General features: G+C 63.7%; 54 protein-coding genes, 1 other RNA gene and 1 riboswitch (2 of these 56 cut by a window edge). Of the genes, 33 read left to right on the top strand and 22 right to left on the bottom strand.

Annotated elements, in window-relative coordinates:
• A protein-coding gene (locus GCT13_RS11295) for a TonB-dependent receptor domain-containing protein (protein ID WP_152757902.1) crosses the window boundary here: on the bottom strand, positions 1-1,480 show its 5' portion. The gene continues 524 nt to the left of window position 1, outside the view; the window shows 1,480 of its 2,004 coding nt (coding positions 1-1,480); it begins with the start codon at positions 1,478-1,480; the stop codon falls past the left edge of the window.
• A gap of 64 nt (positions 1,481-1,544) precedes the next feature.
• Positions 1,545-1,806, bottom strand: a riboswitch (cobalamin riboswitch).
• 220 nt (positions 1,807-2,026) lie between these two features.
• Between GCT13_RS11295 and GCT13_RS11290 the strand changes: the two genes are divergently transcribed.
• The 5 genes from GCT13_RS11290 to GCT13_RS11270 all read left to right on the top strand — a co-directional run bounded on the left by GCT13_RS11290 (position 2,027) and on the right by GCT13_RS11270 (position 4,477).
• Positions 2,027-2,392, top strand: coding sequence for an ATPase (locus GCT13_RS11290; RefSeq protein ID WP_152757901.1), 366 nt, complete (start codon positions 2,027-2,029; stop codon positions 2,390-2,392).
• Positions 2,389-2,703, top strand: coding sequence for a cell division protein ZapA (locus GCT13_RS11285; RefSeq protein WP_152757899.1), 315 nt, complete (start codon positions 2,389-2,391; stop codon positions 2,701-2,703). The genes GCT13_RS11290 and GCT13_RS11285 overlap by 4 nt, the downstream gene beginning before the upstream one ends.
• A gap of 63 nt (positions 2,704-2,766) precedes the next feature.
• Positions 2,767-2,948, top strand: a non-coding RNA gene (gene ssrS, locus GCT13_RS11280) — 6S RNA.
• Positions 2,949-3,051: 103 nt separating this feature from the next.
• Entirely contained in the window at positions 3,052-3,522 is a 471-nt protein-coding gene (locus GCT13_RS11275) for an EVE domain-containing protein (protein ID WP_152757897.1), read from the top strand.
• A 220-nt stretch (positions 3,523-3,742) separates the two neighbouring features.
• A complete protein-coding gene (locus GCT13_RS11270) occupies positions 3,743-4,477 on the top strand; it encodes an SIMPL domain-containing protein (RefSeq protein ID WP_152757895.1) in 735 nt (244 codons plus the stop codon).
• Positions 4,478-4,582: 105 nt separating this feature from the next.
• On the opposite strand, the gene lgt is transcribed toward GCT13_RS11270, so the two are convergent.
• A complete protein-coding gene (lgt, locus tag GCT13_RS11265) occupies positions 4,583-5,488 on the bottom strand; it encodes a prolipoprotein diacylglyceryl transferase (RefSeq protein ID WP_152757893.1) in 906 nt (301 codons plus the stop codon).
• 135 nt (positions 5,489-5,623) lie between these two features.
• Entirely contained in the window at positions 5,624-6,574 is a 951-nt protein-coding gene (locus tag GCT13_RS11260; RefSeq protein ID WP_152757891.1) for a LysR family transcriptional regulator, read from the bottom strand.
• A 177-nt stretch (positions 6,575-6,751) separates the two neighbouring features.
• On the opposite strand from GCT13_RS11260, the gene ilvD reads away from it, so the two are divergent.
• Positions 6,752-8,425, top strand: coding sequence for a dihydroxy-acid dehydratase (gene ilvD, locus GCT13_RS11255; RefSeq protein WP_152757889.1), 1,674 nt, complete (start codon positions 6,752-6,754; stop codon positions 8,423-8,425).
• Positions 8,426-8,619: 194 nt separating this feature from the next.
• Positions 8,620-8,946, top strand: a complete 327-nt coding sequence (locus GCT13_RS11250) for a c-type cytochrome (protein ID WP_090864605.1) — start codon at positions 8,620-8,622, stop codon at positions 8,944-8,946.
• Between the two features lie 68 nt (positions 8,947-9,014).
• On the opposite strand, the gene GCT13_RS11245 is transcribed toward GCT13_RS11250, so the two are convergent.
• From GCT13_RS11245 to GCT13_RS11235, 3 genes are all read right to left on the bottom strand, one after another.
• Complete coding sequence (locus tag GCT13_RS11245; protein WP_321574285.1) at positions 9,015-9,788, bottom strand: DUF2486 family protein; 774 nt, start codon at positions 9,786-9,788, stop codon at positions 9,015-9,017.
• A 78-nt stretch (positions 9,789-9,866) separates the two neighbouring features.
• Positions 9,867-10,283: a DNA polymerase III subunit chi gene (locus GCT13_RS11240; protein WP_152757886.1), complete on the bottom strand. Its 417-nt coding sequence runs from the start codon at positions 10,281-10,283 to the stop codon at positions 9,867-9,869.
• 46 nt (positions 10,284-10,329) lie between these two features.
• The gene (locus GCT13_RS11235; protein ID WP_152757884.1) at positions 10,330-11,841 is read right to left on the bottom strand and encodes a leucyl aminopeptidase; all 1,512 of its coding nucleotides are present in this window, start codon (positions 11,839-11,841) and stop codon (positions 10,330-10,332) included.
• 137 nt (positions 11,842-11,978) lie between these two features.
• On the opposite strand from GCT13_RS11235, the gene lptF reads away from it, so the two are divergent.
• The 3 genes from lptF to GCT13_RS11220 are packed head-to-tail and all read left to right on the top strand — an operon-like array spanning position 11,979 to position 14,651.
• Complete coding sequence (gene lptF, locus GCT13_RS11230) at positions 11,979-13,091, top strand: LPS export ABC transporter permease LptF (RefSeq protein ID WP_152757882.1); 1,113 nt, start codon at positions 11,979-11,981, stop codon at positions 13,089-13,091.
• A gap of 3 nt (positions 13,092-13,094) precedes the next feature.
• Positions 13,095-14,243, top strand: coding sequence for an LPS export ABC transporter permease LptG (gene lptG / locus GCT13_RS11225; protein WP_152757880.1), 1,149 nt, complete (start codon positions 13,095-13,097; stop codon positions 14,241-14,243).
• Between the two features lie 27 nt (positions 14,244-14,270).
• Complete coding sequence (locus tag GCT13_RS11220) at positions 14,271-14,651, top strand: sirohydrochlorin chelatase (RefSeq protein WP_152757878.1); 381 nt, start codon at positions 14,271-14,273, stop codon at positions 14,649-14,651.
• A gap of 31 nt (positions 14,652-14,682) precedes the next feature.
• Here GCT13_RS11220 and bla read toward each other — a convergent pair whose 3' ends face one another.
• The 7 genes from bla to GCT13_RS11185 all read right to left on the bottom strand — a co-directional run bounded on the left by bla (position 14,683) and on the right by GCT13_RS11185 (position 21,993).
• On the bottom strand, positions 14,683-15,576 hold the full coding sequence (bla, locus tag GCT13_RS11215) for a class A beta-lactamase (protein WP_152757875.1): 894 nt from the start codon (positions 15,574-15,576) through the stop codon (positions 14,683-14,685).
• Positions 15,577-15,765: 189 nt separating this feature from the next.
• Positions 15,766-16,545: a uroporphyrinogen-III C-methyltransferase gene (cobA, locus tag GCT13_RS11210; protein ID WP_152757873.1), complete on the bottom strand. Its 780-nt coding sequence runs from the start codon at positions 16,543-16,545 to the stop codon at positions 15,766-15,768.
• Between the two features lie 38 nt (positions 16,546-16,583).
• A complete protein-coding gene (locus GCT13_RS11205) occupies positions 16,584-17,897 on the bottom strand; it encodes a sulfate adenylyltransferase subunit 1 (RefSeq protein WP_152757871.1) in 1,314 nt (437 codons plus the stop codon).
• 22 nt (positions 17,898-17,919) lie between these two features.
• On the bottom strand, positions 17,920-18,882 hold the full coding sequence (gene cysD / locus GCT13_RS11200) for a sulfate adenylyltransferase subunit CysD (RefSeq protein WP_152757869.1): 963 nt from the start codon (positions 18,880-18,882) through the stop codon (positions 17,920-17,922).
• Positions 18,883-19,020: 138 nt separating this feature from the next.
• A complete protein-coding gene (locus GCT13_RS11195; protein ID WP_152757867.1) occupies positions 19,021-19,761 on the bottom strand; it encodes a phosphoadenylyl-sulfate reductase in 741 nt (246 codons plus the stop codon).
• Positions 19,758-20,300 carry a DUF934 domain-containing protein gene (locus GCT13_RS11190; protein ID WP_152757865.1) on the bottom strand — a complete coding sequence of 181 codons (543 nt, stop codon included), beginning with the start codon at positions 20,298-20,300 and terminating at the stop codon, positions 19,758-19,760. The genes GCT13_RS11195 and GCT13_RS11190 overlap by 4 nt, the downstream gene beginning before the upstream one ends.
• Positions 20,301-20,313: 13 nt before the next feature.
• Positions 20,314-21,993: a nitrite/sulfite reductase gene (locus tag GCT13_RS11185; protein WP_152757863.1), complete on the bottom strand. Its 1,680-nt coding sequence runs from the start codon at positions 21,991-21,993 to the stop codon at positions 20,314-20,316.
• Between the two features lie 238 nt (positions 21,994-22,231).
• Here GCT13_RS11185 and GCT13_RS11180 point away from each other — a divergent pair, with 238 nt between their 5' ends.
• Both GCT13_RS11180 and GCT13_RS11175 read left to right on the top strand, forming a co-directional pair.
• Positions 22,232-23,173 (top strand): CysB family HTH-type transcriptional regulator, encoded by a 942-nt coding sequence (locus tag GCT13_RS11180; RefSeq protein ID WP_152757861.1) that lies wholly within the window; start codon positions 22,232-22,234, stop codon positions 23,171-23,173.
• A gap of 51 nt (positions 23,174-23,224) precedes the next feature.
• A complete protein-coding gene (locus GCT13_RS11175) occupies positions 23,225-24,406 on the top strand; it encodes an ABC transporter substrate-binding protein (RefSeq protein WP_152757859.1) in 1,182 nt (393 codons plus the stop codon).
• A gap of 78 nt (positions 24,407-24,484) precedes the next feature.
• Here GCT13_RS11175 and GCT13_RS11170 read toward each other — a convergent pair whose 3' ends face one another.
• The gene (locus GCT13_RS11170; protein WP_152757856.1) at positions 24,485-25,876 is read right to left on the bottom strand and encodes a tetratricopeptide repeat protein; all 1,392 of its coding nucleotides are present in this window, start codon (positions 25,874-25,876) and stop codon (positions 24,485-24,487) included.
• A gap of 120 nt (positions 25,877-25,996) precedes the next feature.
• Here GCT13_RS11170 and GCT13_RS11165 point away from each other — a divergent pair, with 120 nt between their 5' ends.
• Entirely contained in the window at positions 25,997-26,254 is a 258-nt protein-coding gene (locus tag GCT13_RS11165) for a hypothetical protein (protein WP_152757854.1), read from the top strand.
• A gap of 3 nt (positions 26,255-26,257) precedes the next feature.
• On the opposite strand, the gene GCT13_RS11160 is transcribed toward GCT13_RS11165, so the two are convergent.
• The 6 genes from GCT13_RS11160 to GCT13_RS11135 form a co-directional block, all read right to left on the bottom strand.
• On the bottom strand, positions 26,258-27,406 hold the full coding sequence (locus GCT13_RS11160) for a Gfo/Idh/MocA family protein (RefSeq protein WP_152757852.1): 1,149 nt from the start codon (positions 27,404-27,406) through the stop codon (positions 26,258-26,260).
• A 61-nt stretch (positions 27,407-27,467) separates the two neighbouring features.
• Positions 27,468-28,517, bottom strand: coding sequence for a sugar phosphate isomerase/epimerase family protein (locus GCT13_RS11155; protein WP_152757850.1), 1,050 nt, complete (start codon positions 28,515-28,517; stop codon positions 27,468-27,470).
• Positions 28,518-28,603: 86 nt separating this feature from the next.
• On the bottom strand, positions 28,604-29,566 hold the full coding sequence (locus GCT13_RS11150; RefSeq protein ID WP_152757848.1) for a substrate-binding domain-containing protein: 963 nt from the start codon (positions 29,564-29,566) through the stop codon (positions 28,604-28,606).
• A 130-nt stretch (positions 29,567-29,696) separates the two neighbouring features.
• Positions 29,697-30,710: an ABC transporter permease gene (locus tag GCT13_RS11145; RefSeq protein ID WP_087734378.1), complete on the bottom strand. Its 1,014-nt coding sequence runs from the start codon at positions 30,708-30,710 to the stop codon at positions 29,697-29,699.
• Complete coding sequence (locus GCT13_RS11140; RefSeq protein WP_152757846.1) at positions 30,691-32,178, bottom strand: sugar ABC transporter ATP-binding protein; 1,488 nt, start codon at positions 32,176-32,178, stop codon at positions 30,691-30,693. Before GCT13_RS11140 ends, GCT13_RS11145 begins: the two co-directional genes overlap by 20 nt.
• A 13-nt stretch (positions 32,179-32,191) precedes the next feature.
• Positions 32,192-33,271 (bottom strand): LacI family DNA-binding transcriptional regulator, encoded by a 1,080-nt coding sequence (locus tag GCT13_RS11135; protein ID WP_321574284.1) that lies wholly within the window; start codon positions 33,269-33,271, stop codon positions 32,192-32,194.
• 270 nt (positions 33,272-33,541) lie between these two features.
• Between GCT13_RS11135 and GCT13_RS11130 the strand changes: the two genes are divergently transcribed.
• From GCT13_RS11130 to GCT13_RS11115, 4 genes are all read left to right on the top strand, one after another.
• Positions 33,542-34,195, top strand: coding sequence for a protein-L-isoaspartate O-methyltransferase family protein (locus GCT13_RS11130; protein ID WP_152757842.1), 654 nt, complete (start codon positions 33,542-33,544; stop codon positions 34,193-34,195).
• Between the two features lie 38 nt (positions 34,196-34,233).
• The gene (locus GCT13_RS11125; protein WP_152758091.1) at positions 34,234-34,557 is read left to right on the top strand and encodes a rhodanese-like domain-containing protein; all 324 of its coding nucleotides are present in this window, start codon (positions 34,234-34,236) and stop codon (positions 34,555-34,557) included.
• A 240-nt stretch (positions 34,558-34,797) separates the two neighbouring features.
• A complete protein-coding gene (locus GCT13_RS11120) occupies positions 34,798-35,238 on the top strand; it encodes a DUF2844 domain-containing protein (RefSeq protein WP_152757840.1) in 441 nt (146 codons plus the stop codon).
• Positions 35,235-36,707 carry a DUF3443 domain-containing protein gene (locus GCT13_RS11115; RefSeq protein ID WP_227746787.1) on the top strand — a complete coding sequence of 491 codons (1,473 nt, stop codon included), beginning with the start codon at positions 35,235-35,237 and terminating at the stop codon, positions 36,705-36,707. Before GCT13_RS11120 ends, GCT13_RS11115 begins: the two co-directional genes overlap by 4 nt.
• A 113-nt stretch (positions 36,708-36,820) precedes the next feature.
• Here the strand turns inward: GCT13_RS11115 and GCT13_RS11110 are convergent, their stop codons facing one another.
• The gene (locus GCT13_RS11110; protein ID WP_152757838.1) at positions 36,821-38,185 is read right to left on the bottom strand and encodes an aspartate aminotransferase family protein; all 1,365 of its coding nucleotides are present in this window, start codon (positions 38,183-38,185) and stop codon (positions 36,821-36,823) included.
• Positions 38,186-38,590: 405 nt separating this feature from the next.
• Here GCT13_RS11110 and urtA point away from each other — a divergent pair, with 405 nt between their 5' ends.
• The 16 genes from urtA to GCT13_RS11030 all read left to right on the top strand — a co-directional run bounded on the left by urtA (position 38,591) and on the right by GCT13_RS11030 (position 55,782).
• Positions 38,591-39,895: an urea ABC transporter substrate-binding protein gene (gene urtA, locus GCT13_RS11105; RefSeq protein WP_152757836.1), complete on the top strand. Its 1,305-nt coding sequence runs from the start codon at positions 38,591-38,593 to the stop codon at positions 39,893-39,895.
• A 172-nt stretch (positions 39,896-40,067) separates the two neighbouring features.
• A complete protein-coding gene (gene urtB, locus GCT13_RS11100; RefSeq protein ID WP_152758086.1) occupies positions 40,068-41,741 on the top strand; it encodes an urea ABC transporter permease subunit UrtB in 1,674 nt (557 codons plus the stop codon).
• A 1-nt stretch (position 41,742) separates the two neighbouring features.
• A complete protein-coding gene (urtC, locus tag GCT13_RS11095; protein WP_152757834.1) occupies positions 41,743-42,930 on the top strand; it encodes an urea ABC transporter permease subunit UrtC in 1,188 nt (395 codons plus the stop codon).
• Positions 42,927-43,790: an urea ABC transporter ATP-binding protein UrtD gene (gene urtD / locus GCT13_RS11090; RefSeq protein ID WP_152757832.1), complete on the top strand. Its 864-nt coding sequence runs from the start codon at positions 42,927-42,929 to the stop codon at positions 43,788-43,790. The genes urtC and urtD overlap by 4 nt, the downstream gene beginning before the upstream one ends.
• Complete coding sequence (locus tag GCT13_RS11085) at positions 43,787-44,137, top strand: hypothetical protein (protein ID WP_152757831.1); 351 nt, start codon at positions 43,787-43,789, stop codon at positions 44,135-44,137. The genes urtD and GCT13_RS11085 overlap by 4 nt, the downstream gene beginning before the upstream one ends.
• A gap of 475 nt (positions 44,138-44,612) precedes the next feature.
• Positions 44,613-45,305, top strand: a complete 693-nt coding sequence (gene urtE / locus GCT13_RS11080; protein WP_152758084.1) for an urea ABC transporter ATP-binding subunit UrtE — start codon at positions 44,613-44,615, stop codon at positions 45,303-45,305.
• Between the two features lie 33 nt (positions 45,306-45,338).
• Entirely contained in the window at positions 45,339-46,220 is an 882-nt protein-coding gene (locus GCT13_RS11075) for an urease accessory protein UreD (protein ID WP_152757829.1), read from the top strand.
• Positions 46,221-46,444: 224 nt separating this feature from the next.
• Entirely contained in the window at positions 46,445-47,248 is an 804-nt protein-coding gene (locus tag GCT13_RS11070; protein WP_152757827.1) for a transporter substrate-binding domain-containing protein, read from the top strand.
• A gap of 73 nt (positions 47,249-47,321) precedes the next feature.
• Positions 47,322-47,624, top strand: coding sequence for an urease subunit gamma (ureA, locus tag GCT13_RS11065; protein WP_090864636.1), 303 nt, complete (start codon positions 47,322-47,324; stop codon positions 47,622-47,624).
• A gap of 12 nt (positions 47,625-47,636) precedes the next feature.
• Entirely contained in the window at positions 47,637-47,942 is a 306-nt protein-coding gene (locus GCT13_RS11060; RefSeq protein WP_152757825.1) for an urease subunit beta, read from the top strand.
• 55 nt (positions 47,943-47,997) lie between these two features.
• Positions 47,998-49,704, top strand: coding sequence for an urease subunit alpha (gene ureC / locus GCT13_RS11055; protein ID WP_152757823.1), 1,707 nt, complete (start codon positions 47,998-48,000; stop codon positions 49,702-49,704).
• 1 nt (position 49,705) lies between these two features.
• Entirely contained in the window at positions 49,706-50,347 is a 642-nt protein-coding gene (ureE, locus tag GCT13_RS11050) for an urease accessory protein UreE (protein ID WP_152757821.1), read from the top strand.
• Positions 50,334-51,014 (top strand): urease accessory protein UreF, encoded by a 681-nt coding sequence (locus tag GCT13_RS11045; RefSeq protein WP_152758082.1) that lies wholly within the window; start codon positions 50,334-50,336, stop codon positions 51,012-51,014. The genes ureE and GCT13_RS11045 overlap by 14 nt, the downstream gene beginning before the upstream one ends.
• A 26-nt stretch (positions 51,015-51,040) precedes the next feature.
• Positions 51,041-51,682, top strand: a complete 642-nt coding sequence (gene ureG / locus GCT13_RS11040) for an urease accessory protein UreG (protein WP_152757820.1) — start codon at positions 51,041-51,043, stop codon at positions 51,680-51,682.
• A 605-nt stretch (positions 51,683-52,287) separates the two neighbouring features.
• Entirely contained in the window at positions 52,288-53,733 is a 1,446-nt protein-coding gene (locus tag GCT13_RS11035; protein WP_152757818.1) for a PQQ-dependent sugar dehydrogenase, read from the top strand.
• A gap of 1,011 nt (positions 53,734-54,744) precedes the next feature.
• A complete protein-coding gene (locus GCT13_RS11030) occupies positions 54,745-55,782 on the top strand; it encodes a GSU2403 family nucleotidyltransferase fold protein (RefSeq protein WP_152757816.1) in 1,038 nt (345 codons plus the stop codon).
• 670 nt (positions 55,783-56,452) lie between these two features.
• Here GCT13_RS11030 and waaA read toward each other — a convergent pair.
• Positions 56,453-56,819: the 3' portion of a lipid IV(A) 3-deoxy-D-manno-octulosonic acid transferase gene (waaA, locus tag GCT13_RS11025; protein ID WP_152757813.1), read on the bottom strand. 935 nt of this gene lie beyond the right edge of the window; only the last 367 of its 1,302 coding nucleotides appear in the window; its start codon lies off the right edge, out of view; the stop codon is at positions 56,453-56,455.

Raw genomic sequence — 56,819 nt, 5'->3', positions numbered from 1 at the left:
CGGAATGGCTGCGCTCCGGCTGGATCAGCGGATTGCCGCTGAACGGGTAGTACAGGTCGTTGAAGCTCGGCGCGCGGAACGCATCGGACCAGCTTGCAGTCGCCTTCCAGTGCTCGTCGAAGTCGTATCCATAGCCGAGATAGTAACTGTTGGCCCCGCCGAAATCCGAGTACTGGTCGCGCCGCACATTCGCCTGAATCTGGTTGTTGCCCAGGCGCCCCGAGTAGCCCGCGAACATCGAGTTCACGTGGCGGTCGGGTGCCGTGTACTGATTCGAATCGAGCGTCTGGTCCAGATGCTCATAGCCGATCTGCAGCTTGTGATCGCGCGCAAACGTCAAATCGTTCTGCCAAGTGTACTGACGGTTGTCCGAATCGAAGCGGTACAGATAGTCGCCGTTGAGGGCCGTGTTGCTGCGATCGTTGCCCGTCGCGGCGATGAAGTGCGTCGTCCACCAGTCGGTGAGCTTGCCGTTCGCGAAGGCCGACGCCATCTGCACCTTGCTGTGCAGATTGTTGAGATCGGTGGGCAGGCCGAACGGATTGTCGAAGCTGTCGTTGCCGTTCGACTGGAAATAGCGCAGGCCCACGGCCCATCGGTCGTTGAACCTGTGACGCAGCGACGCGCTCACGCTCTCGTTGAAGTAGCCGTTCGCGTTCGGATTGACGGGCGCGAGCGCGGGATCGATCGACGAGAAGCCATCCGTCTTCGCGCGCGCGAGCGTGACGCTGAAGGTGGTCTTGCCGTCCTTGTCGAGCGAGCCGTCCACGCCTGCCGACTGCCGCTGCGTGTGATAGCTGCCGTATTCGAGCTCGAAGTGAAAGCGCGGCGGATGATTGCCGCCGTCCTTAATGAACACCTGCACGACCCCGCCGATCGCGCCCGAGCCGTACAGCGCCGACACATTGCCGTTGACCACTTCGACATGATCGATCTGGTCGAGCGGAATCTGCTCGAGCTGCGCGCTGCCCTGGCTCACCGAATCGACGCGCACGCCGTCGATCAGCACGAGCGATTGCGTCGCCGACGCGCCCCGCAGAAAGAGACTCGACGTCGAGCCGGGACCACCGTTGCGCACGATCTGCGCGCCGGGTGCGAGCTGCAGCAGCCCGGGCAGATCGCGTGCCGTCGTATCGGCGATGTCTTGCGCGTCGAACTGCGTGGTCTGCGGAATGGCATCGGCGAGACGTTGGGCGCCGCGCTCCGCGGTGACGACGATGGGCGAGAGTGTCGACGCATCGGTGCCGGCGTCCGTCGAGATGGTCGAGGCAGAGGGTTTTGCGGAAGGCTTGCCGGTGCCGCTGTCCGGTCGATCCGTCGTCGTGGCGGATGAGTCCGCGTGATGATCCGGAGACTGCGCTTGAGACTGCGCGTCGGTTTGCGCGCAAGCGGCGGACGGTGCACACGAGAGTGCGTATGCAAGGACGGCAAGCGCAGCGTACGGCGCACGCGCAACGCGCGGAAACAGCGGGGTGAGCATCGAAAGAGTCCTGTGGGCCTATGCGCGACCCGCTCCTCGTGGGCCGTTGCCTGTCCAGGGGGCGACCCGCCCCTTGCCTCTGGCCGGTATCCGGGCTGACGACGTGCCGACCCGCCTTCCCGCGCGCAACGCGCAGTGGCTTCTCGCACGGCGTTCGAACACATAGGTTCAACGCGTGCATTGGGTCGACCTGCAGGAACTGCGATCGTTGTACCGTTGCGAGGACAGCGCAGGTTGGCTCGTCCTGGAGGACTTCGCTCCCTGCTTCCCGTTTAACTGCGCGCGGCGCGATACCGTGCGCGGGCACCAAAGTGCCGCAAGTGTAGAAGTGGTGAGCAAACGCGTCAAGAAACGCGGGACATCGTACGAATGTCCAAAGAGGGACTGTTAAAAAAGCCCCTTTTTAAGGGGTAAAAATGCGTTAAACGCGGCGAGACACCTGGATAATGCGGCTTTAACGCGCTACTGTTACGTCTCGAAACGAGACAAATGTCCGAGCGTGCGACATTCCGCGCTAGAATGCCATGTCTTTAGAGGACGCAGCACATGCTCACCGAACTCGAAACACTGTCACAGAACATCGGCCGGCTGATCGAGATCAGCCAGCGCTATAACGAGGCGCGCATCGCGCTCGAAGAACAGCTTGCGCAAGCGCATGCCGAATGCGAATCCACCCGCGCAGAACTCGAACAGATCCGTGAAGAACGCAACGCACTGCAGGCGGAGCGCGATGCGCTGTCCGCGAAGATCGACGACGCCCAGGTGCGTCTGAACGCGATCCTCGAGAAGCTGCCACGCGCGCGTGGTCATAACGAGCCCGACAATCAACTCGATCTCCTCGCGCCCGAACAGCAGGCGCAGGCCACTCACGACGCGAACAACGACGCGACCCGCCACGGAGAAAATGCATGACCACGAAGCAGATCGACGTGTCGATTCTCGGCCAGTCCTATCGCCTCGCCTGCTCGCCGGAAACGGAGACGGCGCTGCTCGAAGCGGTCGCGCGTGTCGACGCCGAGATGACGAAGATCCGTGCCAACAGCAACGTGCGCGGCCAGGACCGTATCGCGGTGATGGCGGCGCTGTCGCTGGCATCGGAACTGCTTAGGCTGCAAGCCAGCGTACGTCACGGAGAATCGTTTCCCGCCGAGGAAATCCGGCGTACAATGCACCAGATGAACGAGCAGCTGGGCACTGTTATTCAACAGTACAGCGTGCAGTAAATGAATCTTGATAGGCTTGATTGACCGGCAATCAGGCCCATGTTGTAGAGCAAACGTTTTTCAGCTTCCCTGCCTGGTTCGCCAAGGTCATATATTCCTTGAACCAATGCTATGTGCACGGTTGCGGAAATTTGTAGCACGGGCGTGCGCGTCACTCAGTCTGATGTACCCGAAGTGCTGCTAACTGCGACCAATTCTGAACCTCAGGTTCAGGATGCCGGCCTAGCGGCTATGGCGGGGACCCAACAAACGGCATCGGACTTTGTCCGGTGCCGTTTTTCTTTGCGCGCTTACCTGTGCGAGAACTGATCGGCAAACCCTTTCCTTCTCTTCACGTTCAATCGACTCATGCGCTACTGGCTGATGAAGTCCGAACCGGACGAAGCAAGCATCGACGATCTCGCTAAGGCGCCGCAACGCACGCTGCCATGGACGGGCGTCCGCAACTATCAGGCGCGCAATTTCATGCGCGACATCATGAAGATCGGCGACGGCGTGCTCTTCTATCATTCGAGCTGCCCGGAGCCCGGCATTGCGGGCATCGCCGAAGTCTCGTCGACGCCTTATCCCGATCCGACCCAGTTCGATCCGAAGAGCGAGTACTACGACGCGAAATCGACGCAGGAAACGCCGCGCTGGACGCTCGTCGACGTCGTGTTCAAGAAGAAGATCCAGTTGATTCCGCTCGCCGAGTTGCGCGCGCATCCCGAACTCGCCGACATGCGCGTGCTCGCGAAGGGCAATCGTCTGTCGATCACGCCCGTCACCGAAGCCGAGTGGACGTTCATCACGAAGCAGCTTGCGAAGCAAGCCGCATAAGGCTCGATGGGCGCCGGCCCCGGATCTGTGTTTGAACCGCGCGGCATCGGGTCGCGTGCTCACATTCGAAGCGATACTCGAATGGACTCGGGGAACCAGATGGCCTTTTCAAACGCCTAATCGCCCGCAAGCGCCATGCCACGAGCGAGCGTCGAACGATCGACGCAAGCCGCGCCGTCGATGCATGCGCGCACAACCTGCTCAACGAAGGAGTCGAACAATGACGAAAAAATCAGCGCTCGTGTGGGCGCTCGCCGGCGCATGCGCGGCGCCTCTCGCGCTTGCGCTCACGCCCGCCGACGCAAATGCGCAAACGGTTGTGCAGCAGTATCAGCCTGCGGGCGTCCTGTCGCTGAACGCGCAGGCGAGCGCCGAAGTGCCGCAGGACGTCGTCGATATCACGCTGTTCTTCGAACAGGAAGCGAGCGATCCGTCGTCGTTGACGGGCACGCTGAACCAGCACGCCGACCAGGCGCTGCAAAAGGCGAAAGGCGTCGCGGGCGTGACGGCGCGCACGGGGGCGTTCTCGATCTATCCGTCGACGGACCGCGATGGGCGCATCTCCGCATGGCGCGGCCGCACGGAAATCGTGCTGGAATCGCACGACTTCGCGGCGGCGTCGAAGCTCGCGGGGCAACTGTCGTCGATCATGCAGGTCGGCAACGTGCAGTTCTCGCTGTCGCCGGAAGCGCAGCGCGCAGCCGAGCAAAAGCTGACAGGTCAGGCAATCGCATCGTTCAGGCAGCAGGCCACGGCCGCCGCGCAGGCGTTCGGCTACAGCGGCTATTCGATCCGCGAAGTAAACGTCGGCCACGGCGGCGTGCCGCCGCGCCCGGTGATGATGATGAGCATGCGCGCCGATGGCAACAGCGCGAAGGCCGCCGCGCCCGTGCCTGTCGAAGGCGGCACGTCGACGGTGACGGTCAGCGTGTCGGGATCGGTGCAGATGAAGTGACGCGCACCAAGCGCACTGGCCAACCAATACCCGCAAACGAAAACGCCACGGCATGCCGTGGCGTTTTTCATATCCGCCTGAACGGACGCGAACGTGACGCGACGCTCAGCTCGCGTTGACGGTTTGCGCAGCGTCGCGACGGCCGCGCCGATACGCCCACAGTAACATCAGGATGCCCGCGATGATCATCGGCAGCGACAGCCATTGACCCATCGAAAGACCGAACGTCAGCAAGCCGAGGAAGTCGTCGGGCTCGCGCGCGAACTCGACCGTGAAGCGCGCGAGACCATAGCCGATCAGAAACACCGCCGACGCCGCGCCGACAGGACGCGGCTTGCGCGTGAAGAACCACAGCACGAGGAACAGCACGACGCCTTCGAGCGCGATCTCGTACAGTTGCGACGGATGGCGCGGCAGCATGTGATATTGCGCGAACACATCGGCGAGATGCCATTGCGCGGCCTGCGCCGGATGCGCGGCGATCCAGCCCGCGTCTTCGTTCGCGGCGCCCGGGAACAGCATTGCCCACGGTGCATCCGGCGACGTCACGCGGCCCCACAGCTCGCCGTTGATGAAGTTACCGAGACGCCCTGCCGCGAGACCCGTCGGCACCATCGGCGCGACAAAGTCCGTCACCTGAAGCCACGTGCGCTTGCGCTGCCACGCGAACAGCATCATCGCGAGCGTCACGCCGAGAAAGCCGCCGTGAAACGACATGCCGCCTTCCCAGACCTTGAAGATGTCGAGCGGATGCGCGAAGTACCAGCTTGCTTTATAGAACAGCACATAGCCCAGACGTCCGCCGAGGATCGTGCCGAGCACACCGTAAAACAGCATGTCGTCGATATCCTTCGGAGTCCAGCCTTGCGCTGCGACATGCGGCAGACGCAGGCGCAAGCGGCCCACGACGATCGCCATGACGAAGGCGACCAGATACATCAGGCCGTACCAGCGGACGGCCAGCGGTCCCAGATGGATGGCGATGGGGTCGAAATTCGGGTGGATGTGCATCGTATCGTTATAGGGGTTCGTCGTTATAGGGGTTTGGATGATCTGAAATTCAAGCGCATTGGACGCGCGCGGACATAAACGGTTCGCAGCAGGTTCGCCGTGCTCGCCGGCGAGCGCATCGGCACATGCCAGCCGTTAGCCGGCGAGCACATCGGCATGCGCGCGCACGATGTCGATGAAACCGGCCAGCACGGGGCTCACTTCCGCCGTGCGCCACACGAGCCCCGTGACGACGGCGGGCACCGCTTCGCGCAGCGGACGATACACCACGCCCGTGCGCCGCAGGTTACGCAACGATTGCGGCACCAGTGCGACGCCCATCCCCGCTGACACGAGGCTTACGATCGTCTGCATCTGGATCGCTTCCTGGCCGACGCGCGGCGTGAGACCGGCCGCGCCGTAGCAATCCATAATGATGTCATAAAAGCCTGGCGCAAGACGCCTTGGGAAAACGACGAGCGGCGCGTCGCCCGCTTGCGCGAGGCTCAAGGGTCTGTCGCGCCATTCCGCTGCACTGTCGTCACCTTCGACGCGCGCCGCCATCTCCGTCGACATCGCGATCACAAGCGGCTCGCGCGCCAAGGGCAGCCACGACAGCTGCGCCGCGTAGCGAGGCGGCAGCGGCCCGATCACGAGACCCGCGTCGATCCGCCCCGCCACCAGTTCGTCGATCTGCACATCGCTCGTCGCCTCGAGCAGTTCGAGCCGCACGCGCGGATGCCGCGATCCGAACTCGCGCAACAGCGGCGGCAGGAGCCCGTAGTCGGCCGTCGACACGAACGCCAGCGACAGCACGCCCGCCTCGCCGCGCGCCAGGCTCTGCGCGAGCGGCCGCAGCCCTTCGGCGGCCGCGAGCAGGCGCCTCACCTCGGGCAGCAGATCCGCCCCGACTTGCGTCAGATCGACGGAGCGCTTCGTGCGCGCGAACAGCTCGACGCCCAGCGTGTCTTCGAGCGCGCGGATGGCCTGCGACAGCGGCGGCTGCGTCATCGACAGCCGCGCCGCCGCGCGACCGAAGTGCTTTTCTTCGGCGACAGTCACGAAATAGCGCAACTGGCGGAGATCGGGAATCGCGGGCAGGCTCATTGATATATTTTACGACCTAATCGACGCTGAATAATATATTGGACATTCGTTTGCAGAAACTGCATTCTTGCGCGACGCGCCCGAACTAGACTTAAGAACCCGCCCCAGCCCGCCCGGCCATTGGGTCGCGAGCAAGCCAACGGGCGCACGGATCAAAACAACTGGATGGAGCTCCCCATGCCGTACAACCGTCGTTCGAAGAACATCACGCAAGGCGTCGCGCGTTCGCCGAACCGTTCGATGTATTACGCACTCGGCTATCAGAAAGATGACTTCGACAAGCCGATGATCGGCGTCGCCAACGGCCACTCGACGATCACGCCGTGCAACGCGGGCCTGCAACGCCTCACGGATGCCGCCGTCGAAGCCGTCAGGCGCTCCGATGCGAACCCGCAGACCTTCGGCACGCCGACCATTTCGGACGGCATGTCGATGGGCACGGAAGGCATGAAGTACTCGCTCGTGTCGCGCGAAGTGATCGCCGACTGTATCGAGACCTGCGTGCAGGGTCAGTGGATGGACGGCGTGGTCGTGATCGGCGGCTGCGACAAGAACATGCCGGGCGGCATGATCGGCCTCGCGCGCATGAACGTCCCCGGCATCTACGTGTATGGCGGGACGATCAAGCCGGGCAACTGGAAGGGCACCGACCTGACCATCGTGTCGTCGTTCGAGGCTGTCGGCGAATTCACGGCGGGCCGCATGTCGCAGGAAGATTTCGACGGGGTCGAAAAGAACGCATGCCCGACCACGGGCTCGTGCGGCGGCATGTACACCGCGAACACGATGAGCTCGTCGTTCGAGGCGCTCGGCATGTCGCTGCTGTACTCGTCGACGATGGCGAACCCGGATCAGGAGAAAGTGGATTCGGCGGCCGAATCGGCGCGCGTGCTCGTCGAAGCCGTCAAGAAGGACCTCAAGCCGCGCGACATCATCACGAAGAAGTCGATCGAAAACGCGGTCGCGCTGATCATGGCGACGGGCGGCTCGACCAACGCCGTGCTGCACTACCTCGCGATTGCGCACGCCGCGGAAGTCGAGTGGACGATCGAGGACTTCGAGCGCATGCGCAAGAAAGTGCCCGTGATCTGCGACCTGAAGCCGTCGGGCAAGTACGTCGCGACCGATCTGCACAAGGCAGGCGGCATCCCGCAAGTGTTGAAGCTCCTGCTCGACGCGGGCCTCTTGCACGGCGACTGCATGACGATCACGGGCAAGACGATCGCCGAAGAACTGAAGGACGTGCCGGGCAAGCCGCGCGCGGACCAGAACGTGATCTACCCGATCGACAAGGCGCTCTACAGCGAAGGCCACCTCGCGATCCTCAAGGGCAACCTCGCGGAAGACGGCGCCGTCGCGAAGATCACCGGCCTGAAGAACCCGGTCATCACGGGTCCGGCGCGCGTGTTCGACGACGAGCAGAGCGCGATGGAAGCGATCCTCGCCGACAAGATCAAGGCCGGCGATGTCGTCGTGCTGCGCTATCTCGGCCCGCAAGGCGGTCCGGGCATGCCGGAAATGCTCGCGCCGACTTCGGCGATCATCGGCAAGGGACTGGGCGAATCGGTCGGCCTCGTCACCGATGGCCGCTTCTCGGGTGGCACGTGGGGCATGGTCGTGGGTCACGTCGCGCCGGAAGCGTTCGTCGGCGGCACGATCGCGCTCGTGCAGGAAGGCGACTCGATCACGATCGACGCGCACAAGCTGCTGCTGCAACTGAACATCGACGACGCGGAACTCGCTCGCCGCCGCGCAGCATGGAAGCAGCCGGCGCCGCGCTACACGCGTGGCGTGCTCGCCAAGTTCGCCGCGCTCGCGAAGCCGGCGAACAAGGGCGCCGTCACGGGCTGAGGCGCCAGCGCCGCTGGCGTCTCTGGACGCCACAAGCGCTGTCTTCGCTGACGCAACGCAGCAACGCGGGATCGCAACGAACGCACGCAGCGCGATGCTTCGATGAACGAAGGGGCACACGGACCGCCGTGTGCCCCTTTGCTTTTATAATGCGTCCACCACAGGCCGGGCCCAGGTCACCGGCGGAGACCATAATGAAATCGAAGTCGTATGCGGCAGTCTTGCTGGCAGGCGCTTTGACGCTCGCCGGAGCGGCGCGCGCGGAATCGGCCCCAGGCCTCGCGCTCGCGCAGAAGGAGAACTGCATGAGTTGCCATTCGGTGACGCGGCAGTTCATGGGACCGGCGCTGCACGATGTCGCCGCCCGGTATGCGTCGCGCAGCGATGCCTCGCATTACCTCGCACGCAAGATCATCGAAGGCAGCGCGGGCGTCTGGGGCACCGTGCCGATGCCCGCGAACACCCAGGTCACGCCCGACGAAGCAGCGTCGCTCGCAAGCTGGATCATGACGCTCAAATAACGCACGGGCGCCGGGTACGGCCTTGCGGATCGCGCGATCGACGCGCGGAATAAAACGTCAAATGCCGCTTACTTGACGTCCGCGCTGTTGCCGAGTTCTTCGCGGATCGCTTCGCGCACCCACCTCAGCATTTCCGTTTCGAGCGCGAGCGCGACTTCGCGCGTGATCTGGTTGACGAGCCACGTCGTGTGATCCTGAAACGCGTCGCGGCAGCGCGCTTCGATCAGATTGCGCCCCTCGCCTTTCAGATAGGTCGCGAAGCGTGCGCGCAAGCGTTCGGCGAGCACGTCCGCATCGTATTCGGGCGCGTCGGCGGGTGTGCGGATGCGCTCCGTCGGCGTGTGCGGTGCGCTGAGGTCAGGCGGCGCGACGTAGCGTTCAGCCGCCGATCCCGATGTGAACTCCGCTTCTCCCGGCACAAACTGCGCCGGCTCGCGCGCGGGCGCAAGCGCTTCTTCGTGCGCGGCTTGCGGCGTATGCGCGTTCGTTCCTTCGAGTTCGGGATGCATGGCTGGCTCGCCCGGCAGAACATCGTCCGCGGGTTCGTACACGGAATCGAGCACGGGCACGTCGTCTTCTTGCGCGGACGGCTCCTGAGCGCTCTCGCGAGGCGCTTCATGTGTTGCTTCATGCACCCCTTCATGCGCCCCTTCATGTCCCTCTTCATGCGCTTCGTGATGATCCTCGGCATGCGCCGCTTCCTGTCGCCGCGCATGCGAAGAATCGTGCCCATGTCCATGCCGCTTCGAGCGCTTCGTCTTCGCATGGGGATCGTGGCCCGTGACCATCACATCGGTCAGAACGGGAATGTCTTGATCGGAAGAGTCAGAAGATTGGGACACGAAAGCCTCCCTTTAAAGATCGGACGATGCGGTTCCGCGCGAATCGGACAAGACCGCGCATCGAGCGGACATGAACCGTCAGGCGCCCTGCTTGTAGTTGTTTAGAGCATAGCCGCGATCGCGATAGAAGCGGTAGCGCTCACGGCCCGCGGCCAGTTCGTCGGGCTCGTTGCCGACGATTTCCAGCAGGCGTTCGAAGCGCGCGAACTGCGGCGGCACCGTCGCGCTCAGGTTCAACAGTATCTGATGATGGGGTACGTCGTCGAGCGACGACGTGAGCACGACGGGCGTCTGCGCCGCGAGCGGACTCGCCGCCATGCAGTGCGGCACGAAGTCGAGCGGCGAGAAGGTCCAGAGCTGCTCGTCGAACGCGCGCAGCCGTGGCGGCTCGGCCAGCACGATCAGCGGCTGGCCGGCCTGATAAGCCTTGCGCACGAGACGGCACGCATAGAGCAGCGAATCGCCGACGTTCGAATGAAAGTCGATGCGGGTCATCGGCGAGCTTGCTTCATTGCTTCGTGCGCGCGGGGACTGCGATGCGTCATTGTGCGGCGCGGTCGATCAGGAACTGCGACAGCAACGGCACGGGACGGCCCGTTGCGCCCTTCGCCGCGCCGCTCTTCCATGCGGTGCCCGCGATGTCGAGGTGAGCCCACGGATACGCATCCGTGAAGCGCGACAGGAAGCACGCCGCCGTCACGCTGCCCGCAGGGCGTCCGCCGATGTTGGCGATATCCGCGAAATTCGACTTCAGCTGTTCCTGATACTCGTCGTCGAGGGGCAGACGCCATGCCGGATCGCCCGCTTCCTTCGACGCGTCGAGCAGTTCGCCCGCCAGCACATCGTCTTTCGAGAAGAGGCCGCTGTTGTGATGGCCGAGCGCGATGATGCACGCGCCCGTCAGCGTCGCGATGTCGATCACGGCGGCGGGCTTGAAACGCTCCGCATAGGTGAGCGCGTCGCACAGGATCAGACGCCCTTCCGCGTCCGTGTTCAGCACCTCGATCGTCAGCCCCTTCATGCTGGTGACAATGTCGCCCGGCTTCGTCGCGTTGCCCGCGGGCATGTTCTCGCAGGTCGGAATGATGCCGACGACGTTCAGCTTCAGGCCCATTTCGGCGACGGCGCGCATCGTGCCGAGCACCGAGCCCGCGCCGCACATGTCGTACTTCATCTCGTCCATGCTGTCGCCGGGCTTGAGCGAGATGCCGCCCGTGTCGAACGTGATGCCCTTGCCGACCAGCACGACGGGCGCAGCCTTCGCGGAGCCACCCTGATGCTGGAGCACGATGAATTGCGGCGGTTCGATGGAGCCCTTCGTGACCGAGAGGAGCGAGCCCATCTTCAACGCTTCGAGCTGCTTCTGGCCGAGCACTTCGACCTTCAGCTTCCAGTCTTTCCCGAGCTTCTTCGCGGCGTTCGCCAGATAGGTCGGCGTGCAGACGTTGCCCGGCAGGTTGCCGAGGTCCTTCGTCAGGTCCATGCCGTTCGCGAGCGCGACACCCTGCTTCGAGGCGACCTTCGCGAGCTTTTCATCGGCGGCGTCGACGCTGAACACGATGCGCTTGAGCGCACGCGCGCCGTTGTCCGGCTTGCTCTTCATGTGCGTGAACTTGTACGTCAGTTCGCGCAGCGCGAGGATCGCAGCGCGCACCGCCCAATCCGCCGAACGCTCCTTGACGGGCGCCTGGGCCAGCGTGAACGTGACCTGCGCGACCTTCGTGCCGAGGATTGCGCGCCATGCCGCGCGCACGGCGTCGCCGTACGCTTTCTGCGTGAAGGCATCCTGCTTGCCGAGGCCGACCAGCAGCACGCGCGACGCGCCGATGCCCTGCACTTCATGCAGGAACACCGTGCTGCCGATCTTGCCGTCCATATCGCCGGCCTTGACGATGCGCGTGAGCAGCCCCTTGGTGGCCGCGTCGATTTCCAGCGCTGCGCCCGACAGCGTCTGCGACTCGAACACGCCGATCACGATGCAATCCGATTTCCCGGTAAGGAACCCGTTGGTCGAGCCTTTGCTCCAATCACAGGCTTTTATGCTAAAGTCCATCGCGCTTGTCCTCGGATAAAATCTGGGCTTAGGATGAAAGCCGCAATTATCCGCTATTTTTCCCGCGGCGGCTGCACGGAAGGCGTGATGGGGCCCAACCCCGCCGTCCACCGGGGCGCGCCCTCTCCTCATCAACCATGATTTTTGAACGCTCCCTCCAGCGCGAACTGGCGTACACGGCTGGTGCCGTGTTCATGGTCCTGCTCACGCTGGTTCTGACGACGATGATGATCCGCATCGTCGGCTTCGCGGCATCCGGTGAAATCGATCCGCGCGATGTGCTCGTGCTGATCGGCCTCACGGTCATCGGCTATCTCGCGATCATGCTGGTCGCGACGCTGTTCGTGTCGATCCTGTTCGTGCTGACGCGCTGGTACAAGGATTCCGAAATGGTGGTGTGGCTCGCGTCGGGCGTGAGCCTCACGCGCTTCATCAAGCCGGTCGGGCTGTTCGCGACGCCCATCATCATTCTGATTGCGTTCTTCGTGTTCGTCGGCTGGCCGTGGTCGAACCAGCAGAGCAAGCTGATCCGCGCGCGCTTCCAGCAGCGCGACGAAGTCTCGCTGCTCGCGCCGGGCCAGTTCCGCGAATCGGCTACGAGCCATCGCGTGTTCTTCATCGAGAAGATGTCGCCCGATCAGGGCCACGTCGAGAACGTATTCGTCACGAGCACGGAGAACGGCAAGGTGAACGTGGTCGTATCGAAGAACGGCCACACGGAAACGCAGAAGAACGGCGACCGCTTCGTCGTGCTCGAAAACGGCCGCCGCTATGACGGCGAGCCGGGCCATCCCGACTTCCGCATCATGGAGTTCGCGCGATATGGCGTGAAGATCCAGAGCCAGCCTGTCGTCAACACGCCGACCACGACGGGCACGCCCACACTTGACCTGTTCCGCGACCCGACGCGCCAGAATCTCGCCGAATTCGCGTGGCGCGCGGGCTTGCCGCTGATCGCGATCAACCTGATGCTGCTCGCCATTCCGCTTGCGCACCAGAATCCGCGCCGCAGCCGCACGATCAATCTCGTGATGGCCGTGCTGATCTATCTGACGTATTCGAATCTGCTGAACGTCGTGCAGTCATGGATCGAGCAGGGCAAGATGTCGTTCGTCGTGGGTCTCGTGGGCCTGCATATCGTCGTCGCGCTGGTCGTCGTGTTCATCTTCTGGCTGCGGGTGCGCAACCGGCCGCTGTTCACGCGCGCGATGTTCAGCCGGGTTGCAGACACGCCGGCGCAGGGAGCATGACCGATGCGCATCTATGAAAAGTACTTCGCGCGGCAGGTCTATCTCACGTTCGTCTTCATCCTGTTCGCGTTCTCGGGTCTGTTCTTCTTCTTCGATCTGATCAACGAACTGAACTCGGTCGGACACGGCAACTACAAATTCCAGTACGCGGTGCTGCGGGTCGCATTGCAGACGCCGTCGCGCTTCTACGAAATCATTCCCGTCGCCGCGCTGATCAGCGCGATCTATGTGTTCGCGCAGATGGCGGCCAATTCCGAGTACACGATTTTCCGCGTGTCCGGTCTCGCGACGAATCAGGCGCTGCGCTCGCTGCTGAAGATCGGCATTCCGCTCGTGATCCTCACGTACCTCATCGGCGAAGTGGTCGGCCCGTACACCGATCAACTGTCTGAACGCGTGCGTCTGGAGGCATTGGGCTCGTCGGTGTCGAGCAACTTCGAGTCGGGCGTCTGGGTGAAGGACACGCTGACGGCGCGCGCCGATGGCGAGCAGGTGACGCGCTTCGTGAACGTCGGCCAGTTACAGCCCGATGCGACGATCACGAACGTGCGCATCTACGAGTTCGATTCGAAGTTCCGTCTGTCGAACGTGCGCATGGCGAAGTCGGGCAAGTATCAGCCGCCGGGGCACTGGGCGCTGACGGACGTCACGGACACGCAACTGATCGACGTCGCGCCCGACGCTGGCAAGCCCGCCGACGCACTGAACCCCGTGTATCGCGCGAAGCAGGTGACGCTGCCCGAGTACTCGTTGCGCTCGGAACTGACGCCGCAGATTCTGTCGGTGCTGCTGGTCGCGCCGGAGCGGATGTCGATGTTCAATCTGTTCCGCTACATCCAGCACCTGACGGAGAACCATCAGGACACGCAACGGTATGAGATCGCGTTGTGGCGCAAGCTGCTGTATCCGTTCGCGGTGTTCGTGATGCTGGTGCTGTCGTTGCCGTTCGCCTACTTGCATACGCGTGCAGGCGTAGTGGGCATGAAGGTGTTCGGCGGGATCATGCTGGGGATGAGCTTTCAGCTCTTCAACACGCTCTTCTCGCACATCGGTAATCTGAACACCTGGCCGGCGCCTTTGACGGCCGCGACGCCGGCGCTGTTGTATCTCGTGCTTGGGCTCGTCGGGCTCAAGTGGGTCGACCGGCACTAGCTGCTTTTTTTACGGGACGCTCCGGCTATGGGATCGAATGGCATTGTGCTGTTTGCGCATGGCGCGAGAGACGCCCGCTGGGCCGAGCCGTTCGAGCGTCTTGCCACCCGCTTGCGTGAGTTGCGCGGCGCCGATGCAGGGCCCGTTTCGCTCGCGTTTCTCGAACTGATGACGCCCGATCTGCCTTCCGCTGTCGCCGACCAGGCGTCTGCGGGGGCGTCTGTCGTGACCGTCGTGCCTGTTTTCTTCGGCCAGGGCGGGCATATCCGGCGCGACTTGCCCGTCATTCTCGATCAATGCCGCGCGGCCAATCCGGATGTCGAGATCCGCTGCTCCGTCGCCGTCGGCGAGGATGCCGATGTGATCGAGGCTATCGCCGGTTATTGCCTGCGGCAGGCTTCTTCCTGACCGGCTTTGCGCCGCGGGCAAGAAGCACACTTCACTTCATCACGTCGAACACGATCCGCGCAGCCTCGTCCACGATCTCGTTCTGGGGCGGCGTTTCCTTCGGTGTTACGCCTGTGAAATAAACGGCGACAACGAAAGCCGCCGCAGGCGAATACACAACGGCGACATCATTGGCCGTGCCGTAATCGCCGCTTCCTGTCTTGTCGGCCACGGGCCAGCCGGAAGAACGGACGGCCGCCCTGATACGTCTTTCACCCGTCGTATTGCCCAGCAGCCACGCCTTCAACTTTTCGCGCTGCGGCGGCTCGAGCACATCGTTCGACAGCAAGATCTTCTGCATGTCGTGCATCATCGCGCGCGGCGTCGTGGTATCGCGCATGTCGCCCGGCACGGCGTCATTCAGCTCCGGCTCCCGCCGCACGAGATCGAACCACGTATCGCCGATCGAGCGCGCAAACTCGTTCAACACTTCCGGCCCGCCCAGCGCGGTCAACAGCAGGTTGGCCGCCGTGTTGTCGCTGTACTGGAGCGCCGCCGCGCAGGCGTCGCCCATCGACATGCCCTCGCTCAGGTGCCGCTTCGTCACGGGCGAATTCGCGACGAGATCCGTCTCGCCATAGCGAATGTGCGTGTCGAGCAGAGCACGCTCGGCGATGCTGCGCTTCAGGATCGCTGCGACGGCAAGCAGCTTGAACGTGCTGCACATCGGAAAGCGCTCCGACTCGCGATAACCGACATACGACCCATCGGCCGTATTGAGCGCGGCGACACCGAGGCGTCCGCCGCTCCTCGCTTCCAGTTGCTCGAAGCGCTCATGCGCGGCCAGATTGATCGCCACGGACGAAGCCGGCTGCGCGCGCACGCCGACTAAGGGGCCAGCAGCAAGCGCAATCAGCAGTGCGCGACGCAACGAAGAATGGAACATGAGGCAGTGGTGAATGCAGAGCGAAAGCGAATGTTATCGCAACGCACATGCCTGCCCTCGCGTGTCTGCTCGACTGTCCGAAAACGACGAACCTGGAGCAGCGAACCCGAAGCGATGAACCAAAGACAATCGGCCGCATTCACTCGCGCGAATGCGGCCGAAAAATAGATACCAGCAAAAGCTGTCGCGTTATGCGACCCGCAGCGCAGGCTCGCCTGACGCAGCAGAAGACGAATCGTCCGCGCTCGGCTCGCTCTTTATCACGCGCTCGGCGAACGCATCGCCGATCATCAGCAGCGAAGGCTGCGCGGGATCGAGCCACAGTTGCGCATCGCCCGCCGCGAGTCCTTCGAGCGTCAGCGTCAACGTCCGCTCGCGCGGCGTCGAGCATGCCTCGACGATCGCCACGGGCGTCGAGGCAGCGCGGCCCGCGTCGATCAGCTGTTGCGCGATCTCGGGCGCGCTGTCGCGGCCCATGTAGAACACCAGCGAATCGGCGTTCACCTGCTCGCGAATCTCGGCAGAATCCGCCGCGCGGCTGTGCGTCGCCAGCGCGACGCTGCGCGACACGCCACGCAGCGTCAGCGAACGGCGCAGCGATGCTGCGCTCGCCAGCGCCGCCGTAATGCCCGGCACGACTTCATATTCGATACCCGCTGCTTCGAGCGCGCGCATTTCTTCATCGGCCCGGCCGAAGAGCATCGGATCGCCGCCCTTCAACCGCACGACGACGCCATGCTCGCGCACCGCATCGACGATCTGCTTGTTGATGAAGTGCTGCGCGGTCGAGCGCTTGCCGCAGCGCTTGCCCACCGCGATCTTGCGTGCTTTCGGCGCGTAGTCGAGCATCGCCGGCTCGACGAGCGCATCGTGCAGCACGACATCGGCAACGGCCAGCAGCCGTGCGCCGCGAACCGTGATCAGGTCCGCCGCGCCGGGCCCCGCGCCGATCAGATAAACCTTGCCCATTTGCTGCTCCGTTCCGCTTCGTTGCCTGCTTCGTCCCATCACGCAGAGACAGAACGAATCATGCCGGCCGCCACCGTGTGATGCGTCGCTTCGTCGATCAGCACGAACGCGCCCGTGCCCGGATGCGCATCGTACTCGTCGGCGACGATCGGCTTTTGCAGCGTCAGCGACACGCGGCCGATGTCGTTCATCCTCAGCTCGTGACGGTCCGTCGCGTGCGACAGCGTATGCACATCCAGCACCTGCTTGATGCCGCCGACGCGCGCGAACACCGTGTTCGTCGTCTGCTTCAGCAGATACTTGCGCGCCGTCGACAGCGGCGCGTCGTCGAACCAGCACAGGTCCGCTTCGAGCTTTTTCGCCGGCTGAACCGTCGCGGACACGTGCACGAACGTATCGCCGCGCGACACGTCGACGTCTTCCGTGAGACGGATCGTCACCGTCTGGCCCGCGAACGCGCGGTCCACTTGCGCCGTGCCGCCCGGCACGGGCGCGATGATTTCAGCCACCGTCGCCTGGCGGTTCGCCGGCAATACGACGATCGAATCGCCGAGCTTCACCTCGCCCGATTCGACACGGCCCATATAGCCGCGGAAATCGTCGGCCTGGCTGCCGTCCTGGCGCGCGACCCATTGCACCGGGAAGCGCAGTGCGTCGTGCGTCGCCGTATCGACGGGCAGCGCTTCGAGCACGTCGAGCAGCGGCTCGCCCGCATACCACGGCATGCGCTCGCTCGCCGTCACGATGTTGTCGCCCTTCAGCGCCGACACGGGCACGAAGCGCACGTCGCTCAAACCGAGCTGGCGCGCGAGCGCGACATACGCGTCGCGGATCTCGTTGAAACGCGTTTCGCTGTAGTCGACGAGGTCCATCTTGTTGATCGCGACGATCACGTGCTGCAGGCCCAGCAGCTTGACGATCGCGCTGTGGCGCTTGGTCTGCGGCAGCAGTTGCGCGACGCCGTTCTCGAACGCGACGCGCGTCGCGTCGACGAGAACGATCGCGGCGTGCGCCGTCGAAGCGCCCGTCACCATGTTGCGCGTGTACTGTTCGTGACCCGGCGTGTCGGCGATGATGAACTTGCGCTTCGCGGTCGCGAAGTAGCGGTACGCGACGTCGATTGTGATGCCCTGCTCGCGCTCGGCTTCGAGGCCGTCCGTCAGCAGCGACAGATCGATTTCGTCGCCGACCGTGCGCTTGTTCTTCGCGCGCGACAGCGCGGACAGCTGATCCGACAGCACAGCCTTGCTGTCGTACAGCAGGCGGCCGATCAGCGTGCTCTTGCCGTCGTCGACGCTGCCTGCCGTGATGAAACGAAGCACGCCGAGGTCTTCCGGTTGATGAATGCTCATAGTGGTATCGCCCTCGTGTGCCTTAGAAATAACCTTGCTTCTTGCGCTGTTCCATCGCGGCTTCCGACGTCTGGTCGTCCATCCGCGTCGCGCCGCGTTCCGTGATTTCCGTCACGGCCGTTTCGGCGATGATCTTTTCCACATCGTCCGCATCGCTTTCGACGGGGCACGTGCAGCTGATGTCGCCCACCGTGCGGAAGCGCACCAGCGCTTCTTCGCTCGTCTCGCCTTCGCGGATCGGCGTGAGCGGCGTCACGGGCACGAGCAGGCCGTTGCGGCGCACGATCTCGCGCTTGTGCGCGTAGTAGATCGACGGCAGTTCGAGGTCTTCGCGGGCGATGTATTGCCACACGTCGAGCTCCGTCCAGTTCGAGATCGGGAACACGCGCAGGTGCTCGCCCTGATGCAGGCGCGCGTTGTAGAGGCTCCACAGTTCGGGGCGCTGCGCCTTCGGGTCCCACTGGCCGAACTCGTCGCGGAACGAGAAGATGCGCTCTTTCGCGCGCGCCTTCTCTTCGTCGCGGCGCGCACCGCCGATCATCGCCGTATAGCCGTATTGCTCGATGGTTTCGAGCAGCGTGACGGCCTGCGCGGCGTTGCGCGAATCCGTTTCGCGGCGCAGGCGCACGGTGCCGCGCTTGATCGAGTCTTCGACGTGACCGACCACCAGCTCGGCGCCGATTTCTTGCGCGCGTCGATCGCGGAAGTCGATCACTTCGTCGTAGTTGTGACCCGTGTCGATGTGCACGAGCGGGAACGGCAGCTGCGTCTTGCGGTTCGCGCCGAGGCCGAACGCCTTCAACGCGAGCGCCAGCACGACGACGGAATCCTTGCCGCCCGAGAACAGCAGCGCAGGCTTGCTGCATTCGGCGACCAGTTCGCGCAGGATGTGAATCGACTCTGCCTCGAGCCAGTCGAGGTGATCCATCCGGTTCGCCGTGACGGGCAGCGGTGCGTTGACAGTGGAATCGAGCGTCGTGCTCATTTTCTGGTCCTTCATTGGTTCGTGTCGCATGTTCGGGTGCTCACCAGATGCGTGCGGCACGTAGGGATTCAATCGAAATCGGCAATTGGCGGCGCACGGCGTTTGCGTCATCTTACGCCGGCGCCTGCGCGGCTCACATCAGGCCGAGGCGTTCTCCGAGACGACCGTGACAGGGATCGTCGTGATGTGCAGTCCGCATTCCTTCGTATCGCGCGACTCCCACCACCAGCGCCCTGCCCGGCTGTCTTCGCCGGGACGCACGGCCCGCGTACACGGCTCGCAGCCGATGCTCGGATAGCCGCGCGCATGCAGCGGGTTCACGGGCACGTCGAAGGCCTTCAGGTAAGCCCACACATCGGCTTCCGTCCAGTCTGCGAGCGGGTTGTACTTGGCGATGTTGCGCGCGCCGTCGTGCTCTTCCTCGTGCAGCTCCGCGCGCGTGACCGACTGCTCGCGACGCTGACCCGTCACCCATGCGCCGACGTCGCCGAGCGCGCGATTGAGCGGCTCGACCTTGCGGATTTCGCAGCAGCGCTTGCGCAGATCGATGCTTTCGTAGAACGCGTTCAGGCCGTGCTGCGCGACATACTCGTCGACGGCGGCCGCTTGCGGATGAAACTGCTCGATGTCGTAGCCATAGCGCTCGCGCACGCGGTCGATCATGCCAAGCGTTTCCGCATGCAGGCGGCCCGTATTCAGCGAGAAGATGCCGATCTTCACGCCGCGCGACAGGATCGCGTGCGTGAGCAGCATGTCTTCCGCCGCGAGGCTGCTCGCGAGCTTCACCTTCTCATGACGCTGCGCGATCGAATCGAGCAGCGCATCGAGACGTTCGATCTTCGCCTCGAGCTCCGGCGTGAGGTTCGATGCGCTCGTCATACTGAGGCCTTTTGAGTAGCAGCCGCTTCGCGACGGCGAAAGAGCGGCGAAGGCTCGTCGAACGCGCCTTGATACTGGACCGTGAATTCGGTGAACGCCTTCAGTGCGTCCTGGATGTCTTTGTCCGCGCGCAGCGCATACGCGTTGAAGCCGCAGCGCTCGTAAAAGCGCAACTGGTCGCGCAGCACGTCGCCGATCGCGCGGATCTCGCCCTTGTAGCCATAGCGCTCGCGCAACAGGCGCGCAATGCTGTAGCCGCGCCCGTCGCGGAACACCGGAAAGTCGACGGCGATCAGGCCGAGCTTGTCGAAGTCGCCAACGATGTCGGCGGGCTCACTATCGGGCGCGAGCCACACGCCGATCTGATCAGCGCTGCGCGAAGCCGTCAGCTCATCACGCGAGCTCTGCCACAACACGAAGGGAACGATCACCTTGCCGGCGGGCAATGCGCCCACTGCGGGCAGCGTGCCGTCCTCGGCTGCGCGGACGACCGTGAAGTCGTCGTTGACGATCGTGCGGTCCTTGATAATCGATGCCATCTGCTAGTCCCTTTTACGCGTGAGCCGGTTGACGCGATGCATACACGCGTTCCTTGAACGGTGCGATCCCGATGCGGTTGTACGTGTCGATGAAGCGTTCGCCGTCGATGCGGTTCTCGACGAACGTGTCGATCACCTTGGACACCACGTCCGGCATTTCTTCCGCCGAGAACGACGGGCCGATCACGCGGCCGAGCTTCGCGCCGTCTTGCCCCATGCCCTGCTCGCCGCCGAGCGACACCTGGTACCACTCGGCGCCGTCCTTGTCGACGCCCAGCACGCCGATGTTGCCGACGTGATGGTGGCCGCACGAGTTCATGCAGCCCGAGATGTTCAGCGACACGTCGCCGAGGTCATACACGAAGTCGAGGTCGTCGAAGCGCTCCTGGATCGCTTGCGCAATCGGAATCGACTTCGCGTTCGCGAGTGAGCAGAAGTCGCCGCCCGGGCACGCGATGATGTCGGTCAAGAGGCCGATGTTCGGCGTCGCGAAGCCTTGCGCCTTCGCCTTTTCCCACAGCGCGTACAGGTCGCGCTTCTTGACGTCGGCGAGAATCAGGTTCTGCTCATGCGACACGCGAATCTTGCCGAACGAGTATTCGTCGGCCCAGTCGGCGACGGCTTCCATCTGCTTGTCGGTGGCGTCGCCGGGCGCGACGCCCGTCTTCTTCAGCGACACCGTGACGGACGCATAGCCCGACACGCGATGCGGACGCACATTGCGCTCGACCCAGCGCGCAAACGCGCGGCTTTCGAGCAGATGCTTTTCGAACGACGTGTCGGTGTCCGGCAGCTTCTCGTAGACGGGCGGCTGGAAGTATTGCGACACGCGGTCCAGTTCGGCTTGCGTGAGCGTCGACGGGCCGTCCTTCAGGTGCTGCCACTCTTCCTCGACCTGCTGCGAGAATTTCTCCGCCGACAGCGACTTCACCAGAATCTTGATGCGCGCCTTGAACAGGTTGTCGCGGCGGCCGTAGCGGTTATACACGCGCAGCACGGCTTCGCAATACGTGAGCAGATGCTGCCAGGGCAGGTCTTTCCTGATGATCGCGCCGACGATCGGCGTGCGGCCCAGACCGCCGCCCGCGAGGATGCTCGCGACGACTTCGCCCGCTGCGTTCTTCGTCAGATAGACGCCCAGGTCGTGAATCTGCACGGCCGCGCGATCTTCCTTCGAGCCCGACACGGCGATCTTGAACTTGCGCGGCAGCCATGCGAATTCAGGGTGAAACGTCGACCACTGGCGCAGGATTTCGGCCCACGGACGCGGATCGATGATTTCATCGGACGCGACGCCCGCGAACTGATCGGCCGTGATATTGCGGATGCAGTTGCCCGACGTCTGGATCGCGTGCATCTGCACGGACGCGAGCTTGCGCAGGATTTCCGGCGTCTCTTCGAGCTTGATCCAGTTGTACTGGATGTTCGTGCGCGTCGAGAAGTGGCCGTAGCCGCGATCGTGCTCGCGCGCGATGGTCGCAAGCATGCGCAGCTGGTCGCTGCGCAGATTGCCGTACGGAATCGCGATGCGGTGCATGTACGCGTGGCGCTGCATGTAGAGGCCATTTTGCAGCCGCAGCGGACGGAACTCTTCTTCGCTCAATTCGCCCGACAGACGGCGACGAACCTGATCGGCGTACTGCGCGACGCGTTCATCGACAATGGTCTGGTCGTACTGATCGTATTGGTACATTCGGGGACCCCAGGGTTTGTGTTCGTCTCGCACAACACGGCGTTCCGGTTACGCCGCGCCTCGTATTCATCATTGCCAGTCAGCTTTGAGCGTCGTGGCCATCGGCCGTTTAGATGCATCGCTCATTTGCTAATGACAAATACAGATATCCATATTGGAAAAACTGGAGAAATCGTAATAAACTCGCCTTATATTTCAAACGACTAAAAAATTCTTTTGATATGCGGCGAGGTTATATATGAACCTGCATCAGTTCCGCTTCGTACGGGAGGCCGTCCGGCAGAACTTCAACCTGACGGAAGCCGCCAAGGCGCTGTATACGAGCCAGCCTGGCGTATCGAAGGCGATCATCGAGCTGGAAGATGAACTGGGCGTCGAAATCTTCACGCGGCACGGCAAGCGCGTGCGCTCGCTGACCGAGCCGGGGCGGATCATTCTGGCGTCCGTCGAGCGGATTCTGCAGGAAGTCGAGAGCCTGAAACGCGTCGGTAAGGATTACGCGGCGCAGGACCAGGGCAATCTCGTGATCGCCGCGACGCACACCCAGGCGCGCTATTCGCTGCCCGCTGCGATCGCCGAATTCAAGAAGCGCTTCCCGAAGGTGCACCTCTCGATCCTGCAAGGCAGCCCGACGCAGGTCGCGGAAATGGTGATCCACGACCAGGCGGACGTCGCGATCGCGACGGAAGCCGTGTCCAGCTACAAGGAGCTGGTGTCGCTGCCCTGCTTCTCGTGGCATCACGTGGCCGTGATGCCCGCCGATCACCCCCTCCTCGAACGCAAGCAGCTTTCGCTCGACGACCTGACGCAGTATCCGCTGATCACCTACGACAATGCGTTCGCGGGCCGCACGAAGATCAACGACGCGTTCCGCCTGCGCGGCCTGCACCCCGACATCGTGCTGGAAGCAATCGACGCGGACGTGATCAAGACTTACGTCGAGCTGGGGCTGGGCGTCGGCATCATGGCCGATATCGCATTCAACGCCGAGCGCGACCGTCATCTGCGCGCGTTGCCCGTCGGCCATCTGTTCGGCAGCAACGTGACGCGCGTCGCGCTCAAGCAGGGCGCGTATCTGCGCAGCTATGTGTACACGCTCGTCGAGCTGCTGTCGCCGAACCTGAACCGCAAGCTGATCGAGCAGGCGCTCAAGGGCGATCACGAGACGTACGAGCTTTGATTTTTGTTCCGCTATAACAACTGCAGTTACCTGCCACGGAGACCCTTTCGCATGACGCCGCACGAGAACAAGCTGAAAGACACCTTGCGCCATCTGACACGCGCCGCCGCGCTCGGCGCGTCGCTCTTCGCCGCCGCCGCGCACGCGGACGTCAAGGTCGGCATCGATCTGTCGAGCACGGGGCCCGCGGCTGCCATCGGCATCACGAGCAAGAACGCGATGCTGATGTGGCCGAAGACGATTGCCGGCCAGCCGGCGCAGTACATCGTGCTCGACGACGGCTCCGATCCGGGCGCGGCCGTGCGCAATATCCGCAAGCTGATCAACGAGGATCACGTCGATGTGATCGTCGGGCCGAACATCACGCCCGCCGCGATGGCCGCGCTGGATCCCGTCGCCGAAAGCCAGACGCCGATGATCACGCTGATCGGTTCGGCGAGCGTGGTCGAGCCGCAGGAAGGCAAGAAGGTCTGGGCGTTCAAGATGGCGCAGACGGACGGCGCGATGGCCGATGTGATGACGCGCTACATGTCGAATCACAACGTGAAGACGGTCGGCTTCATCGGCTTTGCGGACAGCTACGGCGACAGCTGGCTCAACGAGTTCACGAAGTTCGCGGCGCTGCGCCATATCCAGGTCGTCGCGACCGAGCGCTTCAATCGCACCGATGCGAGCGTCACGGGCCAGGTGCTGAAGCTGATGGCCGCGAAGCCCGACGCCGTGCTGATCGCAGGCGCCGGCACGCCGACGGTGCTGCCGCAGCGCACGCTCGTCGAGCGCGGCTACAAGGGCGCGATCTATCAGACGCACGGCATCGCGACGCCGGAGTTCATCAAGCTCGGCGGCAAGGATGTCGAGGGCACGCTCTTTCCGACGCAGCCTGTCGTCGTCGCGCGCTCGCTGCCCGCCGATCATCCGGCGAAGAAGGCCGCGCTCGCGTTCGTCAGCGCATACGAAGCGCAGTACGGCCCGAACACGGTCACGCAGTTCGCGGGCGATGCGGCGGGTGTCTATCCGCGTCTGCAGGATGCCGTCGCGCGCACGTTGAAGACGGCGCAGCCGGGCACGCAAGAGTTTCGCGTCGCGCTGCGCACGGAGCTCGAACATGCGCATGAGCTGGTGGTGCCCAATGGTGTCGTGAACACGAGCGCGAAGGATCACGTCGGCCTCGATCAGCGGGCGAGCGTGATGGGGATCGTCAAGGGCGGGAAGTTTTCGTATTTGAGCCAGTGAGCTTTTTTGAAGTGCCTGCGCTCGATGCAGCGGCCATCGCTCGAAGCGACCCAGCCGTTGCCGCATAAGCGCTAACCCCTACGCCAAAAACACCACCGCTTCATCGATCACGCCGCGCCAGTCGCCCATCAACGTCTGGCGCAGCGGTTTCAGATTCGCCATCCACGGCGATGTATCGCCTTCCACGCCCCAGCGCCATTCGCTTGCCAGATTGAGCGGCACGATGGTCGTCTTGCCGAGCATCGCGCTCAGATTCGCAACGCCCGAATCGACGGCTACGACGGCATCCAGTTGCTCGATGCACGCGGCCGTCTGCGCGAACGATTCGATGCCCGGCCCGTACACGCTGATGTTCGCCGACGGCATGCCCGCGAAGCTCTGCGCGGCGGGATGATGCAGGCTCACGAAGTGCCGCTTCGCCGCGACGGACGGATGCGTGACGAGATGTTCGACTTCCGTCAGCGGCAGGCGGCGCCGGATCGCCGAGCAGCGCATCACCGCACCCACTTCATGCGCGTGCCGCTGATTGCAGTCCCAGAAGATGCCGATCAGCGACTTGCCCGGATGCGCGGCGCGCATTTCGCGCGCCCATCCGGCGGCGGCGGCGGCGCGCTCGGCGGCGGGCGCGCGCAGATACGCGGGGAAAAACGGCGACGGCGGTGGCGTCTGCCGCGCGGCCAGCGACGGCAAATGAAGCAGCGTCGCGTGCAGATCGGGCGCGAACTTGCGCACCTCGTCAGCCAGCGCTTCGGACAAACCTTCCTGATGATGCAGCGGACGCGGCGCGCTCACGACGAAGCACTCCGGCAACGAAGCCTGCAACAGCGCATGCAACGGCGGATCGCAGGTGATCATCAGTTGCGCGCCCGCAGCCTGCCATTGCGGCACGTTGGCGAACAGCAGGAACTGGTCGCCGTAACCCATCTGATGCGTGATCAGCACGCGCTTGCCGCGCAAATCCTGTTCGCCTGACCACGACGGGATATCGGCGGGCCGGTAGTTGCCGGTGTCGCTGAAATTGCGCGCGAGCCACGGCTCGAAGCCCGCCGGACGCGCCGTGCGCAGCAGCGCCTCGCCGTACAGATGCTCCGCTTGCCGCGCGAACCACTCGCCTTCGGCGCCGGCCTTGCGCCACGCGCGCTCCAGCATCGGAATGCCACGTTCGACGTCGCCCGACATCACGAGGCTCTGCCCGAGGCTCATCTCGTAGTAAGCGGGTTTCCACGCGAGCGCCGCATGGTTGCGCCAGGTCGCGATGGCGTCGAAATGCCGGCCCATCAGCGTCAACGCATAGGCGCGCCAGTTGACGAAATGCACGTCGCGCGGCTCGATCGCGAGCGCGCGGTCGGCGTATGGCAGCAGCTCGTCGTCGCGCTTGTCTTCGATCAGCGCGATACAGACGATACGCAGCTTTTCGATATCGTCGGGAGCATGGGCGAGCGCATCGAGCGCATCCTGAAGGTTCGACATGGCGTGGGTCGCGTCTTCTTTGTTCGGCAGGACTGACGTATCGGCGGCACCGCCGACGGCGGGCGAGTATACGTCGTAGAATCGGGCTGCAATCTCAAAACTTCACGGCATCATCCGATCATGCGCACGACCCGAGCCATCCATGCCGTCGAACGGCTGAAGACCCGCAGCGGCAACCCACGTTTTGCGGCAATCAGCCTGTCGGGCGGAGTCTTCTATCTCGTCGACAAATCGGGCGGCACGGATCAGAAAGTCTCCGATCCGCTGCCGCTCGACGAATTCGTGAAGTTCGTCGACGCCTACGGTCCCAAGAAACCGCGCAAGGTCAGCAAGCTCGATCTCGCCTTCGAAGAGCAGATCAAGCGCAGCAAGAACTGAACATCAGCCGCCGTTCTGCACGTCCTGCCACTGCAGCTTCGCGTGGCTTTCGAACACGGCATCGATGAAGCGCAAGCCCGCGACGCCATCGTCGACGGTCGTCAGCAGACGGCTTTCTTCGGGCAGCGGCAAGCCCGCGTCGATGGCTTCGATCTGCAACGCGGCATCCTTGTACAGTTGCGCGAACGCTTCCAGATAGCCTTCGGGATGGCCGGGCGGCACGCGCGTCGCATGCCGCGCGATCGCGCTATCGACGCGTCCGCGCGTGAGCTTTCGCATCGCGCCGCCCAGCGGCGTGAACAGCAGTTCGTTCGGGTTCTCCTGATCGAACGCGATATGGGCTTTCGTGCCGTACACGCGCAGACGCAGCGCGTTTTCGGCGCCGCTCGCGACCTGGCTTGCCCACAGCATGCCGCGCGCGCCGTTCTCGTAGCGCAACAGCGCCTCGATGTGATCGTCGACCTGGCGGCCTTCGACGAACGTATGCAGTTCCGCGACGATCTGCTTCGGCAGCATGCCCGTCGCGAACGCCGCGAGGTGATACGCATGCGTGCCGATATCGCCGAGACAACCCGCGCGTCCCGCCTGCTTCGGGTCGGTGCGCCAGACGGCCTGGCGGTTCTCGCCCGTGAGCTCGACCGGCTTCGCGAGCCAGTCCTGCGCGTATTCGACCTGAACGACGCGCACATCGCCGATCTCGCCCGCGTCGACGAGTTCGCGTGCGTGGCGCACCATCGGATAGCCGGAGTACGTGTGCGTCAGCGCGAACAGGCGGTTCTTCTCGCGCGCCAGTTTCGCGAGCGCTTCGCCTTCTTCGAGCGTCATCGCGAGCGGCTTGTCGCAGATCACGTGGATGCCCGCATTCAGAAACGCCGTTGCGATGGGCGCATGCAGATGGTTCGGCGTGACGATCGCGACGGCATCGATGCCATCGTCGCGCGCGGCTTCGGCGCGCGCCATCTCTTGCCAGCTCGCATAGCTGCGCGCGATGCCTGCTTCGTCGGCGCTCGCCTGCGCGCGCTGCGGGTCCGACGACAGCGCGCCCGCCACCAGCTCGAAGCGATCGTCGATGCGCGCGGCGATCCGATGCACCGCGCCGATGAACGCGCCCTGCCCGCCGCCGACCATGCCCAGCCTGAGTCTTCGTGTCATCGTCTTACGCTCCTCTTCGATGCGAGACCATTGCGGGACCATCACGCGGACCATCTTGGGTTTAAAGGCCCAGCACGCGCTTCAGTTGCGCGGCGTCCGCGCCGCTGCCCGCGAAGTCGTCGAATGCATGATCAGCCACGCGAATGATGTGCCGCTTGATGAACTCCGCGCCTTCGCGCGCGCCGTCTTCGGGATGCTTCAACGCACATTCCCATTCGAGCACTGCCCAGCCCGGAAAATCGTATTGCGCCATCTTCGAGAAGATCGCGCCGAAGTCGATCTGCCCGTCGCCGAGCGAACGGAAACGTCCCGCGCGTTCGACCCAGCCGCTATAGCCGCCATACACGCCTTGCCGTCCGTTCGGACGAAACTCAGCGTCCTTCACGTGAAAGGCCTTGATGCGCTCGTGATAGATATCGATGAACGCGAGATAGTCGAGCTGCTGCAACACGAAGTGGCTCGGATCGAACAGAATGTTCGCGCGCCTGTGATCGTTCACGGCCGAGAGAAAGCGCTCGAACGTCACGCCGTCGTGCAGGTCCTCGCCCGGATGCAGTTCGTAGCAGACGTCGACGCCCGCTTCGTCGAACGCATCGAGAATCGGCGACCAGCGGCGCGCGAGTTCGTCGAACGCGGTTTCGACGAGCCCTGCGGGACGCTGCGGCCACGGGTAGAAATACGGCCACGCGAGCGCGCCCGAAAACGACACATGCGACGTGAGCCCGAGACGCTGCGATGCCTTCGCGGCCCACTTCATCTGCTGGATCGCCCACTCGGTGCGCGCTGCCGGATTGCCACGCACCTGCGGCGCGGCGAAGCTGTCGAACAGCACGTCATACGCCGGATGCACCGCGACGAGCTGGCCTTGCAGATGCGTCGACAGCTCCGTGATTTCGACGCCCGCATCGGTGACGATGCCTAGCAGGTCGTCGCAATACGCCTGGCTCGACGCCGCCTGCTCAAGATCGACGAGGCGCGGATCGGCGGGCACCTGGATGCCCTTGTAGCCGAGATTCGCGGCCCATTCGGCGAGATGCGCGAGAGTGTCGAACGGCGCCTGCGCGCCCATGAACTGCGCGAGAAAGATCGCCGGCCCTTTGATCGTTTTCATCGTGCTGCTCCCTTCGGTGGATTGAAAAGGCGCCGCCCTTCGCATCGGATGACGAAGGGCAGCGCCCCGCCCAGGCATGCACGCGATCAGAACGGCGAATCAGGGAAGTAGAAGTCCTTCGCGTTGTCCTTAGTGATGAGCACGGACGGAATGATCGTCGTCGGCGGCAGCTTGTCGCCTTTGAGACGCGCTTCCGCCGTCAGCTTGATCGCGTCGTAGATGAACTTCGGCGAATACGACACGTCGGCCTTGATGAGCGGCGCGCCGTCCATCACGTTCTTGACCATGCCCTTCGAGCCCGCGCCGCCGAACACGATCTTGATGTCGTTGCGCTTGGCCTGATCGATTGCCTTCAGCACGCCGACGGCCATGTCGTCGTCGGCAGCCCAGACGGCGTCGATATGCTTGAAGCGCGTCAGGTAGTCCTGCATCACCTTGAACGCGTCGTCGCGGTTCCAGTTCGCGTACTTCGCATCGAGAATCTTGATGTTCGGATAGTTCTTCAGCACGCCCGTAAAGGCCGTCCAGCGTTCGTTGTCGAGCGTCGTCGGAATGCCGCGCAGCGCGACGACGTCGCCCTTGCCGTCGAGCGCCTTCGCCAGATACTCGGCGGGAATCTTGCCGAACGCGGTGTTGTCGCCCGCCACGTATGCGTCCTGCGCGCTGGTGTCCGTGAGGCCGCGATCGACCACCGTCACGTAGACGCCTTTCTTCTTCACCTGCGCGACGGGCTGCGTGAGCGAAGCCGATTCATACGGGAAGATCACGAGCGCGTTGATCCTGTTCACCGTCACGAGATCCTGCAACTGGTTCGCCTGCTCGGGCGCGTTCGCGGCTGTCTTCACGATCACCTTCAGATCGGGATGCGCTTTCTCCAGATCGGCCTTCGCCTTGTTGGCCCACCAGACGATGCCGCCTGTGAAGCCGTGATCGGCCGTCGGTATCGCGACGCCCAGCGTGACCTTGTCGTCGGCGCGCGCGGCGCCCGTGAGCCCCAATATCCCCAGTGCCAGCACCCCGGCGCCGACCGCTCGAATGATCTGCTTCATGGCTATGTCTCCTTTGACGTTCCTTTGACTGGTTTCTTCGTCGATGAACCGCTTCTGTGCTGCACTCCTTTGCCGCTTGCGTTGCCGCCTTGGCTTCGATGCCCTTGACCTCCACACACGCGCTGCCCTGCTAACGCCGCCCTCGCTGAAGGAAGGCGACGACGATGATCACGACGCCCTGCACGGCCGCATTCAGATACACGCTGATGATGCTGGTGAGATTGAGGATGTTCGCGATGACGGACAACAGGATCGCGCCGATCACCGTGCCCGCGACGCGCCCTTCGCCGCCCTTGAGCGCCGTGCCGCCGACCACCACGGCGGCGATCGCTTCGAGTTCCCACAGCAGGCCCGTCGTCGGCGTCGCGGAACCCAGGCGCGGCACGTACAACACCGTCGCCACGCCGACGCAGATGCCGAGCAGCACATACGTGACGATCTTCACGGTATCGACGCGAATCGCCGCGTAGCGCGCGACCTGTTCGTTCGAGCCGATCGCCTGCACGTGACGCCCGAACGCGGTGCGATTGAGGATCAGCGCGCCCCCCGCCGCGACGACGAGAAACACCCAGATCGGCACGGGCACGCCGAAGAGGCTCGCGTAATAGACGGGGCCGTACAGATCGGAGAGATTGTTGTCGAGCGTGAGCGCGCCGCCGTCGGCGAGCCAGGTGAGCACCGCGCGAAAGATGCCGAGCGTGCCGAGCGTCACGATGAACGGCTCGATCCGCCCTTTCGTGATCAGCAGGCCATGCGCGCAGCCGAACACGCCGCCCAGCACGAACGCGCAGAGAATGCCGATGATCACGATGGTCAGCGGCGCGAACGCATGGCCGCCGGGCGACAAGGCGAGCGCGTTCATCAGCCAGATCATGCTGCCCGCGATCAGCGCGGCCATCGAGCCGACGGACAGATCGATGCCGCCCGAAATGATCACGAACGTCATGCCGACCGCGATGATGCCGATGAACGACGTGCGCGTAAGCACGTTCATCATGTTATCGACGGTGGCGAAATCGCGATTGAGCAGCGTGCCCGCGATGCACAGCACAATCAGGCCGGCGAGCGGCCCAAGACCATGCAGACGATGCGCGATGCGCATCGCGCGCCCGGTCGGCGCGGTGTCAGTGTGTGCCGGTCGCATGAGCGATCAACTCCTCTTCGGTCAGATGGTCGAGACCGAGCGTGGCTTGCAGGCGGCCTGCGCGCATCACGGCGACGCGATGGCACAGCCCGATCAGCTCGATCAGTTCGGATGAGATGACGATCACGGCGCGCCCTTCGGCGGCGAGCCGGTGAATCAGAAAATAGATGTCGCGTTTCGCGCCGATGTCGACGCCGCGCGTCGGCTCGTCGAGCACGATCACATCGGGATTGGGCTGCAGGAACTTGGCGAGCGCGAGCTTCTGCTGGTTGCCGCCCGAGAGCATGCGCGCGCGGCTCGACAGATCGCCCGTGCGGATGCCGAACTCGCGCACGGCCCGCGTCAGCGCATCACGTCCCGCTTTCAGGTCGAGCAGCGGATGTGCGTAATGTTCGAGTGTCATCAGCGTCACGTTGTCCTGCAGGCTGAGGTTCACATGCAGGCCCTTGCCCTTGCGGTCTTCGCTCAGATACGTGAGGCCGCGGCGCATCGCATCGCGCGGACTGTGCAGATCGACCTTGCGGCCCGCGATTTCGATCGTGCCCGCCGTGCGTTTGCGCAAGCCGATGATCGCTTCGAACGCTTCCGTGCGGCCCGCGCCGACCAGTCCCGCAAAGCCGAGCACTTCGCCGGCGCGCACTGCGAAGCTCAGATCGTCGACCCAGTCGGGCACGCTGAGCTTCTCGACTTTCAATGCGATGGGCGCGTTATCGGCGGGCGGCGTCTTCGCGGGGAACATGTCGGACAGCTCGCGCCCGACCATCAGGTTCGCCATCTGCTGACGCCCGAGCAATGCCGTCTCGCTGCGCGCGACGAAGCGGCCGTCGCGCATCACGATCACTTCGTCGGTGATGTGCTCGACCTCGTCGAGCTTGTGCGAGATGTAGACGATCGTCACGCCATCGGCCTTCAGCTTCGACATCAGCGCAAAGAGGCGCTCGGTCTCCGAAGGCGTCAGCGTTGCCGTGGGCTCGTCCATGATCAAAAGGCGCGCGCGCCGCGACAGCGCCTTCGCGATCTCCACCATCTGCTTTTCCGCGACGATCAGATCGCGCACCTTCGTATCCGGATGCTTGTGCAAGCCGACCTGATCGAGATAGCGCCTGGCTTCGTTGCGCATCGCCGTATCGTCGACGAACAAGCCCTTGCGCTTCTCGTGGCCGAGATACATGTTCTGCGCGATCGTCAGATGCTCGGCGAGATTGAACTCCTGGTGGATCAGCACGATGCCCGCCGCTTCCGCGTCGCGCGAGCCCGCGAAGCACTGTGCGTGGCCGTCGACCAGCACGGTGCCTTCCGTCGCCGTCTCGTAGCCCGCGAGTATCTTCATCAGCGTCGACTTGCCCGCGCCGTTCTCGCCGAGCAGTCCGTAGATGCGGCCCGGCGCGATGTCGAAGCTCACGCCGTGCAGCACGCGCACAGGGCCGAAATCTTTGCGGATGTCGTCGAAGCGGACGGCGAGGCTCATCGCGGCGGCCCTCTCATGCGCTCTTTCTGATCACGAGCCGATGCGGCAACAGCACGCCCGGCACGTTTTCGATTGGATTCGCGAGCCTGCGCAGCAGCAGCCTGGCGGCCGTCTCGCCCAGCTCGCGCATCGGCTGCGCCATCGTCGTGAGGGGCGGCTCGATTTGCGCGGCAAGCGAGATATCGTCGAAACCCACGACGGCCACATCGTCCGGCACGCGCCTGCCGACACTGCGCAAACCGGCAATCACGCCGATCGCGAGCGTGTCCGACACGGCGAACACCGCTGTCGGCGCATCGGCGTGCGTCATCAGGCGTGCCGCTGCCTGCGCGCCCGCTTCGTAGTCGAGGCTGTTCACGTTCACGCGCCAGCGTTCGTCGGGCGCGATGCCCGCGTCGCGCAATGCGTCGAGATAGCCGCGCTGACGCTGCTGCGCGTACAGGTAGTGATCGTCGGAATTGATCAATGCGATGCGCCGGTGGCCACGCGCGAGCAGGTGGCGCACGGCGTCGCCTGCCGCGCGGTAGTTGTCGATGCCGACATACGGTACGCCCACCGACGAGTCGAACTCGCAACACGCGACCCACGGCAGCGCGTTCGATTCTTCGGCGAGCGCCTGCTGCACCGTCGCGGGGTCGAGGCAGATCGCGCCGTCCGCGCGGCGGCGGCGCAGCAGATCGAAATAGCTGCGCTCGCGGCCCGGATCGGCGCCCGTGTCGCACAACAGCATGAAATAGCCGTGCTGGCGCGCGACGGAATCGATGCCGCGAATCACTTCCGCGTAGAACGGGTTGCCGACGTCGGGCACCATCGTCAGAAGCAGGCGGCTTTCGGCCGTGCGCAGATTGCGCGCCAGCTCGTTCACCCGGTAGCCGCTCGTCGCGACGGCGGCCAGCACCTTGTCGCGCGTGGCCGGGCGCACGTTCGCGTGGCCGTTGAGCACCCGCGAAACCGTCGCCACCGACACGCCCGCCTGCTCCGCGACGCCCGCGATCGACAGACCCTCCGCCACGCCACGCGAACCGCCGCGCGCGTCGGGCTCGGCCGCGCCGGGCGGCGGCGATTGCGGGTCAGGCCGGGACGGTTTGTCCACGGGTTTGTCCACCATCTGGCTCCGAAAATGTAATCGATTACATTCTTGGTCGACGGGCCAGCGAATCGCAAGTCCCTTTGCGTAGGGATTTACACGGAGGCCAAACGGCACGGGGACCAGCTCTGCCAGACAAGACACGTGCCCGCTACAGGGCGGCAACGGCGCGCGGTTTGGTACAATTTCGCAGTTAACGAACGGCGGGAGGGGCTTTCCACTACATCCTGCCGTCGTCCCGCTGCCCGCATCCAAACCCACACCGCCGAATTGATCATGAACATCGAACAAGCGCGTTTCAACATGATTGAACAGCAGATCCGTCCCTGGGAAGTGCTCGACCAGGACGTGCTGAACCTGCTGTCGATCGTCAAGCGTGAGAATTTCGTGCCTGCCGTCTATCGCGAGCTGGCGTTCGTCGATTTCGAAATTCCGCTGCCCGCCGGCCAGCACATGTTCGCGCCGCGCATCGAGGCACGCGTGTTGCAAGAACTGGCGGTGAAGAAGCATGAAACCGTGCTGGAAATCGGCGCGGGTTCCGGCTACATGGCCGCGCTGCTCGCGCATCGCGCACAGCACGTGCTGACAGTCGATATCGAGCCGGAACTGGCCGAGCTCGCGAAGCTGAACCTCGCGGCCAACGGCGTGCTGAACGCCGAAGTCGCGACGGGCGACGCCTCGCGCGGCTGGGCCGCCGCGGCGCCGTACGACGTGATCTGCGTGTCGGGCGGCCTGCCCGTGCTGCCGCAGGAAATGCTGGAGCAGCTGAAAGTCGGCGGACGTCTGGCTGCCTTCGTCGGCACGGCTCCTGTGATGAAGGCGCAGATCATCACGCGCGTCGACGAAAAGCAGTTCCGTATCGCCGACGTGTTCGAAACCTACGTCGAGCCGCTGCAGAACGCGGTGCACGCACCGCGCTTCCGGTTCTGAGCATCGGCACGACACCGACACCGTAGCGAGATTTGATGATGCAAAACCTGACCGCTCCCGCTCTCGCCGAATGGCTCGCCGACAAGTCGCGCCCGGCGCCCGTGCTGCTGGACGTGCGCGAGCCATGGGAAATCGAAACGGCGAAAATCGCCGGCAGCATGTCGATTCCGATGCGCGAAATCCCCGCGCGCAGCGAAGAACTGGACGACGATGTGCAGATCGTCTGCGTGTGCCATCACGGCGCGCGCAGCGCGCAGGTCGCGATGTTCCTCGAGTCGCGCGGCTATAAGGACGTGTTCAATCTGCAGGGCGGCATCGACGCGTGGTCGCGCCAGGTCGATCCTTCCGTTCCCACGTATTGAGCTGGGCGGTCGATCAGGTGCGGCGTTCGTAAGCGTTCGCTGTCCGCAGGATTGCCTGGCCTCGTGCCGTTGATGTAGTCGAAACGCGCCGGAATTCTCCGGCGCGTTTTTTCTTCGTCGCTTCGGTCCTGCCGGCTCACGGTCAGGCCATTTCCCTTTGACGATTCGGAAGCTTCGTACGCCATCCTGATCATCGATCGATCAACATGCCTCGTTTCCTTTTCGAAAGCAGAGGCCTGAATGAACCTGATCAGGATCGCGTCGACGGCAACGTTGCTGTTGCCCGTCGTTTGCCATGCGACGCTCGGCGCCGCGCCATCGACGGACGCGCATCAGACGTCCCGCAGCCTGCGCGCAACGTCGCCCGTCGCTTCGGCCTATTCCGTCCACGAATCGCAAACGGCTGATGGCGTCACGGTGCGCGAATACGCTTCGCCCGCGAACGTCGTCTTCGCGCTCACGTGGCAAGGGCCGACGCGGCCGGACATGCAGGCGCTGCTCGGCAGCTACTTTCCGGGCTTCCTCGCGGCAGCACACCGCACCGCGCGCGGCACCGGTCCGCTGATCGGGCGTGACGGCGATCTGCGGATCGAATCGGTCGGACATCAGGGCGCCTTCGCCGGCAAGGCCTGGGTGCCGCGGCTCGTGCCCGCCAGCGTCGACGTGGAGGTTTTGCCATGAAGCGCGGCTTTTCACATTCCGCCGTTCTCGCCGCGATGCTGGCGGCAAGCGTCGCGCTGTCGGCATGCGGTGGCGGCGGCGATGACAACAGCGGCAATCCGCCCGTCGCCAACGTTTCGCCCAACGCGCCGTCGACGACGCCGGCCGTTCCCGGCAGCGCGCCGTCAGCGGCAGCGCCTGCATCGGCTGCATCGGCTGCAAGCGCAGCGGCGGCGCCCGTTCCCGCGAGCGGATCGACGCAGCCGGCTACGCCCGCGCAACCGCCCACAACGCCCGCCATACCGACACCACCCGCGCCGCCCGCCACGCCCGACAACGGCCAACCGCCGAAGGACAACACCAACGAAACGCCCTCTCCCGTCGCCATCAACAGCGTGCCCATCGTCGTCGACAATGCGATCGGCTCGGTCGTGAACATGCCATACGTCAGCGTGACGCTCTGCGCACCGGGCACGCACGGCACAGCGCAGTGCGCGACCGTCGATCACATGCTGCTCGACACCGGCTCGTCGGGCGTGCGCGTGACGCAGGCCGCGCTCGGCGCCGCGCTTGCCGCGCAATTGCCCGCGCAGACGGGCGCCAGCAACGACACAACGGGCAACGCCCCCATCGCGCAATGTGCGATCTTTGCGTCGGGCTACACGTGGGGTTCGATACGCCGCGCCGATGTGATGATCGGCGGCGAAACGGCAAACGGCATCCCGATCCAGCTGATCGGCGACAGCGCGTATCCGTCCACGCCGTCCGACTGCCTCGCGCGCGGCGGCGCAAGCATGAACACAGCCGCGACACTCGGCGCGAACGGGATCGTGGGCATCGGGCATCTCGCGCGCGACTTCCCGCAGGCCGCGCAAACGGCGCTCGCGGCGGCTTACTACTACTGTGCGACGCCTTCGTCCTGCATGCCCGCGCGCGTGCCGCTCGACAGGCAGACGGCCAACCCCGTCGCCGCCTTCGCGACCGACAACAACGGCACGATCGTCCGTCTGCCCGCGCTGCCGCCGACGGGCCAGGCAAGCGTGACGGGAGAACTCGTGTTCGGCATCGGCACGCGCGACAACAACGCGTTACCCGCCACGCCGACGTTCCTTGCCGTGACCGATCGCGGCGCATTCACGACGACGTACAAAGGCAGAACGATGACGAGCATCATCGACAGCGGCTCGAACGGCCTGTTCTTTCCCGATGCGACACTGCCCGTGCTGCTGGGCTGGTTTGCGCCCGCCATCACGCAGAGCCTGAGCGGAACGCTGCTGTCGAATACGGGCAATGCACAATCGACGGTGCCGTTCTCGATCGCCAATGCGCCGAATCTCTTCGACAGCGTCTTGGCCGCCTATGACGCGCTCGGCGCGCCCGCGTCGGGCATGTTCATCTGGGGCTTGCCGTTCTTCTTCGGGCGCAGCGTGTACACGGCGTTGAGCGGAATGCAGGCCGGGACGCAAACGGGCCCTTACGTGGCGTTCTGATCGGCCACAGGCTTCGCGCACGGCTTGTGCTGGAGCCACACCAAAAGAAACGGCGGACGGTCAGTCAACCGTCCGCCGTTTTCGCGCGCGCTGAGATCACACGCGAATCGCGCTCAATCCACTTCCTTCAAGACCTCCGCGACGGTGCGGAACAGCTCGTCGATCTGCGCTTCATCGATGATGAGCGGCGGCGAGAACGCCAGAATGTCGCTCGTATAGCGCGTCAGCACGCCTTTCTGGAAGCAGCGCACGAACACGTCGTAAGCGCGCGCGCCGGGCGCGCCGTCGCGCGGCTGCAATTCAACGCCGCCGACGAGTCCCAGATTCCGCACGTCGATCACATGCCGCTCGCCCTTCAGCTTGTGAATCGCCGCTTCGAACACAGGCGCCATCTTCGCCGCGCGCGCGAACAGCCCTTCGCGCTCATACAGATCGATCGTTGCGCACGCAGCGGCCGCCGCGATCGGATGCCCCGAGTACGTATAGCCGTGGAAAAGCTCGATGCCCGCGGGCGCGCCGTTGACGATCGCATCGTGAATCCGCGCGCTCGCGGCCACGGCGCCCATCGGCGCGGCGGCATTGTTCGTGCCCTTGGCCATCGTCAGCAGATCGGGGGTCACGTTGAAATACTGCGCGGCGAACGGCGCGCCGAGACGCCCCCAGCCCGTAATCACCTCGTCGAAGATCAGCAGGATGCCATGCTTGTCGCAAATCTCGCGCAGACGCTGCAAATAGCCTTGCGGCGGAATCAGCACGCCCGTCGATCCCGCGACCGGCTCGACGATCACGGCCGCGATCGTCGATGCGTCGTGCAGCGTGACGAGCCGCTCCAGTTCGTCGGCGAGATGCGCGCCCCACGCGGGCTGTCCTTTCGAGAACGCCGCTTCCTTGATGTTGAGCGTGTGCGGCAAATGATCGACGGCGGGCAGCAGCGCGCCCGAATAAGCCTTGCGATTCGGAGCGATGCCGCCGACGGAAATGCCCCCGAAGCCGACGCCGTGATAGCCGCGCTCGCGTCCGATCAGCCGCGTGCGCTGCCCTTCGCCACGCGCGCGATGATACGCGAGCGCGATTTTCAATGCGGTATCGACGGCCTCCGATCCCGAGTTCGTGAAGAAGATGTGCTTCAGGTCGCCGGGCGTGTGCTTCGCGATTCTGGTCGCGGCTTCGAACGCCTTCGGGTGGCCCATCTGGAACGTCGGCGCAAAGTCCATTTCGGCGGCCTGCGCCTGCACGGCGGCGACGATTTCGTCGCGGCAATGTCCCGCGTTCACGCACCACAGCCCCGCCGTGCCATCGAGGATGCGCCGGCCATCGTACGACGTGTAGTACATGCCCTTCGCGCTCGAGAGCAGCCTCGGCGCGCTCTTGAACTGCCGGTTCGCGGTGAACGGCATCCAGAACGCCGCCATGTCGGGCGCATTGGTGGGCGTGGTCGACGTAGGTGCCGCGGCCGAAGGTGTAGCGCGTTCGTTCATCTGCTGTCTCCTCTCAAATGAGGTCAGTTGGATTTTCAGTTTAGGCAGGCACACGGCCGTGCACAACCGGGCAGCGCCAATGCACCGGCGGCGCGCCCGCCGATATGACGAATCGCTGCCCGCGCTCCGTTGCAGCGCGGCGCGCACCTCGACGAGGCGAAGCGCCTCGCATTGCACCGCTTTCGCGCTCAAAGCGCATAGCGTCATACGATGCCGCGCCGTCAGCGAGCCGCATTGCAGCACGCTCAGCGTCCGTTGAAGAGCCACGCTGCAAGTTGGCATATGCCTTGCAGTATCCGGCCCGGCACAACTCTGTACACACGACTCTGCACACATAACGCAAACAAGGATCGGACACGCACTACCCGTCCACCACTCACCACCATCCATGGCAAGGGGAAGCATATGAAACGTCGCAGTCTGCTGAAGCTCGGCTCCATGTCGGGCGCGCTCGCGCTCGCGGGCAAGGTTCCTTTCGCGCGTGCGCAGTCGTCGGGCAGCGGCCCGATCAAGGTCGGCATCCTGCACTCCCTGTCGGGCACGATGGCGATCTCGGAGACGTCGCTGAAAGACACCGCGCTGATGACGATCGCCGAGATCAACGCAAGCGGCGGCGTGATGGGCCGCAAGATCGAGCCCGTCGTCGTCGATCCCGCTTCGAACTGGCCGCTCTTTGCCGAAAAGGCCCGTCAGCTGCTGACGCAGGACAAGGTCGCCTGCGTGTTCGGCTGCTGGACGTCGGTGTCGCGCAAGTCGGTGCTGCCCGTGTTCGAGGAGCTGAACGGACTGCTCTTCTACCCCGTGCAGTACGAAGGCGAAGAGATGTCGCGCAATGTGTTTTACACGGGCGCGGCGCCCAATCAACAGGCGATTCCCGCCACCGAATACCTGATGAGCGCCGAAGGCGGCGGCGCCAAACGCTTCTTCCTGCTCGGCACCGACTATGTGTATCCACGCACGACGAACAAGATCCTGCGCGCCTTCCTCAAGTCGAAGGGCGTTCAGGAGACCGATATCCAGGAGGTCTACACGCCCTTTGGCCACAGCGACTATCAGACGATCGTCGCGAGCATCAAGACGTTCGCGCAGGGCGGCAAGACGTGCGTGATCTCGACCGTCAACGGCGACTCGAACGTGCCGTTCTACAAGGAGCTCGGCAACCAGGGGCTGAAGGCGACCGACGTGCCCGTCGTCGCGTTCTCGGTCGGCGAGGAGGAGCTGCGCGGCATCGACACGAAGCCGCTCGTCGGCAACCTCGCTGCATGGAACTACTTCATGTCCGTGAAAGGCCCAACCAACTCGAAGTTCAAGGAGCAATGGGCCGGATGGGTCAAGTCGCAAAACCTGCCGGGCGGCTCGAAGCGCGTGACGAACGATCCGATGGAAGCGACCTATGTCGGCATCCACATGTGGAAGCAGGCCGTCGAAAAAGCGAAGAGCACCGATGTCGACAAGGTGCGCGTCGCGATGATCGGCCAGAAGTTCGCGGCGCCCTCGGGCTTCACGCTCGAAATGGACGGCAACCACCATCTGCACAAGCCGGTGATGATCGGCGAAGTGCGCGCGGACGGCCAGTTCAACGTCGTGTGGAAAACGAAGACGGCCATTCGCGCGCAACCGTGGAGCCCGTATATCGCGGGCAATCAGGGCAAGCCGGATGTCGTCACGTCGATTCCCGAGTTCCTGCGCCGCCGTTCACGCGTCGCGTGACACGGCATGCCGATGCGTTCAGCCTTCGCGAATGCACCGGCGCGCGCAGCGCCCGTTTTTCGATGCATGTATCGAAGCGGGCGTGCGACGCAATTGCGCGATGCCAGGCTTGCCGCTTTACGCATGCGACGGCATCGCGCGCCTGATTGCTGGCTTCATTCTCAAGATCATCATGGCGCATTTACTTTCCACGCTCGCCGCTCGTAGCGCTGATTGGCTGCGCAACGCGCGCAAGCGCACGAGCCTGCTCGGCGCGTCGTGTACGTTGGGCGCAGCGCTCATCGCGTTCGCGCCGGCGAGCGCCCGTGCATTGACGGCCGCCGACGTCGCGCCGCTGGCCGGCGACGATTTCGACGCGAAGTCCGCAGCCATCGACAAGCTGATCGCGAATCACGACGCGCCTTCGCTTGCGCTGCTCAAGGCGCTCTCCGAAGACAGCGTGCTCGCGACCGATTCCGGCGAAGTGCTGACCCAAGACGGTGATACCGCACGCGACGCCGTCACCGGCAAGACCGTGGCCGCAGGCGACGCGCAATCGATCACGCTGAACAATCTGTTGCGCTCGAAAGTATCGGGCGCGCTGTCGGGCCTGCAACTCGACTCGACCGATCCCGCGAAGCGCGCCGCCGCCATTGCCGCGCTTCTGCAAAATCCCGATCCGTCGATGAAGCCGCAAATCGACGCAGCCCGCGCGAAGGAAACGGACCTGAAGCTGAAGAAGCGCCTCGACACGCTATGGGCGATGACGGCACTGCACGACAGCGACGCCGCGAAGCGTCTCGAAGCGGTGAAGCTCGTCGCCGCGCGGCACGATCTGGACATGTACGAACTGCTACGCCCCCTCGTCGCGAAGAAGCCCGACGGCACCTTCGCCGAAAGCGATGCGCGCGTGCGCGAAGCGGCGCAGCAGGGCATCGATGCGCTCGATTCGATCCAGCGCCGCAGCGAGATCGCGGGGACGCTGTTTGCAGGTCTGTCGCTCGGCAGCGTGCTGCTGCTCGCGGCGCTCGGACTCGCGATCACGTATGGCCTGATCGGCGTGATCAACATGGCGCACGGCGAGTTTCTGATGATCGGCGCGTATGCGACGTATGTCGTGCAGAACCTGGTGCAGCGCTATGCGCCGGGCGCGTTCGACTGGTATCCGCTGATCGCCGTGCCCGCTTCGTTCGTGGTCGCGGCGCTCGTCGGCATCGTGCTCGAACGGCTCGTGCTGAAGCATCTGTACGGACGTCCGCTCGAAACGCTGCTGACCACCTTCGGCATCAGCCTGATCCTCATTCAGGCGACACGCATGCTGTTCGGCGCGCAGAACGTGCAGGTGAAAAACCCGTCGTGGATGAGCGGCGGCGTCACGGTGATGCAAAGCCTGATCCTGCCGTACAACCGGCTCGCGATCCTCGCGTTCTCGCTGATCGTTGTCGCGATCGCATGGGCCGTGCTGACGAAAACGCGCCTCGGTCTCTTCGTGCGCGCCGTCACGCAGAACCGCCGGATGGCCGCGTGCGTCGGCGTGAAGACCGCGTATGTCGATTCGTGCGCGTTCGCATTCGGCGCGGGCATTGCGGGACTCGGCGGCTGCGCGCTGTCGCAGATCGGCAATGTCGGCCCGGACCTCGGGCAAAGCTACATCATCGATTCGTTCATGGCCGTCGTGCTGGGCGGCGTCGGCCAGCTGGCGGGCACGGTGATCGGCGGCTTCGGGCTCGGACTCGTGAGCAAGGCGATCGAGCCGTTCTGGGGCGCGGTGCTCGCGAAGATCGCGGTGCTCGTGCTGATCGTGCTGTTCATCCAGAAGCGTCCGCAGGGCATGTTCGCCCTGAAGGGCCGCAGCGCGGAGGCATGACATGACATCCGCGACTTCTTCCGCTTCCGTCGACACTCGCGGCGCAGCAACACCTTCGGGCGAACGCGAACGCCTGTCGGGCTTCGCACTCGGCCTGCCGCCGCGCCCTGCTTTGCTGTCGCGGCGCGCGTGGCAACTGCTGATCGCGTTGATCGTCGCGGTCGGACTCGGCGTGCCGTTCAGCGCGCTGGTGCTGCCCGAGGCGAGCGCGTTCCATCTGTCCGCGTATGCGATGACACTCGTGGGCAAGCTGATGTGCTATGCGATCGCCGCGCTTGCGCTCGATCTCGTGTGGGGCTACTGCGGCATCCTGAGCCTCGGGCACGGGCTCTTCTTCGCGCTCGGCGGCTACGCGATGGGGATGTACCTGATGCGCGCGATCGGCCGCGACGGCAAGTACGGCAGCGATCTGCCCGACTTCATGGTGTTCCTCGACTGGCATCGGCTGCCGTGGTACTGGGAAGGCACGCAGCATCTGTGGTACGCGCTGCTGCTCGTCGTGCTGGTGCCCGCCGTGCTCGCGTGGGTGTTCGGCTTCTTCACGTTCCGCTCGCGCGTGAAGGGCGTGTATCTGTCGATCATCACGCAGGCGATGACGTTCGCCGCGATGCTGCTTTTCTACCGCAACGAAACGGGCTTCGGCGGCAACAACGGCTTCACCGATTTCAAGCGCATCGCGGGCTTCCCGATCACGCATCCCGGCACGCGCACGGCGCTCTTTCTGATGACGTTCGCGGTGCTCGTGCTGTCGTTCATTGGCGCACGGGCGATCGTCACGTCGAAGCTCGGACGTATCGTGACGGCCGTGCGCGACGGCGAAACGCGGCTGATGTTCCTCGGCTACAGCCCGCTTGCGTACAAGCTGTTCGTGTGGACGGTGTCGGCCGTATTGTGCGGCATCGCGGGCGCGCTGTACGTGCCGCAGGTCGGCATCATCAATCCCGGCGAGATGTCGCCGGGCAACTCGATCGAGATGGCGATCTGGGTGGCCGTCGGCGGACGCGGCACGCTGATCGGACCGATCGTCGGCGCGTTCGCTGTGAATGGCGCGAAGAGCTTTTTCACGGCTTGGTTCGCGGAGTACTGGCTGTTCTTTCTTGGTCTGATTTTCGTGCTGGTGCCGTTGCTGCTGCCGAACGGGATCATGGGACTGATCGAACTCGCAACGCGCACGAGGAACCGCCGATGAACGAAAACCCGATGGTGCACGACCTGTCGCTACCCGTGGAGCACGACGGCCGCGCGTTATCCGGCGTCGCGTCGATGAGCCGCGCGGTGACGCCCGGCGAGATCGACGTATCGCACGGCGCGATTCTCTATCTGGAAGACGTGACCGTTTCGTTCGACGGCTTTAGGGCATTGAATGAGCTGTCGCTGTCGATCGACGTCGGCGAATTGCGCTGCATCATCGGCCCGAACGGCGCGGGCAAGACGACGATGATGGACGTCATCACGGGCAAGACTGCGCCCGATTCGGGCAAGGTGTTTCTGGGCCAGACGATCGACCTGACGCGCATGAACGAGCCGTCGATTGCGCGCGCGGGGATTGGGCGGAAGTTTCAGAAGCCGACTGTGTTCGAACAGCATCCCGTGTGGGAGAACCTCGAACTGGCGATGAAAACCGACAAGCGCTGGCTCGCTTCGCTGCGGGCGCGTCTGGATCGGAGTGCCCAGGCGCGCATCGAGGAGACGTTGTCGCTGATTCGTCTGGAAGGCGAAGCGTTGCGGCCTGCGGGCGAGCTGTCGCATGGGCAGAAGCAGCGTCTGGAGATCGGCATGCTGCTGATGCAGCAACCGGCGCTGCTGCTGCTCGACGAGCCCGCGGCGGGAATGACCGATGACGAGACGATGGAACTTGCTGCGCTACTCAATCATTTGCGCGGGACGTGTTCGATGATGGTCGTCGAGCATGACATGGAGTTTGTAGCGGCTTTGGCCGGTGAAACCGGCAAGGTCACGGTGATGGCCGAGGGGCGTGTGCTGGCTCATGGGACGCTTGATGAGGTCAAGCGGGATGCGGGGGTGGTTGAGAGTTATTTGGGGCGTTGATTTTGTTTGTCTGCGACGGCTTTTGCTTTGGTTTTTATGGCTTGCTGCCGGCATCCGCGATTGCGGTTTGTGTCTGCGACGACTTTGGCTTTGGTTTTTATGGCTTGCTGCCCGCATCCGCGATGCGCCTCGCGGCGCGGGGGTTGCCCCTGTGCGGGGCGGCACTCACTTTCTTTGCCGCCGCAAAGAAAGTAAGCAAAGAAAGCGGGCTCACACCGCCAATGCTTGACCTTTACCCACGGGCTCTCAGCGTCCCCATGCTTCGCGCTGCAGTGTGCTGGCTTATGTTAGTTGCCAACGTTCTGGCTAAAGGCCTCACCCGCTTCATGCACGTGTGGCACGGCTAAGGGCATCGAATGTTTCAGCGCCGCATGTCGGTAGTGAATGGAGCTTGCTGTGTTGCACAGGGCAACGCCCTCACTTGTGCCGCATCGCGTAGCGCGGGTGTCCTGGGCGACGCGAATGCCTACACACAGTTTGCCGCAAAGGGGCGTGGGATATTCGATGTCGCGGGCCGCAACGCAGGTGCATGAGGCAGGTGAGGCCTCGAATAAACGCGCCGGCAACGCGCATGAGATAGCACGCTGCTGCATGAAGCATGGGGACGTTGAGAGCCCGTGGGTAAACGTCAAGCATTGGCGGTGTGAGCCCGCTTTCTTTGCTTACTTTCTTTGCGGCGGCAAAGAAAGTGAGTGCCGCCCCGCACAGGGGCAACCCCCGCGCCGCGAGGCGCATCGCGGATGCGGGCAGCAAGCCATAAAAACCAAAGCCAAAGTCGTCGCAGACACAAACCACACGCCGAAGGCAACAGAGGAACCCCAAATGCTCGAAGTAGAAAACCTGAACCAGTACTACGGCGGCAGCCACATCCTGAGAGACGTAAAGCTCACAGTACCCGACGGCAAGCTCACCGTCCTTCTGGGACGAAACGGCGTCGGCAAGACGACGCTGCTGCGATGCCTGATGGGCGTAGTCCCAACAAAAACGGGCGAAATCACATGGCGCGGCGCGCCGATCACGAAACTCGCCGCGCACGCGCGCGTCGCGCAAGGGCTCGCCTACGTCCCGCAAGGCAGAGACATCTTCCCGCGACTGACAGTCGAGGAAAATCTGCTGGTCGGCGCAGCCAGCAGAAAAGCCCCAAAGAAGATTCCGGACAGAATCTACAGCCTCTTCCCGGTGCTCAAAGACATGAGAGCACGGCGAGGCGGCGACCTGTCCGGTGGCCAGCAACAACAACTGGCCATCGGCCGGGCGTTGATGAGCGAACCGCAACTGCTGATCCTCGATGAACCAACGGAAGGCATCCAACCGTCGATCATCCAGGACATCGGAAGAACATTGCGGCAACTCGTCGAGGAAATGGGCCTCACGGTACTGCTCGTCGAGCAGTACTACGACTTCGCCAAAGCGATCGCCGACCGCTACTGGGTGATGAGCCGAGGCGAAATCGTCGCGGGCGGCGAAGGCGTCGACATGGATCGCGACGGCGTGCGCAGCCTGATCGCGGTATAACGGCAATGACCGCTTAGCTGCTATTCTCGCCGCATGTCGCTGCACGAACACCACGCCACGCTCGCCACCATCGACGATCCCTCGCACGCCCAATGGCGCGCGCGGCTCGAACTCGGCTTCGTCAGACACGGCAGCCGCACGACGCTCGCCCATCGCCGGCATGAAGGACCGCTGCGGCTGCAACGTCCGCTCTATCCCGAAGGGCCGTCCGTCTGTCACGCCGTGATCGTGCATCCCCCTGGCGGCGTCGCGGGCGGCGACCGGCTCGATATCGACATACGACTCGACGCCGACACTCACGCCGTGCTCACGACGCCCGGCGCAACCAAGTGGTACAAGTCCAACGGACGGGCCGCGCAACAGCACATCGCGATACATGTCGGCGCGAATGCAAAGCTCGACTGGCTGCCACAGAACAACATCGTCTTCGATCACGCAAACGCTTCGCTCGACTTCTCGCTGACACTCGACGAAGGCGCGACCGCGCTCGGCTGGGACGCGACGCAGCTCGGCAGGCAGGCGGCAGGCGAAACCTGGTCGGCAGGCCATGTGCGCGCGGTATCGCGCATCGTCGGTGCCGACGGCGAACCGCTGTGGTTCGAACGCGCCAGGCTCGCCGCCAGCGACCCGTTGCGCGATGCGCCGCAAGGGCTCGCGCGTTTTCCCGCGTTCGGCACGATGTGGGCGATCAGCCCGCAATGCGATGACGCGCTCGCCGAAACGCTCACCGCACAACTGCCCTTCGACGACACCATCCGCGCGGCCGCTTCGTGCGTGCGCCCCGGCGTGATGATCGTGCGTGGCGTCGCGAGATCGATGGAAACGCTCCAGCATGCGTTGATTCAATGCTGGATGCAGTTGCGTCCCATCGTCCATCGCGTCGATGCCGTGCCGCTGCGTCTCTGGACGACCTGAGCGAATCTCTCCGACGCACCATCTTCGAGCGTCGATGTGCTTCCATCTGGTGCAGGCCCATGCGCGAAGCGCGGCAAACTGCGCGGCATCCATATGGCAGCCGCATGGCATAGCCCTTGCTGTTATTGGCGCCGCGCGATGCCGTATATCCGCCGGCACGCGCAAGCACGCAAGCACGCCAACCGAGCCCGCCAAAAACCACACGCCAGAAGACTATCGCCATCATGATCCGAACGACCGCTCATCGCCCGCGCCGCGCGTGGCTCGCCGCCCTGCTGCTCTCACCGCTCCTCGCGCTCGCCGCGCCCGTCGCACACGCCGACGCGCTTGACAACATCACGAAGGCCGGCGTCCTGAAGGTCGCGGTGCCGGAGGACTATCCGCCGTTCGGCTCGGTCGGCCCCGATCTGAAGCCGCAAGGCTATGACATCGACACGGCGACGCTGCTCGCGAAGTCGATGAACGTGAAGCTCGAGCTCGTGCCCGTCAACAGCGCGAACCGCATTCCATATCTGCAAACCAACAAGGTCGATCTCGTGATCTCGTCGCTGGGCAAGACGCCCGAGCGCGAGAAGGTGATCGACTTTTCGACGGCCTACGCGCCTTACTACCAGGGCGTGTTCGGTCCCGCCGACATCAAGGTGAGCGGCCCCGCCGATCTGACGGGCAAAACGGTCGGCGCGACGCGCGGCGCGCTCGAAGAGATCGCGCTCACGCAGATGGCGCCGAACGCGACGATCAAGCGCTTCGAAGACAACAACGCGACGATCTCCGCGTTCCTGTCCGGCCAGGTCCAGCTGATCGCGGCAGGCAACATCGTCGCCGCGACGATTCTCGCGAAGAACCCGCCGCGCCGCCCGGAGCCGAAGTTCGTGATCAAGAACTCGCCGTGCTTTGTGGGCCTCAACAAGAACGAGCCGCGCCTGCAACAAAAAGTCGATGCCGCGATCGCGCAGGCGAAGCACGACGGCACGCTCAATGCGATGTCGAAGAAGTGGTTCGGCACGACGTTGCCCGCCGATCTGTAAGCGCGGCGTCGGTTGAAGCTGGTATCGTCAAGGCCCATGATATGAAGCGATACAACGAGACACAACGAACGCGATGAAGCTGACTCCACGCGAAAGAGACAAACTCCTGATCTTCACGGCCGCATTGCTCGCGGAGCGGCGCCGCGCACGCGGCCTCAAGCTCAACTATCCGGAGACCGTTGCGTTCATCACGGCCGCGTTGATGGAAGCCGCGCGCGATGGCAAGACGGTTGCGGAAGTGATGCACTACGGCACCACGCTCCTCACGCGCGACGATGTGATGGAGGGCGTGCCCGAGATGATCCCCGACATCCAGGTCGAAGCCACCTTCCCCGACGGCACGAAGCTCGTGACCGTCCATCACCCGATTGCGTGACGAGGCGCGCTCATGATCCCAGGCGAACTGATTACCGACGACGGCGAGCACGAACTCAACGCGGGCCGCGCGACCGTCACGCTCACGGTATCGAACACGGGCGACCGCCCCGTGCAGGTCGGCTCGCACTATCACTTCTACGAGGTGAACGCGGCGCTGTCGTTCGATCGCGAAGCCGCGCGCGGCTTTCGTCTGAACATCGCGGCGGGCACCGCCGTGCGCTTCGAGCCGGGCCAGGAGCGCACCGTCGAACTCGTCGCGTTGGCGGGCGATCGCGTCGTCTATGGCTTCAACGGCAAGGTGATGGGCAAGCTTTGATCTCTTGCCCGCTGCTGCAAGCAGCCACGGCGGGAATATTCGGGAACCTCATGATATGACACTACGCATTGGCCGCCGCGCATACGCGGAAATGTTCGGCCCCACGACGGGCGACCGCGTGCGTCTCGCGGATACGGACCTGCTGATCGAAGTCGAACGCGACTACACGATCTACGGCGAAGAAGTGAAGTTCGGCGGCGGCAAGGTGATTCGCGACGGCATGGGCCAGTCGCAGCGCGTCGCGGCCGATGTCGTCGATACCGTCATTACGAATGCGCTGATTCTCGATCACTGGGGCATCGTCAAGGCCGACATCGGCATCAAGGGCGGCCGCATCGTTGCGATCGGCAAGGCGGGCAATCCCGACATTCAACCAGGCGTGACGATCGCGATCGGCGCGGCGACGGAAGTGATCGCGGGCGAAGGGATGATCGTAACGGCGGGCGGCATCGATACGCACATTCACTTCATCAGCCCGCAACAGATCGACGAAGCGCTCGCGAGCGGCGTGACGACGATGCTCGGCGGCGGCACGGGTCCAGCGACGGGCACGAACGCGACGACCTGCACGCCGGGTCCGTGGCACATCGAGCGCATGCTGCAGGCCGCAGACGGCTATCCGATGAATCTCGGCTTTCTCGGCAAGGGCAACGTGAGCCAGCCGCAACCCGCGCTCGAGCAGATCGCAGCGGGTGCAATCGGCCTGAAGCTGCACGAGGACTGGGGCACGACGCCCGCCGCCATCGACAATTGCCTGTCGGTGGCCGACGACACCGACACGCAGGTCGCGATCCATACCGACACGCTGAACGAAGCGGGCTTCGTCGAAGCGACGGTCGCCGCGTTCAAGGGCCGCACGATCCACACGTATCACACGGAAGGCGCAGGCGGCGGTCACGCGCCCGACATCATCAAGGTCTGCGGCGAGGCGAACGTGCTGCCGTCATCGACGAATCCGACGCGCCCGTATACCGTCAACACGCTCGACGAACATCTCGACATGCTGATGGTCTGCCATCACCTCGATCCGTCGATTGCGGAAGATATCGCGTTCGCCGAATCGCGCATCCGCCGCGAGACGATTGCAGCGGAGGACATCCTTCACGATCTCGGCGCGCTGTCGATGCTCTCTTCCGATTCGCAGGCGATGGGACGTGTGGGCGAAGTGATCATCCGCACGTGGCAGACCGCGCACAAGATGAAGGTGCAGCGCGGCGCGCTGCCCGAAGACAGTACACGCAACGACAACTTCCGCGCGAAGCGCTATGTCGCGAAGTACACGATCAACCCGGCGCTCACGCATGGCATCGCGCATGAAGTCGGTTCGATCGAGCCGGGCAAATGGGCCGACATCGTCTTGTGGGAGCCCGCGTTCTTCGGCATCAAGCCCGCGCTGATCCTGAAGGGCGGCATGATCGCGATGGCGCAGATGGGCGACCCGAATGCGTCGATTCCGACGCCGCAGCCCGTGCATTATCGCGAGATGTTCGGCACGCGCGGCGGCGCATTGGCGCGCACGTCGCTGACGTTCGTATCGCAGATGGCGCTCGATGCGGACATCGCCGGGCGCTATGGCCTTAGCAAGCGTATCGTTGCAGTGAAGAACTGCCGCAACGTGACGAAGGCGCACATGATCCACAACGCGTGGCAGCCGTCGATCAGCGTCGATCCCGAGACGTATCAGGTAATCGGCGACGGACAGTTGCTGACCTGCGAGCCCGCAACAGTCCTGCCGATGGCGCAACGCTATTTCCTGTTCTGACATGAGGACGATCGACAAGCTGCTGGGCGCCCATATCAAACTCGCGCCCGTCCTGATCAAGCGCGCGCCGACGCTGACGCTCGCATTCGACGCACGTTGCAAGAGCCGTCTTGCCGCCACGCTCGACAACGGCGAAGACGTCGCGCTGGTGCTGCCGCGCGGCACGGTGCTGCGCGACGGCGATGTGCTCGTCGCCGACGATGGCGCGCTGGTGCGCGTCGTCGCTGCCGCCGAGTCCGTGCTGATCGTGCGCGCCGCCGATGCGCTGACGCTGACGCGCGCCGCGTATCACCTCGGCAACCGGCATACGCCCGTCGAAGTGGGCACGGATTATCTGAAGCTCGAATACGATCCCGTGCTCGCCGATATGCTGAAGCGTCTGGGCGCATCCGTCGATCATGTCGAGACGCCGTTCCAGCCGGAAACGGGCGCTTATGGCGGCGGGCATCGGCATGGTCACGACGAGACGTTCGCCGAAGACTATGCGATCGCGCAGCAGGTGTATGGCGAGCATCACGGGCATGCGCATGCAGACGATCACTCGCATGCACACGATCACGCGCATTCGCACGATCATGATCACGGCGATTGCGGTTCGTCGTCGTGCGGTCACGGGCATGGTCATCATCATGCGCATCGCTGAACTGACCGCGCTGTTGCATCTGGCGTCGCCGGCATTGCCGATCGGCGCGTTCAGCTATTCGCAAGGGCTCGAAGCGGCGATCGAAGCGCGACTCGTCACGGACGCCGACAGCGCACGCGCGTGGATCGAAAGCGGCCTTTCGAACGTGATCGCGCACGGCGAACTGCCGTTTCTCGCGCATCAAATCGAACGCTGGCGCGCGCATGATGCCGATGCTTTGACGGCGAGCAATCACGAATTCCTCGCGAGCCGCGAATCGGCGGAGCTGCGTCGCGAGACGGAACAGATGGGCTGGTCGCTGCGGCAGTTGTGCGCGTCGCTCGAATGGGGTGACAAGGAACGCCGCGCGACGCTCGCATCGATCTCGCCGATCGCGCAACCGACGGCATTTGCGTTCGCCGCCTTCGCCCACGACGCCGCCACGGACGCCGCGCTCGCCGCCTATGCGTTCAGCTGGGTCGAGAACCAGGCGGCAGCCGCGCTGAAGGCCGTGCCTCTTGGGCAACTCGCGGGACAGCGCATTATCGTCGCGCTGCGCGAGCCAATCGACGCTGCCGTCAGCAAGGCGCTCGCCACTTCGCCCGACGAGATCAACACGTTCGCGCCGCAACTCGGCATTTTGTCGGCGCGTCACGAGTCGCAGTATTCGCGGCTTTTCCGCTCATAGCCTTTCGCTTTTCGCTCAATCGAATCATGAACGCACCTCATCCGATGCATCGCACGAAGAAACTGCCGCCGCTGCGCGTGGGCGTCGGCGGCCCTGTCGGTTCGGGCAAGACGACGCTGCTCGAAATGCTGTGCAAGGCGATGCGCGACAAGTACGACCTCGTCGCGATCACGAATGACATCTACACGAAGGAGGACCAGCGTCTGCTGACGGTGGCGGGCGCGCTGCCCGCCGAGCGCATCATGGGCGTGGAGACGGGCGGCTGTCCGCACACGGCCATCCGCGAGGACGCGTCGATCAATCTCGAAGCCGTCGATCGCATGCTGACGCGCTTTCCGGATGCGGACATCGTGTTCATCGAATCGGGCGGCGACAATCTGGCCGCGACGTTCAGCCCGGAACTGTCGGACCTGACTATCTACGTGATCGACGTCGCGGGTGGCGAGAAGATTCCGCGCAAGGGCGGGCCGGGCATCACGAAGTCGGACCTGCTCGTGATCAACAAGACGGATCTCGCGCCGATGGTGGGCGCGAATCTCGATGTGATGGCGTCGGATGCGAAGAAGATGCGCGGCGAGCGGCCGTTCGTGATGTGCAATCTGAAGGCGCTCGACGGGTTGGACCAGGTGATTGCGTTTGTTGAGAAGAAGGGGTTGTTGGGGGTTTGAGGTGCGAGTCTGCGCAGCGCAGACAGAGAATTGTAACCGTGCGGGAAAGCAACGAATCTGCGTGATATAGCGCACATTCGGCCTGCGCTACCTCACAGACCGGGCCGCGTCCTCGGGCATGTGGGATGCGCACTATCGGATGCAGTTCCGAATCCGCTTGGGGGCTGATCGGAACTGCCAGCCGGCACGGACAGCGCCGAACTGCTTCGAAGGCCAAGCGCTTATCAGGACGCCTGGCCATTTTGTCATTCGTCGTCCTCACGCCTTCTGATCGGGCAGTGTATCGGCTGCATCGTATCCATCCCGACCTCTTGTAACGCTGCGTCGATGCGTTTCAGTCCGGCATCGGCACATCTATCAGGCGCGCTTCGCGCTCTGCGCTTTCGATGTATGCCTTCGCTTTCATGGCTCGACGTCTTGCCGCGCCAGGTCTGACGTGCGGGTGCTGTAAAAATTTGATCAGGTAACGGGTAAGACCTATCATGGGTTGCGGTAGACCATCGCTGGTTTCCCTCATAGCGCACTTCCTACCCGTGGTGGGTCGCCTGCGAACGCAGGTCCTTCAATGAGTCGACTCGTCGTTCAGTCGAAAGCGGGAGGACGAGATGGTGCGCCTCACAAGAAATTCGACCGATCAAATCCAGCGTCTGCTGGGCCTCGCAATATTGCTGGTGTCCTTGATCTTCGATGTAGCGCTTGCGACCATTCCCGGGAAATCGGAGGCGCAGATCGTGTCCGGTCCTGGTCCGACGATATCATGCAAACCTCCTTTTATTACTCGACCGCAGCCAACGCTTCCCAAAGGCTTTACCGAACAGGTTCTCTTCAGCGGCTGCCTCAACCAGCCGACCGCGCTGAGCGTCAGTGCAGACATGACGCTCGCGTTCGTTGCTGAAAAGGGTGGCAAGGTCTGGAAATGCGATCTATCGGCGTCAACGTGCACGCAGTTGGCCGATCTCGGCAGTGAAATCTGCAACGACGCGGACCGAGGGCTTCTCGGGCTTGCGGTCGACCCGCTGAACGCACAAAACGTCTACGTGCTGTATACGACGCCTTCCCCTGGGGTGGTATGTACCGGAAACGTTGTTACAGGCGGGCAGCTTTCCCGCTTGTCGCCGATAAATGGGACGGTGACCGAGACCAAAATCCTTCCCTCCAGCACGGCCTCCAGTCAGCCCTGGTGCTTTTACTACACGTCTCATAGTATTGGCGGGTTGGCTTTTGGCTCTGATAAAACAACGCTGTACGTGGGCGCGGGCGATGGCGCCAGCTTCGATACGGTCGACTACGGTCAGTTGGATACCGCCTGCGGTGATGGCATGAACCTCCCGCAGGGTGCGTTTCGCAGTCAGCAACTGAGTGCGCCACCTTACATTGATGGAGTCGTTCTCGCCGTCACGAATTTGAGCGCTACCACTCCGGGCATAGCAGTGGTGGCAAAAGGGTTGCGCAATCCTTTCCGGTTTGCGGTCAATCCTGTCAACCACGATTTGTACATTGGCAATGTAGGCTGGAACGCGTGGGAGTCTATCGATCATCTGAGCAATGCCGGCGAAAACTTTGGCTGGCCGTGCTTCGAAGGATGGAATCCGGGAACCGGCGCGGCGGCACCACAGCCGGATTATCAGAACCCGGCGAACACGGGGAACATAAGCTACTGTGCAAATATCAGCGCGTCTGCACCGTTTTTCGCGTATGCGCATGGAAGTTATGTCACTCCAGCCGACAGCAAGGCGAAGACGTGTGGCGGCAGGCCGTCGGGCGGCGGCCCGGATCAGAACGGCAGTGTCATATCGGCCATCGGGTTCACGGATGACAGCAGCACGACCTATCCGGCCATCTATAAAAACGCGCTGTACTTCGGCGATTACCTGCGCAAATGCATCTGGATGATTCAGATGCCGCCGCCGAACAATACGTCCCTGCCACAGCCACAGACGTTTGCCAAAGGCCTTCAGGGCGGAGCGGTGGACCTGAAGGCCGGTCCGAATGGCGATCTGTTCTACGTGGACCTGGTCACGAGCACCATTCGCCGAATCACACATCAGTAGTTCGCGGGTACGGGAAGTCCATACCCTTCCGTAAGGACGTGTACACGAAGTCGGCGCGGAGATCGATTGACGGCTATCGAGCATCGCGCCGGCAACCCATATAAGTGGTCTTGCAAATGAGCCGCACCGCGCATGCCAGGCAGTGTTTCGTTCGGCTGATTCGCGAACAAAACCTGTGTAGCGGACGCCCAGATCGCACGGATCAAAGGGGCCTGGCGCCCACTGAGACTCAGTGAGCCTATACGTTCCGGGCGGCCCGGCTCCGTTGGAATGGCTGCAATACTCCGGAATCTGACGGACGCCTACGAGCATGATCGGCCATATCTGTGCCGCAGCTTCGTCAACACCGGAACGCTGATCCGCGTGACTGGCGTCGAAATGACAGGCACATGGGTATGGGACCGCGTTCGTGAACATGGCTTCGAGGGCATGCTCGACAAACGACTCGTTTCGACATACCAGCGCGGACGTTCCCGCGACTGGCGGCACGTAATAGATGCGGATTACGCCCCGACCTGAGCACCTATCGGCGGAGGTATTTCATCAGTGAACTTGCGCCACGCGCGGCCAGGATATGTATCTGGTTCAGCTGAATATCTCCAGGGCCTGGCGCGAGCTCAACGAACAGCGCCCACGACGCCAGGCGCCGTGACCCATCCTCTCGCCGCCTGAGCGATCCCGACTTCCGGGCGCCAAGGTAACCGGTGTCTTACCGGTTCATCGTTAAGCGGTGGTGTCCCGGAGCGCCTCGTCGTCGGGCGCCGGCTTCGACGCAAGACGTCGTAAATGCTTCCGCAACAGAACTTTCTGAACCAGCGGCTGATCAGCTGCCAGCTCGTTGCATTGATAGTGCGCCAAATGCGAGGTTTGGTCCGAGCCTCCGCCCGCCTTGCTGAGATGCTCTCCGTCGGCGTGAGCAATTTATACCTTATGATTTTATAATAGGGTATAAGCTTGACGCATCGCTCCTTATACCCTACGATAAACTAGCAAGGTATAAGGAGCAGCGATATGGCCAACTTCCATAACGAAGCACTGCAAACTCTGTATTCCTCTGTCACCGAACGGGCCAGTGCGCAACCGATTATTCCGTTGCATTCTCCCGGTTCGGCAGCTCAAAAGACCGTCGACGGAAAAACCTACACCTACTGGAGGGTGTATCTCGCTTCGGGAAAGCACAGGGAAACCTCACTGGGCCGTACTGGCGAACCGGCTACCGACGCGGCGCTTGAGGCGAAAATGCTTGAGAGCGCGGACACGCGCTCGCTCGCCGCTGACGCCCAGATTTTGCGTAAGGCAGGCTTCGCTGCTGCCGACAATTCAGCAGCGCTAACCATCGCAACGCTCTTTAATGCCGGCATTTTCAGCCACGGCGGGGTGCTTGTCGGCTCTCACGCGTTTGGCGCGCTCCTGAACGGTCTCGGCGTTCGTCTGCCCGCGAACTACAGGACCGAGGACATCGATATCGGGAGCACGGGCTCTATTACGGTGGCGATCCCGGAAGACCGCAGCTTTCTCGAGATCCTGTGTGACATCGGCATTCCCTTTCTTGAGGTGCCTGAACTGGATTCACGAAAGCCATCAACCTCATTCAAGGCGCGAGGACAGCCCCTAAAGGTGGACTTGCTCGTGCCGGGTACCGAGGCGTATGAGACGAAAGCCCTGCCCCAGTTGCGCGCACACGCGACTGGGCTCCCGTACTTCGGGTATCTGGTCTCGAATCCGGCGCGCGGCTTCATCCTCGGGAAGGAACATGTCGTCCCGGTAATGCTGCCGGACCCCGCGAGGTTTGCTCTCCACAAGCTTGTCGTGAGCACACTTCGCGACCCGTCGCGCGCCCTTAAGGCGGAGAAGGACCAACGGCAAGCCGCAACGCTGATTGATGCGCTGACGGAGCGGTTTCCAGACTGGTTGACGGCCGCTGCCAATGAGCTGGAGAAGGCCGCACGTACACGAGTTAGGGCGGCGGCGACCCAAACCCTGACTCTTGTACCCAATTTGTCAGAGCGTGCTCGGGACTTTCTGGCTGATTTGAGCGCAGAGACGTAGAACTGACCCATTGCTCGCCTGACACAATTAACGCCAACGGGCGGCAGCTTCGGCGGTTCTTGTACGCCCACGCACAGGACCTCCACCGGTTGATCATCCGCGGCTAGCATTACCGCCGACATCGGCTTTGTAAGTACGAGAAGACATATCAGTGAACCCACGGATCCATGTCGACGACATGGATTTGCAGCACCTTGCTTTCAGCCATGCCCTTTCCGTGTCGTGGTCATCGTTGTGGTCCCGCGCTTTCCGCTCGACAGGGACGCAGGATATCGGACAAAGAGCCCGCAGAACGCGCGTGACGCGCTTGTGGCCGGCGACAAACGGGGTGCGCGGTTGCGTGACCGCGAAGGCATGAACCAGCGCGCGTCATCGTCAACCGGTTCAACTTCAGCACGACAAGCCAGACCAACAGGCACACCGGAATAGACACAAACCAAGGCCGAAGTCTTTCTTGCGAACGGCTGCGCCATCAACGTCTACACTAGAGGGCTCATCAATACGCCCGTGCCATTGCGCCGATTGGCACGCCGAACTGTGCACCGGACGGTTCGTCTGCGGGATTCGATTTTGCCCCAGGGCGATATCGCGGTGTGGTGCGCGGGCGTCAATGCGGCGAACATCGACCAGGTTGACCACCCGCGCCGGAGGCCGCCCGCTGCGATAGCCATCACTCCGGCAACAACGTAGTCAACACATTAACCGTCCGCGCCGTCGCGCCGCGATGCCTGGCCGCAAACGCCGATGCCGCCGCGCCCATCGCCGCGCGGCGCGGCTTGTCTTCGAACAGTTCGCGCAGCACGCGGGCGAGTCCGGCGGGATCGTCGACCTGCACGCATGCGCCCGCCGCCACGGCATCGGCTGTCGCCTGCGTGAAATTGAACACATGCGGCCCGATCAGCACGGGCACGCCGACGCCGCAAGCCTCGATCAGATTCTGCCCGCCCAACGGCAACAGGCTGCCGCCGATGAACGCCACATCCGACGCGGCATAGTACGCGCCCAGTTCGCCCATCGAATCGCCGAGCAGCACCTTC

This window comes from Paraburkholderia franconis, assembly GCF_009362735.1.
Classification (GTDB): domain Bacteria; phylum Pseudomonadota; class Gammaproteobacteria; order Burkholderiales; family Burkholderiaceae; genus Paraburkholderia; species Paraburkholderia franconis.
The sequence above is the reverse complement of the archived record's forward strand: the minus strand, read 5'-3'. Positions and strand labels throughout refer to the sequence as shown.

What these genes read in the sequence shown, in the direction of transcription:
- GCT13_RS11290 (WP_152757901.1), top strand. Translation starts at nt 2,027, where the DNA reads ATGCTCACCGAACTCGAAACACTGTCACAGAACATCGGCCGGCTGATC.
- GCT13_RS11285 (WP_152757899.1), top strand. Translation starts at nt 2,389, where the DNA reads ATGACCACGAAGCAGATCGACGTGTCGATTCTCGGCCAGTCCTATCGC.
- GCT13_RS11275 (WP_152757897.1), top strand. Translation starts at nt 3,052, where the DNA reads ATGCGCTACTGGCTGATGAAGTCCGAACCGGACGAAGCAAGCATCGAC.
- GCT13_RS11270 (WP_152757895.1), top strand. Translation starts at nt 3,743, where the DNA reads ATGACGAAAAAATCAGCGCTCGTGTGGGCGCTCGCCGGCGCATGCGCG.
- lgt (WP_152757893.1), bottom strand. Translation starts at nt 5,488, where the DNA reads ATGCACATCCACCCGAATTTCGACCCCATCGCCATCCATCTGGGACCG.
- GCT13_RS11260 (WP_152757891.1), bottom strand. Translation starts at nt 6,574, where the DNA reads ATGAGCCTGCCCGCGATTCCCGATCTCCGCCAGTTGCGCTATTTCGTG.
- ilvD (WP_152757889.1), top strand. Translation starts at nt 6,752, where the DNA reads ATGCCGTACAACCGTCGTTCGAAGAACATCACGCAAGGCGTCGCGCGT.
- GCT13_RS11250 (WP_090864605.1), top strand. Translation starts at nt 8,620, where the DNA reads ATGAAATCGAAGTCGTATGCGGCAGTCTTGCTGGCAGGCGCTTTGACG.
- GCT13_RS11240 (WP_152757886.1), bottom strand. Translation starts at nt 10,283, where the DNA reads ATGACCCGCATCGACTTTCATTCGAACGTCGGCGATTCGCTGCTCTAT.
- GCT13_RS11235 (WP_152757884.1), bottom strand. Translation starts at nt 11,841, where the DNA reads ATGGACTTTAGCATAAAAGCCTGTGATTGGAGCAAAGGCTCGACCAAC.
- lptF (WP_152757882.1), top strand. Translation starts at nt 11,979, where the DNA reads ATGATTTTTGAACGCTCCCTCCAGCGCGAACTGGCGTACACGGCTGGT.
- lptG (WP_152757880.1), top strand. Translation starts at nt 13,095, where the DNA reads ATGCGCATCTATGAAAAGTACTTCGCGCGGCAGGTCTATCTCACGTTC.
- GCT13_RS11220 (WP_152757878.1), top strand. Translation starts at nt 14,271, where the DNA reads ATGGGATCGAATGGCATTGTGCTGTTTGCGCATGGCGCGAGAGACGCC.
- bla (WP_152757875.1), bottom strand. Translation starts at nt 15,576, where the DNA reads ATGTTCCATTCTTCGTTGCGTCGCGCACTGCTGATTGCGCTTGCTGCT.
- cobA (WP_152757873.1), bottom strand. Translation starts at nt 16,545, where the DNA reads ATGGGCAAGGTTTATCTGATCGGCGCGGGGCCCGGCGCGGCGGACCTG.
- GCT13_RS11205 (WP_152757871.1), bottom strand. Translation starts at nt 17,897, where the DNA reads ATGAGCATTCATCAACCGGAAGACCTCGGCGTGCTTCGTTTCATCACG.
- cysD (WP_152757869.1), bottom strand. Translation starts at nt 18,882, where the DNA reads ATGAGCACGACGCTCGATTCCACTGTCAACGCACCGCTGCCCGTCACG.
- GCT13_RS11195 (WP_152757867.1), bottom strand. Translation starts at nt 19,761, where the DNA reads ATGACGAGCGCATCGAACCTCACGCCGGAGCTCGAGGCGAAGATCGAA.
- GCT13_RS11190 (WP_152757865.1), bottom strand. Translation starts at nt 20,300, where the DNA reads ATGGCATCGATTATCAAGGACCGCACGATCGTCAACGACGACTTCACG.
- GCT13_RS11185 (WP_152757863.1), bottom strand. Translation starts at nt 21,993, where the DNA reads ATGTACCAATACGATCAGTACGACCAGACCATTGTCGATGAACGCGTC.
- GCT13_RS11180 (WP_152757861.1), top strand. Translation starts at nt 22,232, where the DNA reads ATGAACCTGCATCAGTTCCGCTTCGTACGGGAGGCCGTCCGGCAGAAC.
- GCT13_RS11175 (WP_152757859.1), top strand. Translation starts at nt 23,225, where the DNA reads ATGACGCCGCACGAGAACAAGCTGAAAGACACCTTGCGCCATCTGACA.
- GCT13_RS11170 (WP_152757856.1), bottom strand. Translation starts at nt 25,876, where the DNA reads ATGTCGAACCTTCAGGATGCGCTCGATGCGCTCGCCCATGCTCCCGAC.
- GCT13_RS11165 (WP_152757854.1), top strand. Translation starts at nt 25,997, where the DNA reads ATGCGCACGACCCGAGCCATCCATGCCGTCGAACGGCTGAAGACCCGC.
- GCT13_RS11160 (WP_152757852.1), bottom strand. Translation starts at nt 27,406, where the DNA reads ATGACACGAAGACTCAGGCTGGGCATGGTCGGCGGCGGGCAGGGCGCG.
- GCT13_RS11155 (WP_152757850.1), bottom strand. Translation starts at nt 28,517, where the DNA reads ATGAAAACGATCAAAGGGCCGGCGATCTTTCTCGCGCAGTTCATGGGC.
- GCT13_RS11150 (WP_152757848.1), bottom strand. Translation starts at nt 29,566, where the DNA reads ATGAAGCAGATCATTCGAGCGGTCGGCGCCGGGGTGCTGGCACTGGGG.
- GCT13_RS11145 (WP_087734378.1), bottom strand. Translation starts at nt 30,710, where the DNA reads ATGCGACCGGCACACACTGACACCGCGCCGACCGGGCGCGCGATGCGC.
- GCT13_RS11140 (WP_152757846.1), bottom strand. Translation starts at nt 32,178, where the DNA reads ATGAGCCTCGCCGTCCGCTTCGACGACATCCGCAAAGATTTCGGCCCT.
- GCT13_RS11130 (WP_152757842.1), top strand. Translation starts at nt 33,542, where the DNA reads ATGAACATCGAACAAGCGCGTTTCAACATGATTGAACAGCAGATCCGT.
- GCT13_RS11125 (WP_152758091.1), top strand. Translation starts at nt 34,234, where the DNA reads ATGCAAAACCTGACCGCTCCCGCTCTCGCCGAATGGCTCGCCGACAAG.
- GCT13_RS11120 (WP_152757840.1), top strand. Translation starts at nt 34,798, where the DNA reads ATGAACCTGATCAGGATCGCGTCGACGGCAACGTTGCTGTTGCCCGTC.
- GCT13_RS11115 (WP_227746787.1), top strand. Translation starts at nt 35,235, where the DNA reads ATGAAGCGCGGCTTTTCACATTCCGCCGTTCTCGCCGCGATGCTGGCG.
- GCT13_RS11110 (WP_152757838.1), bottom strand. Translation starts at nt 38,185, where the DNA reads ATGAACGAACGCGCTACACCTTCGGCCGCGGCACCTACGTCGACCACG.
- urtA (WP_152757836.1), top strand. Translation starts at nt 38,591, where the DNA reads ATGAAACGTCGCAGTCTGCTGAAGCTCGGCTCCATGTCGGGCGCGCTC.
- urtB (WP_152758086.1), top strand. Translation starts at nt 40,068, where the DNA reads ATGGCGCATTTACTTTCCACGCTCGCCGCTCGTAGCGCTGATTGGCTG.
- urtC (WP_152757834.1), top strand. Translation starts at nt 41,743, where the DNA reads ATGACATCCGCGACTTCTTCCGCTTCCGTCGACACTCGCGGCGCAGCA.
- urtD (WP_152757832.1), top strand. Translation starts at nt 42,927, where the DNA reads ATGAACGAAAACCCGATGGTGCACGACCTGTCGCTACCCGTGGAGCAC.
- urtE (WP_152758084.1), top strand. Translation starts at nt 44,613, where the DNA reads ATGCTCGAAGTAGAAAACCTGAACCAGTACTACGGCGGCAGCCACATC.
- GCT13_RS11075 (WP_152757829.1), top strand. Translation starts at nt 45,339, where the DNA reads ATGTCGCTGCACGAACACCACGCCACGCTCGCCACCATCGACGATCCC.
- GCT13_RS11070 (WP_152757827.1), top strand. Translation starts at nt 46,445, where the DNA reads ATGATCCGAACGACCGCTCATCGCCCGCGCCGCGCGTGGCTCGCCGCC.
- ureA (WP_090864636.1), top strand. Translation starts at nt 47,322, where the DNA reads ATGAAGCTGACTCCACGCGAAAGAGACAAACTCCTGATCTTCACGGCC.
- GCT13_RS11060 (WP_152757825.1), top strand. Translation starts at nt 47,637, where the DNA reads ATGATCCCAGGCGAACTGATTACCGACGACGGCGAGCACGAACTCAAC.
- ureC (WP_152757823.1), top strand. Translation starts at nt 47,998, where the DNA reads ATGACACTACGCATTGGCCGCCGCGCATACGCGGAAATGTTCGGCCCC.
- ureE (WP_152757821.1), top strand. Translation starts at nt 49,706, where the DNA reads ATGAGGACGATCGACAAGCTGCTGGGCGCCCATATCAAACTCGCGCCC.
- GCT13_RS11045 (WP_152758082.1), top strand. Translation starts at nt 50,334, where the DNA reads ATGCGCATCGCTGAACTGACCGCGCTGTTGCATCTGGCGTCGCCGGCA.
- ureG (WP_152757820.1), top strand. Translation starts at nt 51,041, where the DNA reads ATGAACGCACCTCATCCGATGCATCGCACGAAGAAACTGCCGCCGCTG.
- GCT13_RS11035 (WP_152757818.1), top strand. Translation starts at nt 52,288, where the DNA reads ATGGTGCGCCTCACAAGAAATTCGACCGATCAAATCCAGCGTCTGCTG.
- GCT13_RS11030 (WP_152757816.1), top strand. Translation starts at nt 54,745, where the DNA reads ATGGCCAACTTCCATAACGAAGCACTGCAAACTCTGTATTCCTCTGTC.